The organism is Bacillus cereus group sp. BfR-BA-01347, from assembly GCF_022663835.1.
GTDB lineage: Bacteria > Bacillota > Bacilli > Bacillales > Bacillaceae_G > Bacillus_A > Bacillus_A thuringiensis_K.
This window is the reverse complement of record NZ_JAKUGG010000028.1, coordinates 1-57,671: the sequence shown is the minus strand read 5'-3', so window position 1 is coordinate 57,671 and position 57,671 is coordinate 1. Positions and strand designations below refer to the sequence as shown.

Genomic DNA, 57,671 nt, shown 5'->3' with positions numbered 1-57,671 from the left:
GTTCATTTACTTTTGCGGTTACCCCTTTGTCGGAAAGTAGCTTTTCAAAAGCAGGATTAAATTTCGCATTTCAATAACATTGTGACAAAAAATATTGAGAAACATTTTTTATGACAGATTATTTTATTTTGATTTTGAGTGGAAAATAGCATGAAAAATAGGATAAACATAATAAAATAAAGGTTGAGAAAAATAATTGGTAAAAATATAGAAGAATAATAAAGCGTTTTCAATGAATATTCGTCAAAATTCGATATTTTACACGGAAATGTGAAGAAAAACTAACATTTTTAAGAAAAAAACGAATGTTTTTTATAAATTAACAAGGATATTGCAGTTTTTCACAGAAATAGTTAAAGTATAAAAAATTCTGTCATCTAAGTGAGGTGAGCATATTGAGTGTAATAAATTGTGAAGAAGTGAAACGAGATGAGTTTCATACAGAAAAGTACTATGAAAGTTATAACATCTTTGGCGCACATGTTGTGACGGAAGATGAGATTCAAGGGGTACGATTTACAGTGTGGGCTCCTCATGCGAAAGCAATGAGTGTTGTTGGAGATTTTAATAAGTGGGATTATGAGCAACATAAGATGCTACAAGTGACAGAAGAAGGCATTTGGTCCTTATTTATACCGCATATTGAAGAAGGAGAAATATATAAATATGCGATTGAAACGTTGGCTGGTGACGTCATTTTAAAGGCAGATCCGTATGCTATATATGCAGAAGTAAGACCGAATACGGCATCTGTAGTTTTTGATATAAAAGGATATGAATGGAATGATAAAAACTGGAATCGTAAGAAAAAGAAAAAACCGATTTATAAAGAAGCGATGACAGTTTATGAATTACATTTCGGTTCTTGGAAAAAGAAAGAAGATGGAACACTATATTCTTACAGGGAAATGGCAGAAGAACTCATTCCGTATGTGGTGGAACATCAATTTACACATATTGAAATTATGCCGCTTGTTGAGCATCCATATGATCGTTCTTGGGGATATCAAGGAACGGGATATTATGTAGCGACGAGTAGATTTGGTACACCGCATGATTTAATGTATTTTGTCGACGAATGTCATAAATATGGAATCGGTGTCATTTTAGATTGGGTACCGGGGCATTTTTGTAAAGATGCTCACGGTTTATATTTGTTTGATGGCACACCGACCTATGAATATAAAGATAAAGATGTACAAGAAAATCTAGTATGGGGAACTGTCAATTTTGATTTAGGAAAGAGAGAGGTACGTAATTTCTTAATTTCAAATGCGTTATTTTGGATGAGATATTTCCATATTGATGGTTTCAGAGTAGATGCAGTTGCGAACATGTTGTACTGGAATAAAGAAGGACAAGAGCAAAGTAATGAGTACGCTGTGTCATTTTTACGGGAGTTAAATGAAGCAGTGTTTGCAGAGGATGAAGATTTTCTTATGACGGCAGAGGATTCAACAGCTTGGCCACTTGTAACAGCACCAACGTATGAAGGTGGGCTTGGATTCAATTACAAATGGAATATGGGCTGGATGAATGACGTGCTGAAATATATGGAGTGTGCGCCAGAGTACAGAAAATATATTCATGAGAAAATGACGTTCTCTTTACTATATGCTTACTCTGAAAACTTCATATTACCCCTTTCTCATGATGAAGTCGTTCATGGGAAAAAGTCGTTATTAAATAAAATGCCAGGTGATTACTGGGATAAGTTTGCTCAGCTTCGTTTATTATATGGATATTTCTTTACTCACCCAGGAAAGAAATTACTTTTCATGGGAGGAGAATTCGGGCAGTTTGATGAGTGGAAAGACCTTGAAGATTTAGATTGGAATTTACATGATTTTGAAATGCATCGTTATATGCATGATTACTTTAAAGAGCTCATAGCATTGTATAAGCGCTCAAAACCACTTTGGCAGCTTGATCATTCGCCTGAAGGTTTTCAGTGGATTGATGCTAATAATAACGAGCAAAGTATTTTCTCGTTTATCCGCCAAGGAGATAAACAAGAAGATGCGTTAGTTATCGTATGTAATTTTACGAAAGCTACATATGAAAACTATAAAGTAGGTGTACCAGATTTCGAGTATTATAACGAGATTTTAAACAGTGATGCACAGCAATATGGCGGGTCAGGGCAAGTAAATAAGAAACGTCTGAAAGCAATTCAAGAACCGTATCATAATCAAGCAGCACATGTAGAAATTACAATTCCACCATTTGGCGTATCCATATTACGACCAGTGAAGACGAGAAAGGGGAGCAAAAAACAAGATGGCTCAAAAACAAAAGTGCGTAGCAATGTTACTAGCAGGGGGAAAAGGTAGTCGATTAAGTGCATTAACAAAAAATTTAGCCAAGCCAGCTGTTCCATTTGGTGGTAAATATCGCATTATCGATTTTACGCTAAGTAACTGTGCGAATTCTGGTATTGAAACGGTTGGGATTTTAACGCAATATCAACCACTTGAACTTCATAATTATATCGGAATCGGCAATGCGTGGGATTTAGACCGAGTAAGCGGTGGAGTCACAGTGTTACCTCCTTATGCGGAGTCTTCAGGTGTGAAGTGGTACACAGGTACGGCAAGTGCCATTTATCAAAACTTAAACTATTTAAGTCAGTACGAACCAGAGTACGTTCTTATTTTATCGGGCGACCATATTTATAAAATGGATTACAGTAAAATGCTAGATTATCATATTGAGAAGGAAGCGGATGTTTCCATTTCTGTTATTGAAGTACCTTGGGATGAAGCGAGTCGCTTTGGCATTATGAATACAAATGAAGAAATGGAGATTGTTGAGTTTGAAGAGAAACCGCAATTTCCAAGAAGTAATCTTGCATCAATGGGAATCTATATTTTTAATTGGTCAATTTTGAAAGAGTATTTAGAGATGGATGCAAGAAATCCTGAATCTAGTAATGATTTCGGAAAAGATGTACTTCCGCTTTTATTAGATGAAGGGAAGAAGTTGATGGCGTATCCGTTTGAAGGATATTGGAAAGATGTTGGAACGGTTAAGAGCTTATGGGAAGCGAATATGGATTTACTGCGCGATGAAACATCACTGAATTTAAACGATCGTAATTGGCGTATTTATTCTGTAAATCCAAATGAGCCACCTCAATATATTGCAGAGCAGGCAAAAGTAGAAGAATCACTTATTAACGAAGGATGCGTCATTGAAGGGGACGTGAAGCATTCTGTATTATTCCAAGGGGTGACGGTAGAAGAAGGTAGTATGGTTATTGATTCTGTCGTTATGCCAGGAGCAAAGATTGGAAAAAATGTTGTGATTGAAAGAGCAATTGTTGGATCGGAAATGGTTATTGAAGATGGAACAATTATTCGTCCGGAAAAAAATGTTGACGATGTAGTACTCATTGCTGAAGGGAAATAGAAAAGGGGGATGAAATGAATGGGAGAAAAAATGTTAGGAATTATTAATGCAACGGGAAGTTTTCCTTCCTTAAAGAAAGTAACAGGGCATCGTTCACTAGCGGCGTTACCGTTTGGGGGCCGTTATCGACTCATTGATTTCATGCTTTCAAATATGGTGAATTCTAATATTCATAGTGTGGCAGTTTTTACAAGTCATAAAAACCGCTCGTTAATGGACCATGTTGGTTCAGGAAAGCAGTGGGATTTAGATAGAAAAAGAGACGGACTGTTTTTATTCCCACCAAATTGCCAATGTGACCAAGATGAATTTGGATCTTTTGCACATTTTAGAAGACATATTGATTATTTTCTAAGAGCTAGGGAAGAATACGTCGTTATTACGAATAGCCATCTCGTAACAGCATTGAATTTCCAGGCGGTGTTAGAGCGACATATACATACGGCAGCTGATATTACGGAAGTTTGCCATGAAGGGGTTTCGCTTCAAACATACGTGTTAAAGAAAAAATTATTGTTAGATTTATTTGAGTCATATAAAGATTTGGAGCAATATAGCTTATTCGATGTGGTGAGAGAAAAGCGCGGAAAATCACTGCATATTGCTACTTATGAGCATACAGGATATGTAGCGATTATTGATTCGATTGAAAGTTACTATAAACATAGCTTAGAAATTTTGCAACCTGCTATTTGGAAGCAAGTATTTAAGAAAGAAGCACCGATCTTTACGAAAGTAAAAGATGAACCACCAACTCGTTACTTAAAAGGTGCAGCCGTGAAAAATACAATGATTGCAAACGGCAGTATTATTGAAGGCGAAGTAGAAAATAGTGTTATCTCCCGTTCTGTTAAAATTGGAAAAGGTTCCATTGTTCGTAACAGTATTATTATGCAAAAGAGCCAAATTGGAGATAACTGTATAATAGACGGTGTTATTATTGATAAAGACGTGAAAATTGGTGACGGTGTTGTACTAAAAGGAAACGCTGATGAGCCATACGTTGTAGAAAAAGGAAGCGTTCAAAACAGTACGATTAATAGTTATTCTTAAAAGAATCAGTGGGGGTCTTCCTCCACTGATTAAAGTTTTAATTCAAATGAAAACTCGAAGGGAGGAAGCTGCAAGGGAAGTAGTATAAGCTTTTCGTGCAGTGGGACAACAAGTGAATATTTTATTTGCAGTATCAGAATGTGTACCATTTGTTAAATCGGGAGGCTTAGCTGATGTAGCAGGTGCGCTCCCAAAAGAGCTAAAAAAATTAGGGGTGGACGTTCGCATTATACTCCCGAATTATAGTCTTATTCCGCCAAAGTTAAGGGATGGATGTACGTTACATAAAGTAATTAATGTCCCGCTCGGGTGGAGAAATCAATATTGTGGAATTTTAAAAGGTGAGCAAGACGGAATTACGTATTACTTAATAGATAATGAATATTATTTTAAGAGAGATTCTCTGTATGGTCATTATGATGACGGAGAGCGTTTTTCTTATTTCTCAAAAGCGGTGTTAGAGTGTATTCCGCACCTTGATTTTGAAGTGGATGTTCTTCATAGCCACGATTGGCATACGGCTATGGTTAATTTCTTACTTCGTGAAAAGTATCAAGATAACCCGTTATATGAGCGTATTAAAACGGTATATACAATTCACAACTTGCAGTTCCAAGGAGTATTTCCTCCTGAAGTGATGTACGACTTGTTAGAGCTTGGTGATGAATATTTTCATAGTGAGCAGCTAGAGTTTTATGGGAATGTGAACTTTATGAAAGGCGGTATTATCGCTTCGGATCAAATTACAGCGGTGAGCCCGACGTATAAGGAAGAAATTCAATATGAATTTTTTGGTGAGAAGTTAGATGGATTACTGCGAAAATATAATGATAAGCTTAGCGGCATTGTAAATGGCATTGATACCAGCGTATATAATCCAGAAACGGATTCGTATATTAAGGCGCAGTATGATGCAGATTCATTATATGAAAAGAGTGAAAATAAACGCGCTTTGCAGCGTTATTTTGGTTTGCCAGAAAAAGAGGATACACCAATTATTTCAATGGTAACGAGATTAACGAAGCAAAAAGGTCTTGATTTAGTACGTACTGTATTCCACGAAATAATGGAAGAAGATGTACAATGTATTATTTTAGGTTCAGGTGATTCGGAATATGAGCAATTCTTTGAGTGGATGGCATATGAGTATCCGGAGAAGGTAAAAGTTTATATCGGATTTAATGAAGAATTAGCTCACCAAGTGTATGCGGGAAGCGATTTGTTTTTAATGCCATCACTGTTTGAACCGTGTGGACTTGGACAACTTATCGCATTAGCGTACGGTACGATTCCAATTGTAAGAGAAACAGGTGGATTAAACGATACGGTACATTCTTATGATGAAGAAACAGGCGAAGGAAATGGTTTCAGTTTCATGAACTTTAATGCACATGACATGCTGCATACGATTCAGCGTGCGATTGAATTCTATCACGATAAACCAGTGTGGGAGCAGCTTGTAAAACAAGCGATGACTGAAGATTATAGCTGGGAGCAATCGGCTCTTGCTTATAAGGAATTGTATAAAAGTCTCATGGAATAACATGTAGGTGGTGAAAAAATGTTTACTCATGTTGAAAGTTTTAAATCAACTTTTCTAGAAAAGTTAGAGACGATGTATGGTAAAAGTTTTAAAGATTCTACAACTCGTGATCAATATAATACGCTCGGCCATATGGTACGTGAGTATATGAATAGTCAATGGATTGCAACGAACGAGAGTTATCGATCCGGAGAGCAAAAGCAAATGTATTACTTGTCTATTGAGTTTTTGCTTGGACGTTTGCTTGGAAGTAACATCTTGAATTTAGGTATTCGAGATGTATGCGAGCAGGGGTTATCTGAACTAGGGATTTCGTTACAAGAGTTAGAAGAAGTGGAAGCAGATGCAGGCCTTGGTAATGGTGGGCTTGGACGCTTAGCAGCCTGTTTTCTCGATTCACTTGCCTCTTTAAACTTGCCAGGACACGGCTGTGGAATTCGTTATAAACATGGTTTGTTTGATCAGAAAATTGTTGATGGTTATCAAGTTGAATTTCCAGAACAGTGGCTTCTTCATGAAAACGTATGGGAAGTAAGAAGGCATGATCAAGCTGTAGAAGTAAGTTATTTCGGCAGTGTTGAACCGCTAGAAATTGACGGACGTTTAGAGTTTAGGCATACAAATGCAGAAGTCATTATGGCCGTGCCATATGATGTGCCGGTAGTTGGCTATGAGACGAGTACTGTAAATACACTTAGACTTTGGAATGCTGAACCAGTTCCTTTCCCGCAAAACTGCAAAGATATTTTGAAATATAAGCGCGAAACAGAGGCTGTATCGGAGTTTTTATATCCAGATGATACGCATGATGAGGGAAAAATACTTCGTTTAAAACAACAGTATTTCCTCGTATCAGCAAGTTTGCAAAACATCGTTCGAATGCATAGAGAAAGATATGGTGACCTTCGTCAATTACATGAGAAAATTGCGATTCATATTAATGATACACATCCAGTTTTGGCGATTCCAGAACTGATGCGTATTTTATTAGATGAAGAAAAACTAGCATGGGAAGAAGCTTGGCACATAACGACGCAAACGATTTCTTATACGAATCATACGACGTTATCAGAAGCACTTGAGAAGTGGCCAATTCACATTTTTAAACCGTTATTACCGAGAATTTATATGATTATTGAAGAGATTAATGAACGTTTCTGTCATGAACTTTGGGAACGTTATCCGTATGAATGGCATCGTATTGAAGAGATGGCGATTATTGCGCATGATCTTGTGAAAATGGCTCATTTAGCAATTGTCGGTAGCCATAGTGTAAACGGTGTTGCAAAAATTCATACGGAAATTTTAAAGCAACGTGAAATGCGATTGTTTTATGAGTTTTATCCAGATAAGTTTAATAATAAAACGAATGGAATCGCTCATAGACGCTGGTTAATGAAGGCGAATCCACAGCTGACAAACCTTATTTCAGAGGCGATTGGAACAGAGTGGAAGAAAGAACCGATTAAGCTTCAAGAGCTACAATTAGTTCAATACGATGCGAGTTTCCAAGAGAAATTTGCAGAGGTAAAACAAGAGCGTAAAGAGATTTTAGCGGCGCGCATTCATAATAAAATGGGGATTACAATTGATCCTAATTCTATTTTTGATGTACAAGTAAAAAGACTACATGCTTACAAGCGACAATTATTAAATGTTCTTCATATTTTATATTTGTATAACCGTTTGAAAGAGGATGCTAGTTTTACATTTTATCCGCGTACTTTTATTTTTGGAGCGAAAGCATCACCTGGCTATTATTACGCGAAAAAAATTATTAAATTAATAAATGAACTCGCAAGAAAAGTAAATAATGACCCGTATGTCAGTCAATATATGAAAGTTATCTTTCTAGAAAACTATCGAGTTTCTTTAGCGGAAGATATATTCCCAGCGGCGGATGTAAGTGAACAAATTTCAACGGCGAGTAAAGAAGCATCGGGAACAGGTAATATGAAATTTATGATGAATGGCGCGATTACACTCGGAACGCTAGACGGTGCTAACATTGAAATAAAAGACCGGGTCGGTGATGATAACTGTTTCATTTTCGGTTTAACAGCGGAAGAGGTTCTTCATTACTATCAAAATGGTGGATATCGTGCAAGTGATTATTATCACCACAATAGGCACATTAAAAAAGTAGTTGATCAATTAACGAATGGTTTCTTTGCACAATCGGGTGCTGAATTTGAGGCGATTTACGATTCTCTCGTTATTCAAAATGATGAATATTTCGTTCTGCGAGATTTTGGTCCATATGCGGAAAGGCAAGAAGCTGTCGGTAGAGCTTATGAGAACCGAACGAAGTGGCTAGAAATGTCGATTTTAAATATTGCACAGTCTGGTCATTTTGCGAGCGATCGAACGATTTTGCAGTATAGTAATGAAATTTGGGATATCGGTAATGCAGTTAAACAGTTTTAAAGAGGTTGCTATATTGGGAGATATATTATCGATTTACCAACAAAAATGGATATTAATAAATAAAACGGGCTTAATAAAATTAAGCTCGTTTTATTTATTTTGCTTAAGAAAGAAATGGAACAGTGGTATATATGATACCTGCCCCATCATACTCTCCTGTCGCAAAGTATGAAAATGTAAAGAAACCTGTAACCGTAAAAATTACAATAAGAAAAAATGCTAAGATAAATTTTAACATGTAAGGTCCCCTCATCCAAAAATAACTTCATACATTATTATAGTATACGAATATTTTATTTCCAATTGTTTACTGGTTAAAAATGAGAAGTCAGACATGTTTTGTATGTTGTAATGGAATGATTATTTGTAATGGATTTTGTGTTTTTTGTAAATGTCATGTTGTGATGGACGTGTGCATACTCCCAATCATGATCATTAAAATTTATATTTCGGGGAGGGAGAAGTGGAACGACATCGAACAAATTGACGAAACGAAAGCTACTAGCTACTTGTAGTTTATAATAATTTCGAAAAGCGATATCTCCTACTTTTGGAGAAGCGAATGTATAAAGTCCATACTGTGCGAAGGCAGTATTTATACGTGCATCTAATATGTGTAATGTGGCAAGCGCGCCACCTAGACTATGCCCAGTAGCTAGCAGTTTTTTATGTGCTGGCAATGATACGAGCATATCCATAATAGAATCACGACAAGACTCATAAATAGAGAGAAAACCGTTATGGACATTTCCGCCATTTAAAGCATAAGGATAAGGTTTTTGATTGACGAGAGAATCAATAATCCAATCTGGGTCTGTTTGAGTGCCTCTGAAGGCAACGATAATTGTATCCTCAGATTCTAATATAAATCCGAACCATTCTGTTGTTTGAATGGCCTTTCCTTGAAACCCTTGTACATATTGAAAACCATTTGGTATTTCGAAAATGCCATTTTGTTTATATTGTTCATACGTTAACTCACAACAAGAAGCTAACAGTATGGCAGTGTCTTTATCAAAGGATAAAGGAGTACGCATTAAGGAAGCCCTCCTTAAGAAAAAGTATAGTTTAATATATGCAGTGAGGAACTTGATTCATTCTTTTGGAAAAAGTGCTTGAACCTACAGTTACGTGAGGGAGTATGGTTTTTGTAAACATATTGTTAGGAGGAGTGTAAGATGAGCAAAAAGGAAGGCTGTTCAATTGGTGAGTTTTCAAAGAGAACAGGCACATCAATACGGACACTACAATATTACGATGAAATTGGAATACTTAAACCTGAAAAGAATGTTAGCTCTGGTCACCGTGTGTACAAGGAAAAAGATATAGTAGAGCTACAGAAAATAGTGAGTCTTAAAGTATTAGGATATAGTTTAGAAGAAATACGACTCATGCTGAAAATGCCGAGTTTGAATGTAAGTTTAAAAGAAACGTTGGAACAACAAAGAAAAGCCTTTGAAGAAAAGAAAAAACACATTGAAGTTTCGATAAAGGCACTTGAACGAGCAATGGTATGTCTTGAGGAAGATGAAGAGTTGGATAGTGACATATTAATGAGTCTAATTAACAGTATTCAAAAAGAAAACGAACAACGTTTATGGCTTGAAGGATATGTATCAAAAAAGTTGGTTGATAGATTATATAATAAGCCAGAAGAAGAGGGCATAGCACTTGATAAAGAATTTGTGCGTTTAGCAAAAGAAGTGAAAAGGTTATTTGGAAGACAAATTGAGGATTCAGAAGTGCAAAAATTGGTTGATGAACATATGAAGGCGACTCTTAAGTATGTTGGTGAAGAGACAATGTATTCTCTAGGTGAATTAGAGAATGTAGAAGAACAATATAATAATATGATGCCATCTCCTTATACGGAAGAAGAAGAGGCGTGGCTTAATGAAGCGATGGAGTATTATATGATTCGAAATGAAATGTATAGCCCTCCACAGTAAAAATAAAGTGCTATAGTTATAAACTTTAGAGAAATGCCTCCGATGTTTTTTGCATTGGAGGCATTTTTTTATTCTTTTCCATCTAAAAGGCGACCAAGTCCACCTAATATACTACTTTCACCAGTACTTTATCCCGCATTAACAGGCAGCCCGATTGGTGAGAGCTGATAATCAGTGAGGGATGAACAAAACCCCACTGATTAAAGGTTCACTTTATCCCGCTAAGCTTGTAAGAGGTTTGAAAAAATGGCCTGTATATATTTGGAAGATGAATAAATAACCTATTTTCTTGTGTTTGTTTACACTATATACAGAAAAAATCGAAAAACAAAACATATTATTTATCTGTTTGTTTTTGCTTCTTTTTCAAATACTCCGTACGCAATCTTTCAAGTTGCTGCTTTTTATCAAATTTGGCAGGCTTCTGTTTTTCATGAAACTTTGCCACAGCTACCTGACTTTTGGAATCCAATTGATATTTTCCCACTTTGTTCACCTACTTTTCTTGTCTCTAAAGAGAATCTATTCAACAAATATAATATACCTTATTTTCCTGAAGTAAACCTTATTACTTTATTTTAACTGCTTTTTCTCGTTTGTAGACGTAAATTAAAACACCCTTTCACTTCAATTACTGCAAGCAAGGGTGTTTTAATTTTATTATTTTATTAGTTGATTGCCATGCCCACATAAGGGCACAGTTTACTCTTTCCCATCTAATAAACGACCAAGTCCACCTAATACACTACCTTCACCGCTGCCTTGCGCTGCTGGGCTTGTCAGGCGTGCTGCTAAGCGGCTAAGTGTTAAGGACTGAATCCAAACTGTTCCAGGTCCTTCTAACGTTGCGAAGAATAAACCCTCACCGCCAAATAGAGCTGTTTTTACTTTTCCAACGAACTCGACGTCGTAGTTAACGTCTTTTGTCATGGCAACGAGACAGCCTGTATCGATGCGAAGTTTTTCACCAGGTTTTAGTTCACGCTTATATACAGTTCCGCCTGCATGCATGAAAGCAAGTCCATCACCTTCGAGTTTTTGCATGATGAAACCTTCGCCGCCGAAGAAACCAGTTCCGATTTTTTTCGTAAACTCGATTCCGATAGAAACGCCTTTTGCTGCACAAAGAAATGCATCTTTTTGACAAACTACTTTTCCTTGATATTCTGTTAAATCTACAGGAATAATTTTACCTGGATAAGGGGCAGCAAATGATACGTGGCGCTTGCCGTGACCTGTATTTGTAAATACAGTCATAAACATGCTTTCACCTGTAACGAGACGCTTACCAGCGCCCATTAATTTTCCGAATAAACCTCCAGATGGGCCAGAACCATCACCGAAGATTGTTTCCATTTCTATGTAATCTTCCATCATCATCATTGCGCCAGCTTCTGCGATCACGCTTTCTTCTGGATCTAACTCAATTTCAACAAACTGCATATCATCGCCGTATAACTTATACTCGATTTCGTGTGCTCTCATTTTTTTTCACCTCGTATGTAATAGATACTTATATTGTACAGAATTTAACAGGATTAGAATACTTTAGTTTTGTTAATTTTTAAATAAAGTGGGAGTATCGAAACTGATTATCAGCTCCCACCAATTGAGCTGTCCGCAAATGGCGGGATAAAATATGAATATGGAAATTCAACATTATATTAAAATTATAAAAAAATGGTGGAATGAAAGTGTTCTCATTTGACGTTTTGGATATAGCGTGATATAGTGAAATCACTATTGAGCTACATAATGTGGTACGGAAATAAAGCACGTTGAATTAAAGGCTGTAAGCTTGTTATACATTCATGTCCTTTATATCCACCTTTTCATGTGGATTCATAGTTTCATTTTTATTTAGGAGGTACATGACATGCAAACAGGTAAAGTTAAATGGTTTAACAGCGAAAAAGGTTTCGGTTTCATCGAAGTTGAAGGTGGAGACGATGTATTCGTTCACTTCTCAGCTATCCAAGGTGACGGATTCAAAACTTTAGAAGAAGGTCAAGAAGTTTCTTTCGAAATCGTTGAAGGTAACCGTGGACCACAAGCTGCTAACGTTACAAAAAACTAATTAGCTAGCGATAAAAAGCATTCCGATTTTCGGAATGCTTTTTTTTATTCTTTGGAGCTCGACTCATTTGAAGATAATTCACCTTTGAAGGTACGTTCTTCAAAATCATCAAGCATTTGTTCATATTCTTCATGCTCTTCTGTAGCGAAAACTTGTGGGTTTTTCCCGTACATATCCGTACCGATAAAGTTTTCAAAATCCTCCACGTAGCCTACGTTTTCTTCACTATTCACGTACATGCCATTATAGTTTTTTGAATCTTGTCTTTCTAAATCGGACGGTGTTTCAGACGTTCCGTAATTTGCGACATCTTGCCACGCATCTTCCGCATCGTACTCAACAGAATGATCCTCATCATGCTTGTGAAAAGAAGGGGATAACACTTCTTCTTCAACTGGTCGTGTATTCATATTTAACTTATTTGTCGCGTGCTGGATGCATGTTGTAGCAGTCGGCATTGCTTCCAATCTTTCAAATGGAATTTCTTCGCCAGACACTTCGCAAATGCCGTACGTACCTGCTTCTATTTTTTGCAGGGCATGTTTCGTATCCGCTAGTTGTTTATGCCAAAGTTCAATAAGCCCGAAGTCTTTTTCACGTTCATATAGCTCTGTTGCCATATCAGCTGGATGATTATCGTAGCTAGATAATTCCCCAACGGAATCACGTTCAGATGCACGATCTTCATTTTCATGTGTTTGTATCGTTTGCTCTAGTTCTTGTTTTTGCTTTTCTAAAACGGATTTAAATTGATTTATTTGTTGTGGAGTTAACATAGTCGTCCACCTTCCTACAATTCAGTTTCTTTACATAGTATGAGCGTTGCGAGGAGGAATTATGAGCTGAAATTGGTATATGAAAAAGGAGCCGCATTAGCAGCTCCTTTTAAAGGAAATATCCAAGTAATAATCCGATTCCCATGAGGAGACCGAAGATTGTGTTTGTTTTTGCTGTTGCTATCATCGCAGGTACCATTTCCATTGGAATGCTTTTGCCGATAAAGCCTTTCGTCGCTTTAAATGCTTTCGGTGCACTTAAAAATACGATAAGCATCCATGGTGATACGATGCCCACGATAATTAAAGCAATTGTCCAAATATAGGAAACGATGAACATAGAAGCGAGTACACCAACGGCTCTTTCACGTCCAACGAGAATGGCTAACGTTTTACGACCGTTTTCTTTATCGCCATCTAAGTCACGGATGTTATTCGCTAGTAAAATGGCACCAATTAAAATGGAGCTTGGAATAGATAGTAAAATGACTTCCGATGTTACAGCCCCAGTTTGAATAAAGAATGAAATCCCGATAATAATGACACCCATAAACAATCCGGCTGTTAACTCTCCAAATGGTGTATACGCAATGGGAAGTGGGCCGCCTGTATAAAGGTAAGCAACGGTCATACAAACAAGACCGATTGCAGCAAGCCACCAGCTAGAATTCATACAAATATAAACACCTAATAGTATTGCGATGCCGAAAAATCCAAATGCTAAGTTAAGCACTGTTTTTGGCTGAATGCCATCGCGAACGATAGCGCCGCCGATACCGACTGAACCTTCGTGATCGAGCCCTCTTTTATAATCAAAGTATTCATTAAACATGTTTGTTGCTGCCTGAATGAGAAGACAAGCAAGAAGCATTATAAGGAAAAGAGGGAGATGTATTTGATTTATACCTCCGACCTGCATTGCATAGGCTGTTCCGATGAAAACAGGAACGAAAGCTGCTGTTAATGTATGGGGACGTAGTAAACTCCACCAAATGCGCCAGCCTGTTTGCTTACTTGGCTTTGGCGCCGTAGGAGAGGAATTCGTTTTGACGTTCATTTCCATGTTGAATCCTCCTTTGGTCACATATTGTACACAACTAAGTGTAGAAAAAGCATCATTTAGTGTCAACGTTTATTTTCTAGGAAGAGAAGGTGAATTTCTCAGAAATGCTAAACGTTGACAGGCCTTTCGTTTGAGGTGTATCTTAAAATCAAGCGTAATTATGACTATTTTTCGCCCATAGGGGGGAGACAATTGTGATTCAAACGAAACAAATAGGCTTGCAAGAAGTTCTAAGTGCGGCCATTAAGCGTGCAACTGATGAAAAAATATTGGTGAGCTTCGTAAAACAAATAGACTGGATGGATCCGCTTCTGTTTTATGCAGCAGGAAAAAGGATTGCATTCGAAAATAGATGTTATTTTGCAGACCCAGCTCAGCATGTAATATTTGCTGGAATTGGTTCTGTTTTCACTATAGCAACTGCTTCTCACAAACGCTTTCAAACTGCTCGTGACGAGTGGGATAAAGTAAAAGAGAAAGCATTTGTACAAAGGGAAAAATACGAATTTGGAACAGGTCCTCTTTTATTTGGCGGGTTTTCATTTGACCAAGAAAAAGAGAAAACAGATTTATGGAAAGAATTTGATGATACGACATTTTCACTACCAGCATTTTTATTAACTGTAAAAAATGAAAAAGCATGGTTAACAATGAATACATTCGTTTCAGCAACAGATTGTGCAGAAACTCTTTATAACGAAATTGTTTCTTTAGAAGAGAAAATTTTTGAGAAGAGTAAATGTGCACTACAAGGATCGAAATTAACAGTTACTTCTAAAGTAGAAGTGGATCCGAAAGGCTGGATGAAGGCTATTGAGAAAGTGCAAGATGAGATGAAGCAGGGGAACGTGCAGAAGGTTGTATTAGCGAGGGAGCTAAAAGTAGAGATGGATCATCATATTGATTCTGCGCTTGTTTTAGAAGCACTTCGCATTGGGCAACCGGATTGTTACGTATTTTCTTTTGATTATAAAGGAGCATGCTTCTTAGGAGCGACGCCAGAGAGATTAATTCGCAAAGAAGATGAGAAGTTTACTTCAATGTGTCTTGCTGGTTCAACTGGTCATGGTCAATCTATAGAAGAAAGTAAGCGAAATAGTGATGCGCTTCTTCATGATGAAAAGAATTTAGCTGAACACGGTTATGTTGTGAACATGATCAGGTCGGTATTAAATGAGCACTGCGAATACGTTAATATTCCAGAAAGTCCAGGTTTATTAACAACGAAAAATTTAATTCATTTATATACGCCTGTAGAGGCAAAAGGCGATGCGAGTCTTTTAACGATGGTAGAAGAATTACATCCAACACCAGCTCTTGGCGGGACACCTCGTTTAGAAGCGATGAAATTAATTCGTGATGTTGAATTGCTAGATAGAGGATTATATGGTGCACCGATTGGCTGGATAGATGATGAAGGAAATGGTGAATTTGCGGTTGCACTTCGCTGCGGATTATTAAATGGCGAGAAGGCATCCTTATTTGCCGGTTGCGGGATTGTAATTGATTCAGTACCGCAACTTGAATATGAAGAAACAAGTTTGAAGTTTAGACCGATGCTTGGTGCTTTGGAGGAATTAATGAAATGAACAATCATATAGAAGCATTATCATATTATTTAGGCGCGTTCGTGGATGAACTGACGCGTCTAAATGTATGTGATGTTGTCATTAGTCCAGGCTCACGGTCAACGCCGATTGCTCTACTAATGGAACAACACGAAGGAATGAACACATATTTACATGTAGATGAAAGATCTGCAGGATTTTTTGCGCTCGGTATCGCAAAAGCGAAAAAACGTCCGGTTGCATTATTATGTACGTCAGGAACGGCAGCAGCGAACTACTATCCAGCTGTATGTGAAGCTTTCCATTCACGAGTGCCGCTTATCGTCTTAACAGCGGATAGACCGCATGAATTAAGAGATGTCGGTGCACCACAAGCGATGAATCAATTTAATTTATACGGTACTTTTGTGAAACAATTTACAGAGATGGCACTGCCAGAAGCAAGTGAAACGATGTATCATTATGCTCGTATGACGACGCAGCGCACGATAGCAAATGCTTGTTTAGCGCCGCAGGGTCCTGTTCATCTTAATTTTCCAGTTCGCGAGCCACTTATACCTGATTTCTCACTAGAAAGCTTATGGGATAAAGGGCGTAGTGAATATACAGGAGTAGTTCAACAAGGAAACGCGGTGATGCCGAGTGAATATGTAGATTCTCTTGTAGGGCGCCTTTCACATATGGAAAAGGGGCTTATTATTTGTGGAGATGATAGTCATGCAGAAATCGCAATGTTTGCGGTAGAATTAGCTGAAAAAACTGGCTATCCTATATTAGCAGACCCACTTTCTAATATTCGTAGCGGACACCACGATAAAACGATGGTAATTGACTGTTATGATACATTTTTACGAAATGAACAGTTAAAAGAAACATGGAAACCGGATGTTTTAATTCGCTTTGGTGGTATGCCTGTTTCTAAATCGTTAACGCAGTTCATAAAAAAACAAACGAAAGCAGTTCATATCGTTGTCGATGAATCAGGACAATGGAGAGACCCAGCTCTTGTTGCGACAGAAGTTGTGCAAGCAAGTGACATTGAATTCTGCAAGGCATTAATAGAAAAAATGCCAGTTATGAAAAAGAATGATTGGTTCCGAATGTGGCAACATATAAACGAAAAAACGAAGGAAACGCTTCGTGAAATGGAAACATATGAAACTGCATTTGAAGGAAAGGTTATTACAGATATTGTGCGCGTATTACCAGAAGACGCAACATTATTTGCGAGCAATAGTATGCCAATTCGTGATACAGACTCATTCTTCTTCACATCGGATAAAAACATCCATGTGATGGCAAACCGCGGTGTAAATGGTATTGATGGAATCATTTCGACAGCTCTAGGAGCGAGCGTTATTTGTGACCCACTTGTATTAGTGATTGGTGATTTATCATTTTATCACGATTTAAATGGACTGTTAGCAGCAAAATTACACGAATTAAATATAACGATTGTCGTTGTAAATAATGATGGTGGCGGTATTTTCTCATTCTTACCACAATATGAGAAAAAGGAACACTTCGAATCGTTATTTGGAACACCGATTGGGCTTGATTATGAACATGTTGTCAAAATGTATGGCGGTTCATTTAGTCGTGTAAATGGTTGGGAGCAATTCCGAGAAGAGGTACAAAAAGGAACAAGGGCGGAAGGTTTACACGTTGTAGAAATTTGTACGAACCGTGATGAAAACTTAACATTGCATCGTAAATTATGGGCAAAAACGCAGGACGTAATTACTGCATCGTTGCAAGGTGAATCAAAATGAACGTAACACTGCAAGGTGTATCGTATGAATATGAAGTAGTCGGAAGCGGGGAACCACTTCTACTTCTTCATGGTTTTACGGGAAGCATGGAAACGTGGCGTTCTTTCGTTCCTTCTTGGAGCGAGCAATTTCAAGTCATTTTAGTAGACATTGTTGGGCACGGAAAAACAGAAAGCCCTGAAGATGTGACGCATTATGATATTCGAAATGTAGCATTGCAAATGAAAGAACTACTAGATTATCTTCATATTGAAAAAGCGCACATACTCGGCTATTCAATGGGCGGTAGACTGGCAATTACGATGGCATGTCTATATCCAGAATATGTACATTCTCTTTTATTAGAAAATTGTACAGCTGGGCTTGAAAGGGAAGATGAGCGGGAAGAACGCTGTGAAAAAGATGAGCGACTTGCTCACAAAATTGAGCGAGAAGGCATCGAAAGTTTTGTAACAATGTGGGAAAATATTCCGCTATTTGAAAGGCAAAAAAGTTTAGAACAAAACGTACAAGAAGCAGTGCGAAAAGAAAGACTTGCTAACAATCCAAAAGGGCTCGCAAATAGCTTGCGCGGCATGGGAACAGGGGCTCAGCCTTCTTGGTGGAATGAGCTGCAAAACTTAAAAATGCCTGTTCTTTTAATGAACGGGGAGCATGATGAAAAGTTCTTTCGCATATTAAAAAACATCGAAAAATGCGTCTCTGACGCGAAATTTGTCAAAATTGATGGTGCTGGCCATGCAATTCATGTGGAACAACCGGAAAAGTTTGATACAATAGTAAAGGGATTTCTAAAAACTATGCAGTGATGCTTTTTTCAGTTAAGAATGAAGTTACACTTATAGAGGAGATCAGAAATATACAAGGAGGTAGTTGTAATGGCTATTGAATGGGTAAAAGAAGGCAATTACGAAGATATTATTTATTCAACATACAATGGTATCGCAAAGATTTCGATTAACCGCCCTGAAGTACATAACGCATTCCGTCCTAAAACGGTAATGGAGTTAATCGACGCTTTTGCACATGCTCGTGATGATGCAAATGTTGGCGTTATCATTTTAACAGGTGAAGGTGGACGTGCATTCTGTTCTGGCGGCGACCAAAAAGTTCGCGGTCATGGTGGATATGTAGGTGACGACCAAATCCCTCGTTTAAATGTATTAGATTTACAACGTCTAATTCGCGCAATTCCTAAACCAGTTATCGCAATGGTAGCAGGTTATGCAATCGGTGGAGGACACGTACTTCATATCGTATGTGATTTAACAATCGCTGCAGACAATGCTGTATTTGGACAAACAGGTCCTAAAGTAGGAAGCTTTGACGGTGGATACGGAGCTGGTTACTTAGCTCGTATGGTAGGACACAAGAAAGCTCGCGAAATTTGGTACCTATGCCGCCAATATAACGCACAAGAAGCGCTTGATATGGGCTTAGTAAACACAGTAGTACCATTAGAACAACTTGAAGCAGAAACAGTACAATGGGCAGAAGAAATTTTAGCAAACAGCCCAATGGCACTTCGCTTCCTAAAAGCTGCATTCAACGCAGACACAGACGGTCTAGCTGGTATTCAACAACTAGCTGGAGATGCAACGTTATTGTACTACACAACTGACGAAGCAAAAGAAGGTCGCGACGCATTCAAAGAAAAACGCAGTCCGGACTTCGGTCAATTCCCTCGTTTCCCGTGATCAAACCAAAAGCGGAGCCGACTGCTTAGCCCCGCTGGCTAAGGTTCTTTCGCACAGAAAGTGTTTTTTACTTTCTCGTGCGGAAGGTTCTTAGACGGAAGGGGCTAGGAGGCGCAGCTAGATGTAACCAAAAGCGAAAGTAGCTCGTTCAGAATGTGAGGGGGATGGAGCTTCTGACGTAGAGGCGCTTTTTGCCTCGTAGGAAGGCGTGAAACGACCGACTGTTCTAACCGCTGTAACTAGATGAGATTAACCGGAAACAAAACAACTAAGAGACTTGATGTCATATCAAGTCTCTTTCTTTCATGAAAGGAGAATGAATGATGGAGACGATGCCAAATTGGTTAATGCAACGTGCATTTTTAACACCAGATCGCACTGCAATTGAAATAGAGGAAGAGAAAGTTACTTTTATGCAGCTGCATGAAAAAGTAGTATCTGTTTGTGAACACCTCACGCATGTTGGAGTGAAGCGTGGGCAAAAGGTGGCTGTTCTGATGAAAAATGGTATGGAGATGATTACAGTTATTCACGCCCTATCTTACGTAGGTGCAGTAGCTGTGCTTTTAAATACGCGTCTTTCAAGAGAAGAGCTACTTTGGCAAATGGATGATGCTGAAGTTATTTGTTTAGTGACGGATCAAGATTTTGAGGCTAAAGATATTCCTGTATATTCATTCGCCGAAGTGATGAATGGACCAAAAGAGGAAGCCTCTATACAAGAAGAGTTTTCTTTAGAAGAAGCGATGACAATTATTTATACGTCTGGGACGACAGGGAAACCGAAAGGCGTTATTTTAACGTACGGGAATCACTGGTCAAGCGCGGTTGGCTCTGCGCTTAACTTAGGCCTTCGTGATGACGATTGCTGGTTAGCTTGTATGCCGATGTTCCACGTTGGCGGGCTATCTCTTTTAATGAAAAATATTATGTATGGCATGCGCATTTTACTCGTTCCGAAATATGATGCTGATTTTATTCATAAAGCACTTCAAACGAGAGGCGTTACGATTATTTCTGTCGTTTCTAAAATGTTGACTGATTTATTAGAGAGACTTGGAGAAGGGACATACCCATCTTCTTTAAGATGCATGTTACTTGGTGGAGGACCAGCGCCGAAACCACTATTAGAAACGTGTGTAGATAAAGGAATTCCTGTATATCAAACGTACGGTATGACAGAAACGTCTTCACAAATTTGTACGTTATCAGCTGATTACATGTTAACGAAAGTAGGATCAGCCGGAAAACCACTATTTCAGTGCCAACTCCGTATTGAAAAAGATGGCGTAGTAGTGTCGCCATTTGCGGAAGGTGAGATCGTAGTAAAAGGACCAAACGTAACAGGCGGTTATTTTAACCGCGAAGATGCGACGCGCGAAACAATTCAAAACGGATGGCTTCATACTGGTGACCTCGGTTATTTAGACGAAGAAGGATTTTTATACGTATTAGATCGACGCAGTGATTTAATTATTTCTGGCGGAGAGAATATATATCCGGCTCAAATTGAAGAAGTGTTGCTTTCTCATCCGATGGTTGCGGAAGCAGGTGTGGTCGGGATGACTGACGATAAATGGGGACAAGTACCGGCTGCTTTTGTTGTAAAAAATGGAGAAGTAACAGAAGAAGAAATTCTTCATTTTTGCGAGGAGAAATTAGCGAAATATAAAGTGCCGAAAAAAGCATGTTTCTTAGAGGAATTACCACGAAACGCTTCGAAAAAATTGTTAAGACGAGAGTTAAGACAATTAGTGGAGGAGATGTAGGTGGAAATAAAAAAAGCGACGCTACATATAACGGAAATGCCACTCGTAATCCCGTTTGCTGCAAGCTACGGGACGTATGAAAAGCGTGAAAGTATCGTCATTGAATTAGAAGATACGGACGGATACATTGGATTTGGCGAAGTCGTTGCGTTTTCTGAACCGTGGTACACGGAAGAAACAGTGAAGACAGCGCTACATGTACTTCAAGATTTTTTATTACCGGATTTATTAAAGGCGGAGATTTCTCATCCGAATGAAGTACCTGGTTTGTTCCAACATATAAAGAGAAACCGAATGGCAAAGGCCGGAATAGAGGGGGCTGTTTGGGATTTATATGCGAAGCGCCAAAAGAAATCGCTAGCGACAGTACTTGCCGGAACTAGTCATGAAATTGAAGTCGGCGTTGTAATTGGCCTTAATACGATTCCAGTTATGTTAAAACAAATCGAGAAGTATGCAGAAGAAGGATACGAGCGTTTTAAAGTGAAAATAAAGCCAGAGCATGATTACGAATTATTGAAAGAGATTCGAAAAGAGTTTCCGCATATCCCGCTAATGGCAGATGCAAATTCAGCATATACATTAGGGGATACGGAGAGGCTGAAACGACTAGATGAATTCCAATTAATGATGATTGAACAACCGTTAGCCGATTATGATTTTCTTGATCACGCGGAGTTGCAAAAGAAAATTGAAACGCCGATTTGTTTAGATGAAAGTATTCATAGTTTAGAAGATGTACGCGTTGCGATTACCCTTGGTAGCTGCCAAATTGTGAACATTAAACCAGGGCGAGTGGGCGGATTAACAGAATCGGTTCAAATCCATAATTATTGCATGGAGCATAACATACCAGTTTGGTGCGGCGGTATGGTGGAGATGGGGATTTCACGAGCGCAAAATGTTGCCCTTGCTTCACTGCCGAACTTTACGATTCCAGGTGATATATCTGCTTCTAGTAGGCACTGGGAGAGGGATATTATTTCGCCGGAAGTGATGCTTGAGAGCGGGAAAGTGATGGTGCCGCAAAGTGTTGAAGCTGAGTATGAAGTAGATCGCGGAAGGCTGGCGGAGATTACGAAGCAGCGGCTTGCTTTGGAGCGGTAAATTGAGTCTTTAAAATAGCGGGCGAATTTCGTCGTTAATTGTCGGTAAGTCGATATATTTCAATAATCGCTAATATAATTTGAGTTACGGTCGATATAATTTTATTTACTAAGGTTACTCCCGTGAGTAGCCTTTTCTTATTGTACAAATTGGATAGACTAGTTTACAATCGAGCGTATAAAGTGAAACTTTAATCAGTGGGGGCATCCCCACTGATTATTAGTTGAACCAATCGGGCTTTTATGGGCAGTTGATCTTCCACCTAACTTCTTTGATTCACCCGAATTTTGAGGTGGGAGTCTTACTGCCCGCAAATAGCGGGGTAAAGGGGGAGTAAAATGAAGCGCATTTCAATTTTAATAGCGGATGATGAGGCAGAAATTGCTGATTTAATTGAGATACATTTAGAAAAAGAAGGGTACCACGTCGTGAAAGCAGCTGATGGAGAAGAGGCAATTCATGTTATTGAAACGCAGCCAATCGACTTAGTGGTTTTAGATATTATGATGCCGAAAATGGATGGGTATGAAGTGACGCGCCAAATTCGTGCGAAGCATCATATGCCAATCATTTTCTTAAGTGCGAAAACGTCTGATTTTGATAAGGTGACAGGTTTAGTATTAGGCGCAGATGATTATATGACGAAGCCTTTTACACCGATTGAATTAGTTGCACGTGTAAATGCACAATTACGCCGATTTCTTACGTTAAATCAGCCGAAAGTAGCGGAGAATAAATCAGCTTTAGAGGTAGGCGGAGTTGTTATTGATCCGGAGCGAAGAACGGTAAATGTGTACGGAGAACAAGTTGAATTAACACCGAAAGAGTTTGATATTTTATATTTATTAGCGAGCCATCCGAAGAAAGTGTACAATGTGGAAAATATTTTTCAGCAAGTATGGGCGGATGATTATTATGAAGGCGGAAATACAGTTATGGTACATATTCGTACATTGAGGAAAAAACTTGGAGAAGATAAAAGAAAGGACAAGTTAATAAAAACAGTGTGGGGAGTAGGGTATACTTTCAATGTCTAAAAAGATGAGAAGTTTTCGTTCGAAGATGGTTATGCTATTTGCGTTAAGTATGATATTTGCTGGTGGCGTAACGTATATCATTTATCAAGGGTTACGGATTTATTACAAATTAGTCGTTCGTTATGAGGATCCGTTAGCGCAAGTGCGGTTCATGATAAAACAAATTGGGGATGTTAATTTCTTTTTAATTCTTTTCATCCCGCTATCCATTATGTTTTTCTTCTTCCTTACTAAACCATACTTAAAATACTTTGATGAGATTTCAAGCGGGATTCATCATTTGGCGAACGGAGATTTTTCAAATGAAGTGCGCATTTCATCAAACGATGAGTTTGGAGATATCGCACATGAAATAAATGTTGCGAGTGAAAAGTTAAAAGAAGCGGTGGAAAGAGGAGATTTTGCTGAAAGTAGTAAAGATCAGCTCGTTGTGAATTTAGCTCATGATTTAAGAACACCGTTAACATCCGTGTTAGGATATTTAGATTTAATTCTTAAAGATGAAAATTTAACAAAAGAACAAATTAAACATTTCTCCACAATTGCATATACAAAATCGCAAAGACTGGAAAGTTTAATTGATGAGCTATTCGAAATTACACGTATGAATTATGGCATGCTAAAGCTGGATAAAAAGCCGATTGATATAAGTGAGTTGCTTATACAGCTAGAGGAGGAATTGTATCCGTTATTAGAAAAACATCATTTAGAAGCAAGATTGAATGTGGATCCTCATTTACCGATGCACGGTGATGGAAAATTGCTAGCTAGAGTATTTGAAAACTTGTTAACAAATGCCGTACGTTATGGATATGATGGGCAATTTGTTGATATGAATGGGTATGTTGATAATGGAGAAGTTGTCGTACAAATTATGAATTACGGAGATAGCATTCCGGAAGAAGATTTACCGTATCTTTTTGATATGTTTTATACAGGTGATAAAGCAAGGTCAGAGAACCGTGGCGGGACGGGACTTGGATTATTCATTGCTAAAAATATTGTCGAGCAGCATAACGGTACGATTTCTGCTGAAAGCAATGTAGTTAGAACGATATTTGAAGTACGATTGCCAAAAGACGAGAATGTAACAATTTAATAAAAATTTAAACTTTACCCCACTTTTTATTTTAATAGTTTTTTCTATTCTATATGTAAGTTACGTTAAGGAGGAAATAGAAATGAAAAAGTGGGTATTTATTTCTTTTTTTATAGCATGCACAGTATGTGTAGGCGTTTATATATCACCGTTATTTCAAAAGGAAATCGATGTTAAAATTGTCGGAAAAGATGAGCTAGTAAAGGCGGCAAACAACGAGAGGAAAGAGATTACGAAGGAACAAATTTATAAGGGCGATTTATTATTAGTTAACAGGGATTATCCAGTAAAAAAAGATAGTATTAGGTCTGATATTATAAATGTAAATCATAATAGTGAATTAGTGAGAGGCTATGTAATATTTGATAGAAATCTTCGTTTATCAAAGGATGTTGTGAAAAAGTTTTTGAACGTTGTCGATGCGGCTGGAAAAGAAAGTATTAACCATTTTTTGATTAGTAGTGGCTATAGAGATTTCGAAGAGCAAAAACAGTTATATGAAAAAATGGGATCTGATTATGCACTTCCAGCAGGATACAGTGAACATAATTTAGGATTATCACTGGACATTGGGTCTACTCAAAAGAAAATGGAGAAAGCGCCTGAAGGAAAATGGATTGAAGAGAACGTATGGAAGCATGGCTTTATATTACGTTATCCGAAAAATAAAAGTAACATTACTGGAATTCAATATGAGCCATGGCATATCCGTTATGTCGGCCTACCTCATAGCGCAATTATGCAAAAAAAGAATTTCACACTAGAGGAATATTTAGAGTTCTTAAAAGAGGAAAAAGAGATTTCAACTGAAGTAGAAGGTAAGAAATATACTGTTTCTTATTATAAAGTTTCTGGGAATATGAAAGTGAATGTTCCAGCAAATAAGCAGTATGCAATTTCCGGGAACAATATGGATGGGGTTATTGTGACGGTTCAGGAATAGAGAAAAAGGCTGTGCCATTTGGGACAGCCTTTTCTTATATAAGAAAGGAATTGACGTTTCTTGTCTGTAAATCGATATTCCTTGTCGAATCGTTGATATAAATTCCTATACTATTAGCATTTTGGAGGAGCATCTTTTGATTTACTTTTAAACATTATAACGTTATATTTACTTCTTCCTTTTTTTATGTTACGCTAAACGTGTGAAAGAGACATAAAATGAAACTTTAATGTAAGCGCATTCTTACGGCTTCTTATAGAAAAGGGTGGAAGTACAATGACAGAACGATTCGTACTACGTAATGTGAAACGTGTGAACGGGGAAGAGATTGACATTGTAATTGAAAATAATGAAATCGCACAGGTGACGAAAGCTGGTGTTGGTGAGGGTGGAAAGGTTCTTGATTACTCTGGTACTTACGTATCGAGTGGTTGGATTGATTTGCATGTTCACGCTTTTCCAGAGTTTGATCCGTATGGCGATGAGGTTGATGAAATTGGCGTTAAGCAAGGGGTAACGACAATTGTTGATGCGGGTAGTTGCGGTGCTGATCGCATTGCAGATTTAGTAAAAAGTAGAGAGCAGGCAAAAACGAATTTATTTGCCTTTTTAAATATTTCTCGCATCGGTTTGAAACGAATTGATGAATTATCCAATATGGAATGGATCGATAAAGAGAAAGTAATAGAAGCAGTAGAAAATTATAAAGATGTAATCGTTGGGTTAAAAGCGAGAATGAGTAAAAGTGTCGTTTGTGATAGTGGAATTGAACCGCTTCATATAGCGCGCTCTTTATCTCGCGAAACATCATTACCGATTATGGTACATATCGGTTCAGCGCCTCCTCACATTGAGGAAGTTGTACCTCTTTTAGAAAAAGATGATGTCATTACACATTATTTAAACGGGAAAGAAAATAATTTATTTGATGAAGAAGGCAAACCGTTACCTGTGTTACTAGATGCAGTGAATCGCGGTGTGCATTTAGATGTTGGGCATGGTAATGCCAGTTTTTCTTTTAAAGTAGCAGAGGCCGCAAAGCGTCACGATATTGCTTTTAATACAATTAGTACAGATATTTACCGGAAGAATCGCGTGCACGGTCCCGTGTATAGTATGGCTCACGTTCTTTCGAAATTCCTTTACTTAGGTTATCCGCTAGAAGAAGTGATTGATGCGGTTACGAAACATGCGGCAGAATGGCTGAAAAAACCTGAGCTTGGCCGCATTCAAGAAGGAGATATTGCAAACTTAACTTTATTTACGGTGAAAGATGAGAAGGTTACGTTAATAGATTCAGAAGGGGATCAGCGCATTGCTGAAAGAAGAATTGATACGAAAGGGGTTGTAATTAATGGGTCATTCATTGAATGCTAAGTACGGATTAAAAAGAGTGATTAATGCGAGTGGTAGAATGAGTATTTTAGGTGTATCTGCTCCGACAGATACAGTTATGGATGCGATGAAACATGGGGGACAAAATTATGTGGAAATTGCTGATTTAGTAGATAAAGCAGGAGACCATATTGCAAGAATTCTAGATTCAGAGGCAGCGGTCGTTGTGAATTCAGCATCGAGCGGAATTGCGCTTTCTATCGCTGGTATCGTTACTGAAGGAAATCGCCGTAAAAGTGAAAGACTTCATCAAGAGGTAATCGCGAAAAACGAAGTGATCATGTTAAAAGGTCATAACGTTCAATACGGTGCTCCAGTTGAAACGATGATTTATTTAGGCGGAGGAAAACTTGTAGAAGTTGGCTACGCAAATGAAGGGAAAGCAGAGCATATTGAAGATGCAATTGGTGAAAATACAGCAGCGATTCTATATGTGAAATCGCATCATGCCGTGCAAAAAAATATGATTTCTGTTGAAGAAGCATGGGAAGTCGCGCAAAGAAATAACGTACCACTTATCGTGGATGCGGCAGCTGAAGAAGATATTCAAAAATATGTGAAGTATGCAGACCTTGCCATTTATAGTGGTTCAAAGGCAATTGAAGGGCCTACTTCTGGTATTGTTGGCGGGAAACGAAAATATATTGAGTGGCTGAAAGTGCAATTACATTGCATTGGAAGAAGCATGAAAGTTGGGAAAGAAACAACTTTTGGTTTACTTCAAGCACTTGATGAGTACGGAGTAAAAGAAGATAAGAGTGAGCAAGAAAAAGAGTTATTACAAGTACTTATGCCGCTAAAAGAATTAAACGGTGTAAATGTAACAATCGTTCAAGATGAAGCGGGAAGAGCAATCTTTAGAGCACGTATTCATATTAACGAAAAAGAGTTAAATAAATCGGCAAAAGACGTTGTGACAGCATTACGCGAAGGAGAAATTGCAATCTACACACGTGATTACGGAGTAAGACAAGGATTCTTTGATATCGATCCACGTCCACTTCAAGGTGATGACATACATGTGATTGAAGAAAAATTGAGAGAAATTGTAGGGGGAAATTAAAATGACAAACATTCAAAAACGTTTTTATAAAGGCCGCGTAGCATTAAATGTATTAGCAAACAATATAGAAAATGCGAAAGATATTTTTGAAGCAGCAGAAGGTTATGTAGTAGTAGGCGTATTATCAAAAGATTATCCAACAGTAGAAGAAGCTGTTACAGCGATGAAAGCATACGGAAAAGAAATTGATGACGCTGTATCAATTGGATTAGGAGCAGGAGATAATCGCCAAGCAGCAGTTGTAGCTGAAATTGCGAAGCATTATCCTGGTAGTCATATTAACCAAGTGTTCCCTTCAGTTGGAGCGACACGTGCAAATCTTGGCGGAAAAGATAGCTGGATTAATAGTTTAGTATCACCAACAGGAAAAGTAGGGTACGTAAATATTTCTACTGGTCCAATTAGTGCAGCAGGGGAAGAAAAAGCAATCGTTCCAATTAAAACAGCGATCGCACTTGTACGTGATATGGGCGGAAATTCATTGAAATACTTCCCAATGAAAGGTTTAGCTCATGAAGAAGAATATCGCGCAGTTGCGAAAGCTTGTGCGGAAGAAGGATTTGCATTAGAGCCAACAGGCGGAATTGATAAGGAAAACTTTGAAACAATTGTACGTATTGCGCTTGAAGCAAACGTAGAGCAAGTTATCCCGCACGTGTACTCTTCTATTATTGATAAAGAAACTGGCAATACGAAAACAGAAGATGTTTGTGAATTATTAGCAGTCGTGAAGAAGTTAGTTGATCAATATGCGTAAGAAAATTGCAGCGTTCGGCGAAGTAATGATGCGCCTGCAAGTACCAGGATATGAATTGTTGTCGCAAGCAAACACATTAAATTACTCATTTTCTGGTACAGGTGTGAACGTGGCAGCAGCACTTTCTCATCTAGGGCATGAAGGGCTTCTTATTTCAACTTTACCGGAAAATTCGGTTGGGGATGCGGCATTATCTTACATTCAAAAGTTAGGTGTGCAAACCTCGCTTGTTTCAAGAGGCGGCAAATATGTCGGTATGTACTTTTTAGAAAATGGATTTGGTACACGTGCAAGCCGCGTTACATATTCAAATCGATTAGAAAGTAGCTTCAATACGGCATGTGAAGAAATGTATCAATTTGAAGAAATCGCAAAGGAAATTGATATCGTTCATTTTTGCGGCATTACACTTGCGATGAATGATACGGTGCGCCATCATATGAAATCTTTGGCGAAAGCAGTGAAAGAAAACGGAGGAACTGTCGTCTTTGATTGCAACTATCGTCCATCTCTTTGGGGAGAAGACGGGTATGAGCAGGCGAAACCACATTATGAAGAAATGCTGGCTCTTGCTGATATCGTTATGATGAACGAAAAAGATGCGATGTTTGTTCTTGGAATGAAAACAGAAAAGACGGAGCGAGAGGCGCAACTTGTTGATCTTATTCCAAAGGCAGCTGAAACATATCATATCGCTACAATCGCTGGTACACATCGCTCTATTAATAGCGATAATACACACTCGCTTCGCGGATTTATATGTAAAGATGGTGCGTTCACTTTTGCAAAAACACTTACGTTTTCTGTATATGATAGAATAGGTGCTGGAGATGCTTATACGAGCGGGATTATTCATGGCGAGATAGAAGAGTTTGCACCAGAGAAAGCTGTTTCATTTGCGTCAGCAGCTGGAATGCTTGCACATACAATCGTCGGTGATACGCCAATGTCATCAGAGAAGGATATACTTCGGGCAATGACGACATCAGTAGGTGATGTAGAAAGGTAGTGGGTGTAACGGTGAACGTAACGAGAAAAAAAGGACCATTATATTTACAAATAAAAAATATTATTCGTGATCGAATATTGCATGGTGTATATGCGATTCATACAAATATTCCTTCCGAACCACAGTTAGAAGAAGAGTTCAAAGTGAGCAAAATTACAGTGCGAAATGCGATTAAAGAACTCGCTCAAGAAGGATATTTGGAAAAGAAAAGCGGTAAAGGAACGAAAGTCATCCGTAACACTTCTGCGACAAAGTTGTCAAAGGGAAAGAAATTTACTGAAGTGTTAGTGGAAGAAGGCTATAAAGTACAGAAGAAATTGCTAAAAGCAGAAATCGTTCAGAATGAAGAAGGAACAGTGCCATTTCAATTATTCGGTAAAGAGAGTTTTCGTATTGAACGTTTATATACGTTAAATGATGCACCGTATATTCATTATACGCACTATTTCTCAGCGAAAATGGCAAGTATAGATTTATCGGATTTTGATTTACAATCGCTTTACGATTTAGTCGAGGACCGAGGCATTCATTTAGAAAACTTCAGAGATGAATTCGCTGTTGGACTTGCGTCTAGTTTCGTTGCAGAAGCGTTAGGTGAAAAAGAGGGGACAGCGCTATTAAAACGTATGCGTTATTCTTACGATGAAGTTGGCGAAGTAATTGAATATAGCGAAGGCTACTACAATACAGAAATGCAGCATTATGTAGTGAATTATGACGTATAAAAAAGAGGGTATTTGCCCTCTTTTTTTATAAAGTAAGGGGAATGCGAGATGGATATATACTTATTAATCGTCACGTTACTTGCAATTGCGATTGTTATTTTAGGGGTATCATGGTGGAAATGGCATGCATTTATTAGTTTAACAGTTGCGAGTTTATTTTTAGCTATCATGTCTGGATTGAATTTAACGAAGATAGTGACTGCCTATGAATCTGGTGTTGGTAGTGTACTAGGGCATTTAGTTGGTATTTTAGCTCTCGGTACAATTTTAGGAAAAATGATGTCCGATTCAGGGGCCAGCATGCAAGTGGCAGATTTCTTTATTCGATTTTTCGGTGTGAAGAAACTACCGTGGGCTATGTTATTTGCAGGATTTGTTATAGGGATTCCAGTATTTTTTGAAGTGGGGATCGTCATTTTATTACCACTCGTTATTTCCATCCGAAAAACGACGAAGCAAAATATATTATTAATTGCGTTACCTGTCATTGCTGGATTATCTATTGTTCACGGGCTAGTGCCTCCGCATCCAGGTGCGATGACAGCAATCGGTATTTATAACGCGAACTTAGGAAAGGTACTTTTATATTCATTACTTATCGCGCTACCAGCAGCTATTATCGCAGGACCGATATTTGCAAAGTGGGTACATAAAAGGGTTATACCTGAAAATGAACCAGAGCTTATTCGAGTTACGACTGTCTCAACTGATTTACCGAGTCGTAAAGTTTCATTCTTTATTATTTTATTACCAGTTGTATTGATGATTTTATCAGTCGTTGCACCATATATTTCATTACCGAAAAAGATGACTGAATTTTTTGTATTTATCGGAAGCCCAGTAATTGCTTTACTTATTTCATGTTTCGCAGCATTTTATTTACTTGGGATAAGACAAGGAATTAATAAAAAGATGATTAAAAAATTAACGGATGAAAGTTTATTACCAGTCGGTTCCATTATTTTAATTATCGGTGCAGGCGGTGGATTTAAACAAATATTAATTGAAAGTGGCGTTGGAACAGCGATTGCGCAAATGGCAGAGCATATATCGTTATCACCAATTGTATTAGCTTTCATGGTAGCTGGATTAATTCGAATTGCAACAGGTTCAGCAACAGTAGCGTTAACGACAGCAGCGGGAATTGTTTCACCAGTTATTCAGCACATGTCTGGTGTGAATTTAGAATTGCTCGTTATAGCAACCGGTGCAGGTTCATTAATGTTTTCTCACGTAAATGATGCAGGGTTCTGGCTTGTAAAAGAATATTTAGGTTTGACAGTAAAAGAAACGTTTAAAACGTGGACGGTGCTGGAAACATTGTTATCATTTATTGCATTCGGTTTTGCTCTTTTGTTGAATATGTTTCTTTAAAGGATACCTGAATAGGTATCCTTTTTTAATAAAGTCCAATTCCTAAAACAAGCCCGTTTTTAGGTAAGCCAAGCTTCCTATTCGCCCTGAAAACATAATATAAATGGAATCCCCTCATTTAGAACAAGAGGAACTTGTTATGAATGATACTAAAGGAGGAATAGGGTAATGAGCGAAAAGTGTGAACACAGACATGATGATTGTAACCGCAGACATGGTTGCGGCGGCGGTTTTGCGCTTCTAATCGTATTGTTTATTTTATTAATCATCATCGGTGCTAGCTGCTTCGGCGGTGGCGGTTCTTGTGGTTATGGTGGTTACGGCGGTTATGCTGGCGGCTACGGTGGATATTGCTGCTAATTAAAAACTATTGAAAATGGCCTTGTGCGTATTGCACAAGGCCATTTTATTCATATTTTTATGTGTTGTGATAATTTATTAATATATAGAGATCGGATTAAGAAGAAGAAAATGATCTCAATAATCCCGAATAAAGTGAGTACGATACATGTCTCTTTCAGTAATGAGAAAGAAAACATGCTTTGTAAAAACTTAATGGCGAATATTGTATGAATACCAGCAACAATATAAGGAACGAAAAATAATATTCCTAATTGAATCGTTGCAGAACGAAACATTTCTGATTCTGTTAAGCCAAGTTTTGTAATCGTAATATACTTTTGTCTTTCAGTTGTTAAGTCGTTATACATACGGAAATATAAAACGCTAGCCGCACCGATAAAGAAGATAAAGCCAAGAAATGCCCAAATAAAGAATTGAGCAACTGCATTCCCTTTACCGTAAATGAGTTCATCCGTAGCTGTATATATGAAGAAAGGAACTTGAGCGTTCTCTTCTGTATGCTTTTCGTAGAACTTACGTGCATCGCCACTAATAACACGTAACATATTTTTTGTTGGAACGATTGCATTTTCCCAGTTTTCTACGAAGTAGTTATAGATTACGGTTGTTTCAATATGAGGAATCATATTATCAAATACATAATCTTGTACGACAGCTAAATGTGGGAATGCAAAGGATGGTTCTATTCCTTTATTAATAAACCCTTTAATATGAAATTCTTTTTTATTAGATCCAAGTGTAATCGTATTATGCTTTGCAAATGGATTAGATACGAGATTGAGAAGTTCTGGTGAGTGGCGAGAAATAATATACACTTCTGTAGAATCAATTGTTATTTCCGGCCTTTTCAATTGTTTAGCAATTGCGTTATAATCACTCATCTTCATAAGCATAATGTCTTCTTTTAAAGCTGTATCTTTTACTACTGTAAACTTATATTTTCTGTACTGAAAATTACTATTTGTAAGCTCAGTTTCAATTGCAGTAATATGCTTTTGTTCAAGGGAATTGTCACCTTCTGATGTATAAGTGAAGGGGACGGGATATCGTTCTAGTACCGATGCTGTTGTATTGTTATTAGCAGCGAATAAACCAATAATAATCGTAAATGCTAGTGCAGATAGCATAGAAACGATAAAGAGTACATTAATATTACTACGAGTCCGGTTAGCTAAATCTGAAATCCATAACATATTTATTTGCTTCATATAAAACTTTCTCCGCTTTTTCAAAATAAAGATAAAGAGAAGAAATGTTTGTGAAAAGAATAAATATGTTCCTACCACTACGAGCGGTAAAATAGATAGCATAATTAAGAATACAGATCCATTTTGTGCATTTTTTTCTGTTATATAGCCTTGCGGATAACCAGCGATATAATAGCATAGTGCTAAACAAATTAAAGCAAATAATGAAATGAGTATAGACGGTCTTTTTTCGCTTTTTTCCTTTTTACTATTTTTAATTAATCGAGTTGTTTTACGAGTACGAATAAACATCGGTGTAAACGTAGATACGATGAGAAATAAAATAATAAAAGTTATTGTCGTTACGATAATAGCTTCTGTTGGCCAATATAAATAGAGGCCTTTTGCGTTTGTTAATTTAGAAGTAACGAGTAAGAAAAAGTTAGAAAAAACAAGACCGCCTTGAATACCAGCAAAAATAGCGAGCATTCCAATAATCATATTTTCAGTAAACAAAAGACGTTTTAATTGTTTTTGAGATATACCGAGAACAGTTAAAACGCCGAATTGCTGCTTCCGAACATTTAAAAATGTTCCGATTGAATATAAGAGAAAGAAGAACGAGAACAAAACGATAACAAACTGTGCCATGCCGGCTAAGTTCATCAGTGGATCTTGTTCCTGTAATTTATTCATAATTTGTAAGCGTGGATGATACGCGTATACAGTAAATGAAAAGAAAACCATAATAGAAAAAGCACTACTTACAAAATAAGCGAAATATGCTTTAGAATTACGCGAGACATTTTTAAATGCGAATTGCCAAAATGTCATCCACGTCTTCCTCCTAATAATGCTAAAACATCTAATATTTCTTGATAAAATTTCTCACGGTACAATCCGCGGTGTAGTTCATTGTAAAGCTCTCCATCTTTAATGAAAATAACACGGTTACAATAACTTGCTGCAAACGGATCGTGCGTAACCATTAAAATCGTTGCATCTTCTTCTTTATTTAATTTCGTAAATAGCTCCATTACGTCAATTGCCGCTTTTGAATCTAAGTTTCCTGTCGGTTCATCGGCAAGTAGAAGTGAAGGATGATGAATAACAGCACGTGCTACTGCAGTACGCTGTGCTTGTCCTCCAGAAACTTCAAAAATACGCTTGTCCAAAATATGATCAATTCCAAGCTTTTTTGAAATGTTATCAAGCTTTTCATCCATTTCTTTTAATGGAACATTATCTAATGTTAAAGGTAGTACGATATTTTCACCGATTGTTAGTGTATCTAGTAAGTTAAAGTTTTGGAAAACAAATCCTAACTCTTGTCTTCGGAAAATAGCTAACTTCTCTCTACGAAATGTGTGCGGTTTTTTTCCGTTAATCACGACATCACCAGAAGTCGGAGAATCGATTGTAGAGATAACGTTTAAAAATGTAGATTTCCCGCTACCAGATGGTCCCATAATGGCAACGAATTCCCCTTTATCCACGTGTAAATTTATATTTTTTAAAGCAGTATGAGGGACTTTTCCCTCATATACTTTTGAGACGTTTTTTATGTGTAATACTTCTTCCATAGTAATCACCTTTCTACTTTTTAAAACTTAATGTGTTGTGATAATTTTTGCATATAAAAGGAACGAATTAAAAGGAAAAATAAAATTTCAACCGTTCCAAAAATCATAAGTACGACTGTAATCTCAGCGAAGAACGAGAGATGTAAAACTTCTTGTAGCATCTTTGTCGCAAACATCGTATGAATCGATGCCATAATGTATGGAACAAAGAAAAGAATCGCAAGTTGAATTGTAGCAGATCGTTTCATCTCAGCTTCTGTTAAACCGATTTTTGTAATCGTTACATACTTTTCTTGTTCATTTGTTAAATCTGTATACATCCTGAAGTAAAGGACACTGCCAGCACCAATAAAGAAAATAACACCTAAGAAAGTACCAATTAAGAAGAACGAAGCGACATTTTGTTTTGTTGTGTATAGAGAATCGCTCGCTTCACTTGCATGGAAAGGCTTGTGCTCTGCTTGAATGTTGTTCCCGTCGGTATTAATTTTGTCTATGAATAACGAGCCGATGTTATTAGCTTTTTCCCAGTCCTTAACTTTAAAGCTATATACACTCATCTGTTTTGAAACGGAGGATAATGCTTCTACATTTTCATCAGATAGTATGAGCAATTGGTATATTAAGCGATTTGGGAATGGGTTATAACTTTTATATTCTTTCACTTGTAGTTGTAAATTGTTTTGAGTAAGTGTAAGAGTATTTTTCTTGTCTTTATTATGAAGCGTTCCAATAACTTGATCATCTAAGTCTTTCATAAGAATATAAGATTCATTCTTATTTACTGTGAGCGTTTCCCAATTTAAAGCCTTAGCAAGTACATTATAGTCACTTTGTTTAATTGCATAATAGAGCTGCGAATTTTCTTCCGCTGAAGATACTTCATATATATCCGTTTTAAATTGTTTATAAGTAAATTGCTCTTCGTTAAACTTTTGTTTTAACCAATTTAAATGTTCATCTGCTAACGTATTTTCAGTATGTGATAAATATGTAAAAGGAAAAGGATTTTCTCTTACTGTATCGAACTTCATAAATTTACCAAAACCATATAAGAATGTAATCATAGTAAAAGCAAGTGTTGATAGCATCGCTACAATAAAGAGCATGTTAATGTTTGTCCGAATGCGCGCTGCTAAATCAGAAATCCAAAGCATATTAATTCGCTTCATATAAAATGTTCTTCGCGTTTTTAATATACGAATGAGTAAAAAACTAATTTGTGAAAAGAAAAAGTATGTTCCAGCTGCAATAAGCGATGGGATGACAAATATACTAGAGACGGCATATAAAAGCCCAATGATGTCACCTAGCGACATAAAATACAGCGGATTTGCGGCTAACGTATATCCACATATTAAACACATCGCACCAAATAGAGAGATAAGAACGGATGCTTTTCTTTCTTTTTGTTTTGTTCCTTCTTTTAAAAGACGTACGGCTTTTCTCGTACGAATGAGCATCGGTGTAAAAGATGATACGAGAATGAAGAGCCCAAGAAAGATGATGATAGTTAAAACGATAGCACTTGTAGGCCCATATAAATATAAACCAGGTACGTGTGTAATTTTGGCGGTAATTAACAAAAAGAACTGCGAGAAGACAAGTCCAAGTTGAACGCCGAAAAAGATGGAAAGAACACCAATTAGCATGTTTTCTAGAAATACGAGTCTCTTTAATTGTTTTTGAGATATGCCAAGTACTGTTAAAATCCCAAATTGCTTTTTTCGTACTTTTAAGAAGGTACCGATTGAATATAGTAAAAAGAAAAACGAAAAGAATACAATGACAACTTCTGAAATTGTCATTAATATGTTCAGAGCAACATTCACGTCTGTCATATGCAATTTAGGATGAAATAAATAAACTGCAAATGAGAAAAAAATTGCGATGGAAAACGCACTGCTTACAAAATAGGCGAAATAAGCTCTGGCGTTCCGCGTCACATTTTTAAAGGCAAACTGCCAAAATGTCATTCACCTAAACCTCCTATTAGAATGAGCATGAAAAAGGAAGGATGAGATCCCACCTTCTCATGTGATAACTTTTTTAATATGTTAACCATTCGTATACTGTGATAATTTTTGCATATAAAGTGAACGAATGAAGAAGAAAAAGATAATTTCAACGAATCCAAAAATAATAAGAACGGCTGAAACTTCTTTGAACAAAGATAGACCAATTACATCTTGTAGCATTTTCGTTGCAAACATTGTATGAATGGATGCCATAATGTACGGAACGAAAAATAAAATACTAAGTTGAATGGTTGAAGATCGTTTCATCTCTGTATCTGTTACACCAATTTTAGAAATCGTTATATATTTCTCATGTTCGTTCGTTAAGTCTGTATACATTCTAAAGTAAAGAACGCTACCAGCGCCAATGAAGAAAATAACTCCTAAAAATGTCCCGATTAGGAAGAATGCCGCACTGCCTGATGTTATTTTGTATAACGATCCTGCTGATTCAAAGGAACGAATAAGAGGCCCTTCATACTGGAATTTATTTCGATCTTTTTGCACTTTTTCTATAAAATTATCAGCAATTTCATATGTCTGTTCCCAGTTTTGAATTTTGTAATTGTATGCTGATATATGTTTTACGGTGTTAGGTAAGTTATTTACGATAATATCAGGCAACACTATCGTTTGATATGAAAAGTCAGATGGGATTGCGTTTACATGCTCATAGCCTTTTACTCGTAATTTCGTATTTGTACTAGAGAGTGTAATGTAATCTCTTTTGTAGCTTTGCTCAAATTCATTGAATATGGTGATATAAGATGTCCCTGTTAGCACATATGCTTCGTTATCATCCATAAATAGTTGTTTCATTCGTAAAGAATCTGCAAGTTTGTTATAGTCACTTTGCTTAATTGCGTATACGTCATTATAAATAGCTATATCTTTATCTTCTTTTAGTGGTGTTTCATATATATCAGCTTTTATTTTTTGATAAGGGAAATGCTCTTTTTGTAATTGTTGCTCAAGCCAATTTAAATGCTCTGTAACAAAAGGGTTCGCATCATAAGAAAAATAAGAAATTGGGAAAGGAGAAGTTCTATTAACCTCTAGCTTAATAAATTTTCCGAATCCATATAGAAACGTAATCATTGTGAAAGCGATAGTAGATAGCATCGCTACAATAAAAAGCATATTAATATTCGTTCGAATACGGCTCGCTAAATCCGAAATCCAAAGCATATTAATCCGTTTCATATAAAACTTCCTTTTTTTCTTTAAAATATAAATAAGTAAGAAACTAATTTGTGAAAAGAAGAAATATGTTCCGACTGTAACAAGCGTTGGGATAACGAAAATACTTGAAACCATATATATAACACCGATTTGCGGGCTTACTGATACAAAATATTTAGGATTTCCAGCTAACGCATAACCACCAAATAAACAAATCGCACCAAATAATGAAACAAGTATGGATGGTTTTCTTTCTTTTTGTTTTCCACCATTTGTTTTTAAAAGGTGTACCGCTTTTTTTGTACGAATAAGCATTGGTGTGAATGCAGATACAGTGATAAAAAGACTAAGGAAAACAATAGTTGTTAAAATAAACGCTTTAGTAGGACCGTATAAATATATTCCTGGAATATGCGTAAGTTTGGCTGTTACTAATAAGAAAAATTGAGAAAAAACAACTCCAAACTGCATGCCGAAAAAGATAGATAAAACCCCGATTAACATATTCTCCATAAAAACAAGACGATGTAATTGTTTTCTCGATATTCCTAAAATGGTCAAAATACCAAATTGTTTTTTTCTAACTTTTAAAAAAGTACCAATGGAATATAGTAAAAAGAAGAAAGAGAAAAATACAATTACTACTTCTGAAAATATCATTAATCCTGAAATTTCAGAGGTCATGTCAAAGTTTTGTAATTTCGGATGGAATAAGTAAACAGCAAACGAAAAGAAAACAGCAATGGAAAAGGAACCACTTACAAAGTAAGCAAAATAAGCTCTTGAATTACGCGTTACATTTTTAAATGCAAATTGCCAAAATGTCATAAATTATACCTCCGGCTAGAAGATATAGAAGTAGTTGTATTGCAAAAAATGTATGAGAGTGAGTTCTCATACATTTCGCTTACATATGTTACGATCATGCTTCGGTCACCTTCTCCGTATGTTCTGCTTGATTATTTGCAGCGTTGTGGAAGATGATTTTAATCGTCGTTCCTTTACCAACTTCAGAATCTAGTTTGACAGAGTGACCTAAGTAATCACAAATTTTACTTACAATATAAAGTCCCATACCAGTAGATTCTCCGAATGCACGACCGTTTTTCCCAGTGTAAAACGGTTCAAATACTCTTCGAATATCTTCTTGTGGAATACCCACACCTTCATCACGAACTTCTAAAATAATATCTTTTCCGTTTCGGTAAGCAGATAAGAAAACTTTCTTTCCGCGTTCCCCAGAGTAACGAACAGCGTTTGTCATTAACTGATAGATGATAAATTTTAGCCATTTCGCATCAGAAGCAACTTTTAAATCCGAATGGACTTCTAAAACAGGGAAGACACCATTACGAATGAATAGTTCTTTTAATCCGTTAATATTTTTTGTTACTGTATCTTTTAATGAAATTGTCTCAACATGGAAATCTTCATGGAAGTTATTTAGCCTTGCCATATATAAAGCCATATCGAGTCCTTGATTTAATCGTTCTAATTCTTTTTTGAATTTCGGAATCAAATGCTCATCTTCCATTTCGAGCACCATAAGCTGCATAACGGATACAGGTGTCTTCATTTGATGTACCCAATGATTAATAAATAATTGATGTTCTTGTTGTTTTACTTCATACGATTGTAGTTCTTTTTGGAAGAGGCGGTACTGCGTACGCACGAGTTCATTGACACCGTGAGGCATCGGAGCAGTCGCTCTTTCAATAAACGCATCTTCCATCTTTTCTGGTTGCTCACTTAATCTATGGTACATTCTACGATTGCGAACGTAACGATAAGCGAGGAAACAAATAAATAAGTATAAACTTAAAACGACGAAGTAAAATTTATTGTTTTGAAATCCATCTACTGCATCATAAAGAACGAAGATGATACCGAAGTTTAATACGTACAGTAGGAAAAATGCAAAATGATCACGTAAAAATAGCTTCATGCTTATTCACTCCAAGTTGCGTTAAAACGATACCCAAGTCCACGTACTGTTTCAATAGAATTCTCAATACCAAGTTCATTAAACTTTTTACGAAGACGCGTAATGTTTACGTTTAATGTATTTTCCTCAACAAAACTTTCGTCATCCCAAAGCGCAGCTAATAAATCTTCACGGCTCGCTGTACGAGGGAATTTAGATAATAACATTTCTGCTAAAATTGCCTCTTTCTTCGTTAAAAGAACTTGTTCAGATCCAAAATGAATTTCTGGACGTTCAGGGAATAGTTTTAAACCTTCTACTTCAACGATACGTTCAGAAATATTTGGTGCATAATCACCGTAAATACGGCGTAATTGTCCTTTAATTTTCGCCATTACAACATCGTAGTGGAACGGCTTTGTAATGTAATCATCCGCACCGCTTTCAATCGCCATAATTTGTTCCATCTCACCTGCACGAGCTGAAATGAAAATAATAGGACAAGTAGATTCATGACGAATTTGGCGGCACCAGTAGAACCCATCGAATTTCGGTAAGTTTACATCAAGTAAAACAAGATGTGGTTTCACTGCGTTAAACGATTCCATAATATCATCGAAATTCTCTGCAACAACAGCTTCATAGCCGTATTTTTGAATGTGAGATTGTAGTAATGATGAAATATTTGGATCGTCTTCAACGATTAAAATTTTATACATATGTATATTCCTCCTCAAAAAAACAATTGTAGCTATAGTGTATCATGTGTTTCAAGTCTTTTCATTATGTTGAAAGATAAGCTAGTAAACAGTATAGGTTAAAAATGAGAAAAGTAAAAAGTATTATAGGAATAATTCAATATATTTTCCTTTTAAATATATGAATGGATAAAAGTATTATATTTTTTTATGAAATTTGGAACTTTATTTTGCTTACCGTCCAATATATAGTGAGAACATCGTTAAGGAGGGGGCACTACTTGGCAAGTAATGAAGATATACATACCTGGATAGAACGCTTATTAAAAGGTGATGAGGAGGCTTTTGAATTTATATTTAACTTAACAAGTCAGAGAATCTATGAAACCGTCTTTGCTATAGTTAAAAATCAGCATGATACAAATGAAATCTACTTTCAACTTTGGAAATCTATTTCAACATATGATCAATCTAGACCGTTTCTATTTTGGTTGAATGGAATTGTTTACAAACAGATTAGTCAATGGAGAAAACACATATGGAAGAGGATGCGCTTATTTGAAAAACAACAACTAAGTGATGATCCTGTTGTAGAAGTTCCAGAAAAAGTATTATTAAGAAAAGAAGCAGAAGAGCTGCTTTCCTTTTTAACCTGCGTACTCTTTAGATTTTATTCAATATAGAGTAATTGGCGTAGGGTACAAAATAAAAAGGGGCGTATAGATAATTGACAATTAACTAAAATCATTTTAACATTTAGATAAATATCTAAATGTCTAATTAATGAGGGGAAGAAAGACATTGAATCAAGCATTCAAAGCATTAGCAGATCCAACAAGGCGAAAAATTTTAGATTTATTAAAAGAAGGCGATCTAACCGCAGGTGAGATTGCTGAACATTTCAATATGACAAAACCAAGTATTTCACACCACTTAAGCGCACTTAAAAGTGCTGAACTTATTCAAGATGAAAAGAAAGGGCAATTCGTTGTGTACTCTTTAAACACAACGGTCTTTCAAGATTTGTTGACTTGGGTGTTTACATTTACGAATAAGGGGGAAGAGGGGAAATGAAAAAACATCTTTTTGCAATCTTATTAATTGTTATAACTTGTTTAGCTTGGGCGTTTGCTTGGCCGCATTTGCCGGATACAATTGCAACGCATTGGAGCGGCGGTAAGGTAGATGGATATTCGTCTAAATTTTACGGAATGATTTCTATGGTCGGAATTATGATTGCATTATATATATTTCTAAATGTGATACCAAAGATTGATCCAAGGAAAGCAAATTACGAGAAATTTTCTAAAGCCTTTATGATGATGAATAATGGGGTACTATTGCTACTATTTGTAGGAAATATAGATATTATTACAAGTGGATTAGGATATAACTTATTCATTAATCGGGTGCCTGAATTATTAGTTGGTGTTTTATTTTTAGTAATGGGTAATTATTTACCACAGTGTAAGCCAAACTTTTTTGTCGGGATGCGTAATCCATGGACGTTAAGTAATGAAGAAGTATGGCGGAAAACACATCGGTTTAGCGGAAAAGTATTTGTGGCGTTAGGAGTTATTATGATTATAAGTGTTTTCGCTCCGGCTTATTGGAGAACTTATATAATGCTTGGGATTATAGTAGTTGCTGTCATTATAACGAATTTATATTCTTACGTTTTGTATAAAAAAGAAATACAAATGTGAGTTATATTAGTCAAATTTTATATTTATAGTTTCTATGTGTTAAGAGATTTTAATACTCAGTGGGAATAATGAAAAGCTCACTGAGTAAATTTTTCGTTTTAAGGTCTGAAAATTCAATCGAAAAGGTGATTTGGAGGGATTTACATGCTAGAAATTATAAATTTTAGCAAGACATATAAAGACGGTAAGAAAGCAGTTGATCATTTGAATATTACTGTTAAAGCAGGGGATATCTTTGGATTTATTGGACATAACGGTGCGGGGAAAAGTACAACAATTAAGTCGTTAGTAGGAGTTATAGATTTTGAAGAGGGTGAAATTTTTGTTGATGGACATTCAGTAAAAAAGGATCCGATTGCATGTAAGAGAGTAATGGCGTATATTCCTGATAATCCAGATTTATATGAGCAATTAACAGGAATTCAATATTTGAACTTTGTTGCGGATGTGTTTAAAGTGCCTGCGAGGGATCGGGAAGAACAGATACAGAAGTATGGGGATGCTTTTGAGATTACACCGTACTTAGGGGATTTAATATCTTCTTATTCACACGGCATGAAACAAAAAGTAGCGATTATATCGGCGGTTTTACATAAACCGAAATTATTAGTTTTAGATGAACCTTTCGTTGGTCTTGATCCAAAGGCAGCAGTAGTATTGAAAGGTATTATGAAAGAGCTTTGTGAAAAAGGAAGTGCGATTTTCTTTTCTACGCACGTTTTAGATGTAGCTGAGAAGTTATGTAATAAAGTAGCGATGATTAATAGAGGGAAATTAGCACTTTCAGGAGAAGTAAATTCTTTAATAAAGGAAGGCTCATTGGAAGAGCTCTTTATGAAGGAGCTTGCTAATGAATACTAATAGTTTAGGTCTTTTGAAAATTCGGTTGATAACGCAGCTCGGTTTAAACACCTTTAAATACGAAAAAGATAAGAAAAAGAAGCAGAATAAGATTTTGCTGACAGCATCTATTGCTCTAGTTGGTGTCATGTTAATGTTATATTGCGGAGCTTCGGCATATGGGTTGGTAAAACTAGGAATGAGTGAAATTATTCCCGTCTATGCACTAGTTATTAGCAGTGTATTAACGTTGTTTTTCACTATATTTAAGGCAAATGGAGAAATTTTTGCTTTTAAGGATTACGACTTTTTAATGTCATTGCCGATTCGCGTAAGTACTGTTATTGCAAGTAGATTTTTGTATTTATACTTGCTGAATACAATCTTTTCAATCATAATCATGCTACCAATGGGAGTTGTGTATTGTATACATGAAAATCCATCAGTTTCTTTTTACTTTATGTGGTTCATCAGTATGTTTATCGCATCTTTAATCCCAACAACAATCGCAGCAATCTTTGGAGCTTCGATTACGGCAATCGCTTCTAAATTTAAAAATACGAATAAAATAACTACGATTTTAAGTTTTATAGTAATTATTACATTCGGTTCCTTTATGCTAAAAAACGGAAATGCTCAATATAGCCTTAATGATATGAACGGAATTGGTGCAATTGTTTCGGAGCAATTAACTAAAGTGTATCCATTAGCTAACATGTTTCAAAAAGCAATTGTTAATGCTGATATGGTAGCTTTCATCTTATTTGTGGGGATATCAGTGATTTGGTATTATCTTTTTGTAAAAATACTTTCGTTAAAATATAAGCAAATAAACACAGGGATCACCACTTATCATATGCTTTCAAATTATGAGATTAATAGCATGAAAAAAGAGAGTGTATTGGTCGCATTGTATAAAAAAGAGCTGACACGTTTCTTCTCTTCTACAGTGTATGTCATAAATAGTGGAATGGGAGTCGTGATGGCGCTAGCTTTCTCGCTAGCCATAGTTGTAGTAGGACCAAGCCAATTAATAGCGTATCCTGGAATTGAGCCCCTGTTGCAAAAGATTGCTCCATTTGCTATTGCAGCAGCGATTTCGATGACATGTACAACATGTGTGTCATTGTCTTTAGAAGGAAAAAATGTATGGATTATTAAATCATTGCCTATAGCGCCAAAGATGATTTATGATAGTAAAATTCTTATGAATCTTTCATTGAGTATACCTGCATCACTTATTAGTGCTGTATTACTGATAATCGGGTTAAAGCTAGATGTTTGGAGTTCTTTTTTCATCGTAATAACACCGATAATATATTCATTATTTTCAGCAGTATGGGGGATTTTCATTAATAATCGATTTGGTTATTATGATTGGGTATCAGAAACTCAAGTAGTAAAACAAAGTATAGGATCGTTTGTTGGTATGTTTGGTGGCTTAATTGTGGCGGTTATACCTGCCTTATTAATTGGTACTGCTACTATCTCGAACTACAGAGTATTTACTTTTGTAGTTATTATAGTGCTTACGATTATTACTATTTTCTTGTATAAGAACGAGTCGAGAAGAAGTATAAAATAAAGGAGCTACTTTTCCTTTAAAAAGGAAAAGTAGCTTCTTTATTTTGAAAAGGTTAGACTCTTATATTACTTTTTTAAAACAGGTACCCATATTTCACTTCTGAAATTCGGAGAGGATACGTCTTTACTTTCATTCCACAATATCTCCGGTCCTTCCGCTAGTTCATAGTTCGAAGAAGGGAACCATTCAGAATAAATACGTCCCCACACATTTTGTAATGCATCAGGAAATGGACCGACAGCTTCAAATATAGCCCATGTTGAAGCTGCGACTTCAAGTTGCGCGAATTGCTCTGGACAATCTTTCGTTGTGGCTACTCCAATATAGTGATCAAGTTCTCCTTTTTCCTCCATTCTCCCTTCAGAAAAATTAGTAGAGGCACTAATAATTCCAGTAGGTTCAATGTTTGAAAGGGACTTTAATGTTTGAATGGAGTCTGGGTTTAAACTCTTCCACATAGAAGCGATTTCTTCATTTACACCATTGAAAACGATTGGTACTCGTTTTGTAATACCTATAATTCGAAATGGCTCTTTTTCTTCAATTCGATAATTCATTTCATTTCCTCCTTGAATGGATAACTGGAAGGTCATTGGTGAATAAGCCTTCAAAGAATGGCTACTATTTCGGACCTCTGAAGGTGTTATACCGTGCAAGTTTTGAAATGCACGAGCGAATGAATCTGGTGAGTTGTAGCCATATTTTATAGCGACATCAATGACTTTTACATTGCTGTTTTTTAGTTCAAAGGCAGCGAGAGTAAGACGTCTACAGCGAATATAATCAGATAGTGATATGCCTGCTAAAAACGAAAACATTCTTTTAAAGTGATACTCAGAACAGAGAGCTAGCCTCGCAACTTCTTTAAAATCAATTTCATTCGTAAGGTTACCTTCAATATAGTGCATTGCAGCATTCATATTTTTAAGTGAATCCATATTATGACCTCCTCTGTACATAGAATAACAGGAACGAAATAACCCCATCCGACATTTCGTGCACAACTTTGTAGGTACATTTTTTACCTTACAAAATTGTAATGTTCCTGTAAGGAGAATGAATGGATGGTATGATATCCCAATGTTATAGTAGCAAAGTACTTTAATTCATTATGTTAACTTTTTGATGTCTTTACTTATGTGCCTTACATAACTGTCATGTTTGTGTAAGAAACATCGATAGTGGCAAGAGTAGAGAGTGTATATAGTTGAAAATAGAGAATAGAAGAAATGAGGGATGTCGAGATGAAAACAGTGTTAGAAGCAAAAAATATCGAAAAAGTGTATGACACGGGTGGTAATAAATTTGCAGCGTTAAAAGGTATTAACTTACAAGTAAAAGAAGGTGAATTTGTTGGAATTATGGGACCTTCTGGTTCTGGTAAGACGACTTTACTAAATGTTCTTTCTACAATTGATAATGCGACGAACGGTGAAATTTTAATTGATGGAAAAGATATTGTGAAGATGAATGATGATAAGTTAGCGTTATTCCGCCGCGATCATTTAGGTTTCATTTTCCAAGATTATAATTTATTAGATACGTTAACAGTGAAAGAGAATATCGCTTTACCACTTGCGTTATCAAAGGTGAAAGCGAGTGAGATTGATCGCCGCGTTCTTGAAATCTCAAAGAAATTCGGTATTGATCATATTTTAAGTCAGTTCCCATATCAAGTGTCGGGTGGACAGAAGCAACGTTGTGCAGCATCACGTGCAATCGTTACGAATCCAAGTATGATTTTCGGAGACGAGCCAACTGGAGCGCTTGATTCTAAATCTGCAACAGATTTACTTGAAAGTATGAAGTCATTAAATGAATATGATAACTCAACAATTTTAATGGTAACGCATGATGCATTTGCGGCGAGTTATTGTAAACGAGTTATTTTCATTAAAGATGGTGAACTATATAAAGAATTGCACCGCGGTGAATCAACGCGTAAACAGTTCTTCCAAAAAGTCGTTGACGTAATGTCTTCTATTTCTGGAGGTATGGCTGATGACCTTATCTAGCATTGCCCTCCGCAACATACAGCGGAACTTTAAAGACTACTTTGTATATTTTGCATCAATGATATTTAGTATTGTAATTTACTTTACATTTAAAGCACTACAATATAATTCACAAATGGAAAAAGCAGCAGAAGCTTCTAAAAAGATTAGTGGTGCATTTCAAGTTTCCAGTGTGATGCTTATCATTTTCGTAGCAGTGTTCATTATATATTCGAACGGATTCTTTACACGTAAACGTAAAAAAGAAGTTGGGCTATATTCTTTATTAGGTATTCGAAAAAGACAAATTGGTAAAATGCTCTTTTATGAAAATATGTTAATGGGATTAATGTCATTAGTAATCGGGATTGCAATCGGTAGTGTCCTTTCAAAATTATTCCTTGAGTTATTAGTAAATATGATGGGATTAAATTTAAACGTTCATTTTGAAGTACCAATGGCAGCAATTATTGATACAGCAATTATTTTCTTTGTGATTATTTTATATACATCACTCCAAGGATATCGTTTAATTTATCGCTTTAAGTTAATTGAACTTTTCCGCGCAGAACGTGAAGGAGAAGCAATGCCAAAAGGATCTGTTATTATGGCATTAATTTCAGTTGTCTTAATTGGTTCAGGTTATTTCTTAGCATTAATGTTCATGAAGGCCGTTAAATATGCAGACTTTATGGCAGTTGCACTTTATATTTTACTGGCGACAGTATTAGGTACGTACTTACTATTTATGTTCTTTACAGTATTCGTATTGAAACGTGCAAGAAATAATAAATCATCGTTTTATAACGGTATGAATATGGTAACGACGTCACAGCTACTATATCGTATTAAAGGAAATGCAAAGTCACTTGCGACAATTTCTATTTTAAGTGCGGTAACATTAACAGCGGTTGGTACGTCAGTTACGATGTATTACAACACATTTACACAATCAAAAGCAGCTATGCCATACAGTTATTCTTACGAGAAGAAAGATGCAGAGCTTGATAAGAAAGTAAATGCGATTTTTGCAGAAGAGAAGAAAGATCATCCGATCAAAGATCAAGTTGAAATTGAGACAGTTCCTGTAAAAGGGAAGTTTGAAGGAGAGAAAGTTGATTTCATTCTTAATATGAATTACACGATTTCAGAGAAATATCAATTTATGTCTCAATCTGAATTTAACAAGCTTGCTAAAAAAATTGAGGCAGAAACAGTGAATGTAACTGCTGGTGAAGCAATTATATATGATAGTTCGTATATTGAAGGGCATGAGTTTAGCCCTCAATATAAAGGGAATAAAGTAGTATTCCAAATTGGAAATGAAACGAAGAAATTAACGATTCAAGCCGCAAATGATAATGCAATTACAAACTTAGGTGAACTAGTTGTTGTCGTTTCCGATGAAATGTATGAACAAGCGAAACAAGCATTTGGAACACGTATTGTAAAAAATATTGATGTAAAAGATGAAAGAAACAGTAAAGTGTTAACGGAAAAATTAGCAAAAGTGATGCCAACTGGGGTATCAGAAATGGCACCACCATTTAGAGACTTCTATACTGGTTTCCATATGGGACTGGAAGCAACTGGACTAATGATGTTCATCGGACTATTCTTAGGTTTAGTCTTCCTATTAGCGACAGGATCAATCATTTACTTTAAGCAGCTTACAGAAGCAAGTGCTGACCGTGATCGTTACATTGTCCTTCATAAAGTCGGGGTTACAAAACAAGAAATGAAAAAAGCTATTGCAAAACAAGTAAGCTTTATCTTTGCAATTCCACTAGTAATCGGAATCCTGCACAGCTTGTTTGCATTAAAAGGTTTAGGGAACATACTACCATTTGAAATTATGATTCCGCTTCTAATTAGTATCGGAGTATACGGCGCTATTTATATTGGATATTACTTCTTAACAGTTCGTTCTTATTATAAGATCGTGAGTGCGAAGTAATAAAGGGACAGCTATCGTAATAGGGATAGCTGTTTTTTTATTCTTCATAAAATCTTAAGAAACTTCCTCAATTTTTATTAAGAAATGATAGTTATACTTAGAAACAAGTTAAAAACTATTGAACGAATGGGGAGAAGGTTACATGCAACTCATAACATTCTTACATGAATTTATTAAACATCCGAAACATACTGGTGCAATTGCGCCAAGTTCAAAAATATTAGCAAAGAAGATGGTAGATGTAATTGATTTTAATAGAGCGAAATGCATTGTAGAGTTAGGTCCTGGTACAGGAGTCTTTACGAAAGAAATTATGAAGAGAAAGAAGAAGGAAACAATATTTCTTCTTATTGAAATTAATGAAGTGTTTTGCAAAGAGCTAAAGAGAAAGTTTAAAGATGAGCAGAACGTCATAGTTGTACACGGTTCAGCTGAAAATATAAAGAAGTATATGGAAGAGTTCAATATAAAATGCATTGATTACATTTTATCAGGATTACCTTTCACTTCTTTACCAGAAGAAGTTTCAAAGCGCATTTTAAACAATGCGATGGAAGTGATACATGAGAATGGTGAATTCATTACATTTCAATATTCACTTGTGAAAAAAGGCTTTATAGAGCATTTCTTTCCTGAAATTACGCTAGAGAAAGTGTGGCTCAATTTCCCACCAGCGTATGTCTTTAGCTGTAAAAAAGAGCTAAGGAGAGCATATGCATAATGGAATTACATGAATTATTATCCTATATCGAGCAGTACGGTTATTGGGCATTATTTTTCTGTTTATGGTTAGGTATTATCGGTATGCCAATTCCAGATGAAATGATTGTTATGAGCGGTGGTTTCGTATCTTCAGTAGGGATATTAAGTGTTGTTCCTTCATTTGTATTAACATATTTAGGTGTTGTATCAGGGCTTTCTTTAGGATATATATTAGGGAAGGTATTTGGCACGAAGGTACTCCATAAATTAATGAAAAAGAAAAAAGCGAAGTATTTGATAAAATCACAAGAAATGGTTGATAAATACGGACAGTACGCGTTAGTCACAAGTTACTTCATACCAGTTGTAAGACATATCGTACCGTATTTAGTTGGAATGAATAACATGTCATTTAAGGCGTATGCTTTGTATTCTTATACGACAGGCTTTGTTTGGACACTCGTTTATTTCGTACTAGGTTCTTTATTTGGACAACATATTGAAAGAATTGTAGCAGTTGCGATAGAGTATGGTGTGTATTTTGGCGGGATTGTTTTTATAGTTACAGGTATTCTTTATTTATATAGACAAAAAAGAATCACATTGATGAGTAAATAGAAGTAAAGAAAGTTTCTTCCAGTATGAAGGATAAGATAGGATTATAAGTATAAAATTATCTTTACTTAATGGTAAAATATAGGTAAGTAGTTAAGAAAGGAAGAGCGTTGTGCTACTCATTTTTAGCCTTATCTTAATTGGAATTATGTGCAGTATGAAAATAGTATCCTTACACATGATAGAACGACAAAAGGTAGAAGAACGATATGTATATTGTCCAAAATGTGATACGAAAATTAGAAGAGGAAATTCAGCTCCTTTTTGTTCGAAATGTAATTTAATATTTTAAAAATAAAAAGTCCGAAATCACTTTATATGGTTTCGGACTTTTTATTTTTAAGTAAACATTAATCCACCTAGTTCTCTTTCGTTTGTTTATTAGCTAAAATGGAATATGAATAACAATAGTACGTAAACGAAAATAAATATAAATGCACACATGGAGTGTTATATTTGGAGATTTTAATCATAGTAGGATGCCTATTAATAGGAATTATTTTGATTAGTAATAGAAGAAATAAAGGGCGGAAAAAAGTTTGAAAAAGGGATTGAGTATACGAATATAATTGAAGGCTATCCCATTATTATGAAGTCTTTCGTAGAGATGGATCGAGAAGTTTTGAGGGTTTTATTACCTGATGAAAGAGGGATTCTTCCTATGAGGCCAAAGTGTAATGAATGTTATAAGACTCAATTGGATGATATTGAGGAGAGTTGATAAAACAAGAGCTTGAAACTATTCAAGCTCTTGTTTTATGACTATTTATATCCTAAAATATGCTCAATCTCATGCAAACTTAATTTACTTGCCTTAGCAATCGTTTCAAGTGGTATACCAAGATCATACATATTTTTAATCATTTGAATTTTCCCCTGTTGAATGCCTTTTTCAATGCCTTTTTCAATGCCTTTTTCAATGCCTTTTTCAATGCCTTTTTCAATACCTTTTTTAATTCCTTGTTCCATTCCTCTTTTTATTCCTTCTGTCTCTGCATGGGCGAATTTTGCTGCTTCATCCATTAAAACTTTCTCCCTTGCGTCATAGGCTTGTCGGAAAGAAGAATCCTGACTCATACGTTCCCATTTATTTATTGCTTTTTGTAAAATAGGGTCTTGGTTCATAGCAATATCCTCCAATAGTTTAGTTAAGTGCTCATCCTCATTTGCTGAAAGCAATAAAAGCCAACGAACAAATGGATCTTTCCACGGATTTACTTTTTCTTCATGCCATTGTTCAGTTAACTTTGGAATTTCTATAATGTGGATTTCTATGTCTTCACTCAGGATTTTTTGTTGTTGTGTATTCCATAATATGCTCGTTGTATGGAAGGCTGGGTGTTCCGAAAACATTACGAAGTTTAGTAAGTTTATGGTGATGGTTTTGTGAAGTGCACTGTAGGGCATCCCTTTTTGTAGTTGAGATGTGTATAGTCTTCCCCAATAATATAAACTGCGTTTAACCATATCGTGATTATTATTGAGGTCGGGTAAGTCGGAGTCCTCGCGGACTCTTTCTCCCCTCAGAACCGGACTTGTCCGTTTCCAAACATCCGGCTCAAGCCTTCTTTTTATCCCAAACAGCTAGTCGTTCTTCATCCATCATACCCATTCTATTACCTGGATTCTTTCTCGAGGCGTTAATGAAATATGTTTGTTCACTTTCTTGTAAATATATGCTCTCTCTCGAAAGATAGGATGCTTTTGATGGAGTTGAATGTGACAAGATGTATGTAGAAGTTGAAGATTACCATATTCATTTGTTCCTCCGTACACTTTAGGAACTTCATGATGTATTTCTAGTGCTTCTCCGTTTTGTAGAGCCTCTTCACACATTGGACAGATATATTTCTGTTTCTTTGCAATCTTGATTCGAGTTAGCGTATTATTGTTCTCAAAATCTTTTTTATTTCGTTTGGCAAAATAATCAGAGAGTTCAGGATTATCCGGGCTGTTTTTGTATCTTATCCCAATATGCCTTATAATGGGGGTCCAAACCATTTTATAGATTTGATACTGTGTCTTTGGACAGGTAAGAACCCATTTATCATGTCCTCCATGCTTAGGTTTTCGAAAATATTGTTTTACAATCCATTTCCAACTTTTCTTTGGATGCAAATGTTTTACATGTCGTACAACATTTCCCCATATAAAGTAATCAATCGATGAAAACACCTTTTTCGATACTACATGTCTCCAGTAATACACATACCCCCGGATTATTGAATTTAGGTTTGTTAATAGCGTATAAACAGGTTTCCCTTTCAAGTTTTGGAAAGTTGTTTTAATTTTCTTCTTAGCTTTTTGAATGCTTGTTTTTGACGGTTTTATTAACAATTTATTCTTGTCTTGCACATATTGTTTAATATGAAAACCTAGAAAATTAAAACCCTCAGTAATGTGAGTAACATGGGTTTTATCTGTTGCTAATGTAATTCCGCGTTTCTCGAGATATGGTACTAACTCTCGATACAAGGATTCGGCTTCTTTTTTGGTTTGACAAGCGATGATAAAATCATCTGCGTAGCGAACCATTGCCTTTGTACATTTGACATGAATATTATAGATAGTACCTTGTCTTTTTGTGTTACTCTTACTGTATCTAATACCGAGTTCTTTCTCCATACCATGTAAGGCGATATTAGCCAAGAGAGGTGAAATCACTCCTCCTTGAGGAGAACCTGCTGTTGTAGGGTGAAACACTTGATTATCTACATACCCAGATGCTAACCATCTTCTAACAATTTCTTTTGCTGGGAAGTTTTGAATTTTCTCTAAGATGTGTTCATGATTGAGATTATCGAAACACCCTGCAAAATCCCCTTCAAATACCCAAACTTTTTTGCTTTTGGAGTTTAGTTTATTAAAGATATTCGCTATGGCATCATGCGCACTACGCTTTGGACGGAATCCGTACGAAATGGGTTCAAATTCTGCCTCCCACTCCGGCTCCAGGGCGTTTCTGACGATATTCTGCCAAATTCTATCCTTAACTGTCGGAATGCCCAACGGGCGTAATTTTCCATTTTTCTTCGGAATGTGTATGCGCTTTACTGCTCTCGGGCGATGTAATTTGATATTTTGGGAACTCATTTGATGAAACAATGCTACCCTAGACCTAGGTGATAATATACGTTCTCCATCAATACCCGCTGTGCGCTTCCCACGGTTTATTTGTGTAACTCTTTTGATTGATAACAATAGATTCGCTTTGCTCCGAAGCATAAGACGTTGTAATTTTCTTACTCTTCTACTTTGGTTTTGTTGTTTGGCACGAAAAATTCGTTGTCGTAACTTCCTTACATACCTTTCGATTTCTTTCCATTGAATTGTAAACCAATCTGTAAGTGAAGGAATAGCCGACGCCTTGTGAGCTGTATCCATAACTAGATTCCTTCCTTTCGGCAGAAGTTTTTTTTCGCTTTTTTTCGTGTTGAAGACCTGTTGGAAGTCTGCACCCTTTCGGGTTGCATCATTAGTTTTTTTCCCCTGGATGCTATTCGCACAGTTATGAGTTCCTGTTGTCTTTCGACCTTGCGACTTTCGCTTTTTCCAACATCCCATACCCTCTATAACGTCATTTTGCCTTACGACATCCTTACTGTACAACGTACAGATTATATAGGGCTTACCAAGTTCCACTTCTAATAGATACGATGAGGGAAGGTACCTTCTTCTACTCCGACGGATATGTAGGTTGTCTCTCAGTAGCATACAAAGTCCACTTTTCTAATCCGCAGTTCCAATGTATCAACGTCTTTCATTAGATTTGTAGTAACGAAGCTTAAGAAGATTCACTGTCGTTTACCTTTCTCATCTTTCCCTAGCACGGATTGAATGTACGTTCATCGCTTCCTTATGCATTCCCTCATGCAACCAACCCTGCCATTACTGGCAACGCTGTTTTGGGTGGAAATATTCTTGACAACTAGAATAGCGTATCCTTATGGATACGCACTATTATGAAGCGACTTCTTGTCGCGCTTGTATTTCTACATTAACTTTTGTTCCTGTGTTTAATGTCGCTGAAATGTCTAAAATAGATAACTTATCCTCTTCATATTCCCTGTGTAAATGTGGATCTTCTAGTTGTAGAGAAGCAATGGGCGACTCTAAAGACTCTTGTAACATAGCATTTAAAAATGCAATTAGAATATCTTCGCTACCATTCGTACCAAACAATTGTTTAAATGCAAAATCAATGCGTAAATTAACTAACTGTTGGTTGAACAAAGTTTGTCCTCTCCCTTACATGAAGGTGCTTCTTTCCTTCATTGTACATAAAAAGAACTAGAGTATGCAAACTAGTCATTCTACTATTTTTTAGTAATATTATTAGAAAATGAAAGGTAAGTATGTCTATGGTATACTCTAGTGAAATTGTAAATAAGGATGCTAATACGAACTGGGAAAATTGGGTGGAGTTTGATTGTGACTGAAAAAGATGGGAGAAAGAATAATAAATGAAAAGAAGAAGAAAATCTGGAGAAAAAGTACAAATGAGTCGTTTTACACTTGCTTTATGCTACCGAAGTGAAGCACCATATTATTATTACGAGGTAGCGCTCCATGAAAGAGAGGAACGCTTCTATTTAACGTCAGAACTTTGCGTAATGGATGATGAATATTACTTTATTAGAGGTTGTTTAGAGATTCCTATCATTGATTACCACGAAAATTTCATATGGACTGTGTGGGTATCACTTAGTAAAGAAAGTTATGATGAAGTATTAGAAAAGTGGGATGAGAGAGGCCGAGAAAATAGTGATCCTTATTTTGGTTGGTTATCTGTAGAAATACCATTTTATCCAGAAACATTAAATTTAAAAACAAATGTACATATAAGAGAAGTTGGAACGGCACCGTATATTGAATTAGAGCCAACCGAGCATCCTTTAGCGATCGAACAAAGAAATGGAATTACTTTAGAGAGAGTGAAAGAAATACAAGAAATGATTCAACAATATAACTAGATTAGAAGAGAAAAAACGAGTGCTAGCACTCGTTTTTTTTATTACACAACCGCAGGATTATAAATCATCGTAAAGTGTCCTTGCAATAATTCAATTTGACAAGGTGTATGAAGCGAGCTTTCTCCATCTGTATCAACTTCTTTTTCTTCCTCTGTTTCGATATGAATGGATTTCGCTTTTACGTGGAAGATGTCATTTTCATTTGAGTCTTCAAATAGTTTTTTTCCGATGTAATCTTTAAATGCTTGAATACCTGTTGATTTGACTACGAAAATATCAAGTGTTCCGTCATCACATTTTACGTTCGGAATAAAGGATGGAATACCACCAAGATATTCACCGTTTCCAACCATGACAAGAACAGCTTCGTCTTCATATACTTGTCCGTCATAAGTGATTTTAACTGGGAATGTTTCAGCATTTTTTACAGTTCGAATTGTGCTTAAATAGTAACCGATTTTACCAAGCTTTGCTTTTTCTTCTGCATCGATATTGTTTGATACTTCAGATACGAGTCCAATGCCCCAGAAGTTTAAAAAATGTTGTCCATTTGCTTTTGCAACATCAACTGGTTTTACGTGTTCTTTTGTGATAAGTTTTGCTGCTTCTGCAATGTTTTGCGGAACGCCTAGTGTGCGAGAGAAGTCATTGCAAGTTCCGCCTGGAATGATTGCAAGTGTAGGTCTAGTTTCAAGAGGTGCTAAGCCGTTTGTGCATTCAAATACTGTTCCGTCACCACCAAAGACGATAATTAAATCTACTTTACTAGCAAACTCTTGGCAATATTTTGTTGCATCACCTTGTTTTTTCGTATGAAGGATATGTAAGTCAGGAAAAGCTGCGGCAAGAGGTGGTACGATTTTCGTTAAATTTGTATGTAAGTCGCCTTGTCCAGCTTTTGGATTTACGATGAGGAGTACTTTTTCAAATTTTGTTTTTGTCATTTTTCATCTCTCCCTGTTTTTTTTTGTAATGGAAAGTAAGGAGCTGTTCCGATGTATTTCAGAACAGCTTTTTCCTATTAATAAGGCGCTAAGATTGTCAGTTATTGTCGGTAAGTCGATATATTTAAAAAATCGCCGATATAATTTGAGTTACGGTCGATATATTTGAAAAATCGCCGATATACATTTTATGTACTATCGATTTTTTAAGTTATACGATTATTCCGTTACAACTGAAGCAATGAATGGTAAGTTACGATATTTTTCTGCACAGTCGATACCGTATCCAACGATGAATTCGTCTGGAATTTGGAAGCCAACATATTCAGCTGTTAAGTCTACTTTACGACGTTCTGGCTTATCAAGTAATGTACAGAACTTTAGTGCCTTTGGTTTATGCATAAAGAAGTGGTCTTTTAGGAAATGAAGTGTTAAACCAGAATCGATAATGTCTTCTACGACAATGACGTTTTTTCCAGTAATGTTTACATCGATATCTTTTAATAGTTTAACTTTTCCAGTTGTTTCTGTTTGATTTCCGTAGCTAGATGCAGAAATAAAGTCGATTGTTACATCGTTTTTAATGTGACGAATTAAATCAGCAGCAAATACGAAAGATCCTTTTAATACAGCAATGACTACGATTTCTTCTCCTTCAAAGTCACTTTCGATTTGAAGTGCTAGTTCTTTTACTTTTTCTTGTAATTGTTCTTCAGAAATTAAAGTGTCTTTTATTTCAATATTCATTGGAGTCCTCCTACAGTGTAAAACTTGTGAACATTTCGACTGTAAAGGATAGAAAGAAAAAAGTCAAAGGAGATAGTAATTTTTTACAAAGATAACGACAAAATCATCTGATGATATGATATAATAAGCATATTAAGAAAACGCTTCCATAAAGGGTGAATATGATGAAGAAGAAACAGTACACAAGTGTAACATTTATAAAAGCATTACTTTTAACAATTGTTCTTGGCCTGTTGGCTTACGTAATTGATGTACCTGCGATTCGTATTTCATTAATTGGAATGACTTTAGTGTTAGGAGCAATTTCGCACGGTATGATGTCGCAGCTAAAAGAAGCTGGACTTGATGATATGAGAGATCATATAGATAAAAAGTAAGAAACCTTCATTATATAGAGTGAAGGTTTTTTTGTTTCTTACAAAAATGTAAGGTAGTTGTAAGGCAAATCGATAGTTGCATAAGAGCATTTTGGATAAACTATGGGTGTAAGGTAAAAGGCAAGCATATTTTAGGTAAATTAAGTTTTAGGCACTCTATATGTGAAAAAGGAGTAGGAGGGCATGGAGAAACGTTGGACGACCTTTTCTTTTTTAGCAACTAGCAACACCGTAATGCTAGCTGGCGAGATGGATTTTTTGCACTTATTTGATCAAGAAGATGATCATTCTTCTTCTAAATTTACAATGAAATGGAATAAATGGAGCGAAAGTTGTAGGTTTGAAGAAGAGGCCCCTAACGAAGAGCAAAAGATTATTTTGACAAACCCTATTAAAGCGTGGGTTGTTCAACGTCGTAAGTGTAACGTCAAAAATCACTTAAAGAAAACTGAGCCGAGACAATTAGTTATCGCTCCGGCCTGTTCTACTTCTACATCACGCGAAAGTAATATGTAAATATTGAGACACACACCCGAAAAAACATCGTATATATTGAAGTGAACCCGAATAGTGGTACATGAAAAAAACACCTCCTGAATTCGCATACTAAGTATGCAAATTCATTGGAGGTGTTTTTCGTTTGAAGACAAGAGTTCATTACC

The 57,671-nt window shown here is 36.4% G+C and carries 52 protein-coding genes and 4 pseudogenes (1 of these 56 running past the window's edge); 37 read left to right on the top strand and 19 right to left on the bottom strand.

Annotated features, from left to right (window positions below; translation table 11 throughout):
• Positions 1–70: pseudogene (locus MR143_RS28060) on the bottom strand (S8 family serine peptidase); its annotated part reaches 809 nt to the left of the window's first position; the annotation flags it as partial.
• 325 nt (positions 71–395) lie between these two features.
• Between MR143_RS28060 and glgB the strand changes: the two are divergent.
• The 5 genes from glgB (at position 396) to glgP (ending at position 8,434) form a co-directional block, all read left to right on the top strand.
• Complete coding sequence (gene glgB, locus MR143_RS28055; protein ID WP_242281116.1) at positions 396–2,333, top strand: 1,4-alpha-glucan branching protein GlgB; 1,938 nt, start codon at positions 396–398, stop codon at positions 2,331–2,333.
• Complete coding sequence (gene glgC / locus MR143_RS28050) at positions 2,281–3,411, top strand: glucose-1-phosphate adenylyltransferase (protein WP_000057616.1); 1,131 nt, start codon at positions 2,281–2,283, stop codon at positions 3,409–3,411. Before glgB ends, glgC begins: the two co-directional genes overlap by 53 nt.
• An 18-nt stretch (positions 3,412–3,429) precedes the next feature.
• On the top strand, positions 3,430–4,464 hold the full coding sequence (gene glgD / locus MR143_RS28045; RefSeq protein ID WP_000504137.1) for a glucose-1-phosphate adenylyltransferase subunit GlgD: 1,035 nt from the start codon (positions 3,430–3,432) through the stop codon (positions 4,462–4,464).
• Positions 4,465–4,576: 112 nt separating this feature from the next.
• A complete protein-coding gene (glgA, locus tag MR143_RS28040; protein ID WP_002164217.1) occupies positions 4,577–6,007 on the top strand; it encodes a glycogen synthase GlgA in 1,431 nt (476 codons plus the stop codon).
• Positions 6,008–6,025: 18 nt separating this feature from the next.
• Positions 6,026–8,434, top strand: a complete 2,409-nt coding sequence (glgP, locus tag MR143_RS28035) for a glycogen phosphorylase (protein ID WP_000494102.1) — start codon at positions 6,026–6,028, stop codon at positions 8,432–8,434.
• Between the two features lie 103 nt (positions 8,435–8,537).
• Here glgP and MR143_RS33075 read toward each other — a convergent pair whose 3' ends face one another.
• Both MR143_RS33075 and MR143_RS28030 read right to left on the bottom strand, forming a co-directional pair.
• The gene (locus tag MR143_RS33075) at positions 8,538–8,672 is read right to left on the bottom strand and encodes a hypothetical protein (RefSeq protein ID WP_000911085.1); all 135 of its coding nucleotides are present in this window, start codon (positions 8,670–8,672) and stop codon (positions 8,538–8,540) included.
• Positions 8,673–8,748: 76 nt separating this feature from the next.
• Positions 8,749–9,471 carry a lipase family protein gene (locus MR143_RS28030; RefSeq protein WP_001260127.1) on the bottom strand — a complete coding sequence of 241 codons (723 nt, stop codon included), beginning with the start codon at positions 9,469–9,471 and terminating at the stop codon, positions 8,749–8,751.
• A 141-nt stretch (positions 9,472–9,612) separates the two neighbouring features.
• Here MR143_RS28030 and MR143_RS28025 point away from each other — a divergent pair, with 141 nt between their 5' ends.
• Positions 9,613–10,383, top strand: a complete 771-nt coding sequence (locus MR143_RS28025) for a MerR family transcriptional regulator (protein WP_000037214.1) — start codon at positions 9,613–9,615, stop codon at positions 10,381–10,383.
• A 337-nt stretch (positions 10,384–10,720) separates the two neighbouring features.
• Here the strand turns inward: MR143_RS28025 and MR143_RS28020 are convergent, their stop codons facing one another.
• Both MR143_RS28020 and MR143_RS28015 read right to left on the bottom strand, forming a co-directional pair.
• Complete coding sequence (locus MR143_RS28020; RefSeq protein WP_000521643.1) at positions 10,721–10,870, bottom strand: hypothetical protein; 150 nt, start codon at positions 10,868–10,870, stop codon at positions 10,721–10,723.
• 215 nt (positions 10,871–11,085) lie between these two features.
• Entirely contained in the window at positions 11,086–11,868 is a 783-nt protein-coding gene (locus MR143_RS28015; protein WP_001201258.1) for a TIGR00266 family protein, read from the bottom strand.
• A gap of 391 nt (positions 11,869–12,259) precedes the next feature.
• Between MR143_RS28015 and cspD the strand changes: the two genes are divergently transcribed.
• Positions 12,260–12,460, top strand: coding sequence for a cold-shock protein CspD (gene cspD, locus MR143_RS28010; RefSeq protein ID WP_001193054.1), 201 nt, complete (start codon positions 12,260–12,262; stop codon positions 12,458–12,460).
• A 44-nt stretch (positions 12,461–12,504) separates the two neighbouring features.
• Here cspD and MR143_RS28005 read toward each other — a convergent pair whose 3' ends face one another.
• Both MR143_RS28005 and MR143_RS28000 read right to left on the bottom strand, forming a co-directional pair.
• Positions 12,505–13,236, bottom strand: coding sequence for a yteA family sporulation protein (locus MR143_RS28005; protein ID WP_000957367.1), 732 nt, complete (start codon positions 13,234–13,236; stop codon positions 12,505–12,507).
• 109 nt (positions 13,237–13,345) lie between these two features.
• Positions 13,346–14,299 carry a 1,4-dihydroxy-2-naphthoate polyprenyltransferase gene (locus MR143_RS28000; protein WP_000425764.1) on the bottom strand — a complete coding sequence of 318 codons (954 nt, stop codon included), beginning with the start codon at positions 14,297–14,299 and terminating at the stop codon, positions 13,346–13,348.
• 194 nt (positions 14,300–14,493) lie between these two features.
• Between MR143_RS28000 and MR143_RS27995 the strand changes: the two genes are divergently transcribed.
• The 16 genes from MR143_RS27995 (at position 14,494) to MR143_RS27920 (ending at position 31,974) form a co-directional block, all read left to right on the top strand.
• On the top strand, positions 14,494–15,888 hold the full coding sequence (locus MR143_RS27995; RefSeq protein WP_000616717.1) for an isochorismate synthase: 1,395 nt from the start codon (positions 14,494–14,496) through the stop codon (positions 15,886–15,888).
• Complete coding sequence (gene menD, locus MR143_RS27990) at positions 15,885–17,639, top strand: 2-succinyl-5-enolpyruvyl-6-hydroxy-3-cyclohexene-1-carboxylic-acid synthase (protein WP_001059227.1); 1,755 nt, start codon at positions 15,885–15,887, stop codon at positions 17,637–17,639. The genes MR143_RS27995 and menD overlap by 4 nt, the downstream gene beginning before the upstream one ends.
• Positions 17,636–18,448: a 2-succinyl-6-hydroxy-2,4-cyclohexadiene-1-carboxylate synthase gene (gene menH / locus MR143_RS27985; RefSeq protein WP_001103374.1), complete on the top strand. Its 813-nt coding sequence runs from the start codon at positions 17,636–17,638 to the stop codon at positions 18,446–18,448. Before menD ends, menH begins: the two co-directional genes overlap by 4 nt.
• A 69-nt stretch (positions 18,449–18,517) precedes the next feature.
• Positions 18,518–19,336: a 1,4-dihydroxy-2-naphthoyl-CoA synthase gene (gene menB, locus MR143_RS27980; RefSeq protein ID WP_000963875.1), complete on the top strand. Its 819-nt coding sequence runs from the start codon at positions 18,518–18,520 to the stop codon at positions 19,334–19,336.
• Between the two features lie 323 nt (positions 19,337–19,659).
• The gene (locus MR143_RS27975) at positions 19,660–21,105 is read left to right on the top strand and encodes an o-succinylbenzoate--CoA ligase (RefSeq protein ID WP_000449586.1); all 1,446 of its coding nucleotides are present in this window, start codon (positions 19,660–19,662) and stop codon (positions 21,103–21,105) included.
• Positions 21,106–22,212 (top strand): o-succinylbenzoate synthase, encoded by a 1,107-nt coding sequence (gene menC, locus MR143_RS27970; RefSeq protein WP_000403287.1) that lies wholly within the window; start codon positions 21,106–21,108, stop codon positions 22,210–22,212.
• 338 nt (positions 22,213–22,550) lie between these two features.
• Entirely contained in the window at positions 22,551–23,249 is a 699-nt protein-coding gene (locus MR143_RS27965; RefSeq protein WP_000822499.1) for a response regulator transcription factor, read from the top strand.
• Positions 23,242–24,348, top strand: coding sequence for a HAMP domain-containing sensor histidine kinase (locus tag MR143_RS27960; protein WP_000038803.1), 1,107 nt, complete (start codon positions 23,242–23,244; stop codon positions 24,346–24,348). Before MR143_RS27965 ends, MR143_RS27960 begins: the two co-directional genes overlap by 8 nt.
• Before the next feature lie 82 nt (positions 24,349–24,430).
• Complete coding sequence (locus MR143_RS27955; RefSeq protein ID WP_000759397.1) at positions 24,431–25,291, top strand: D-Ala-D-Ala carboxypeptidase VanY; 861 nt, start codon at positions 24,431–24,433, stop codon at positions 25,289–25,291.
• A 276-nt stretch (positions 25,292–25,567) separates the two neighbouring features.
• Positions 25,568–26,668, top strand: coding sequence for an amidohydrolase/deacetylase family metallohydrolase (locus tag MR143_RS27950; protein WP_242281115.1), 1,101 nt, complete (start codon positions 25,568–25,570; stop codon positions 26,666–26,668).
• Positions 26,646–27,749, top strand: coding sequence for a DgaE family pyridoxal phosphate-dependent ammonia lyase (locus MR143_RS27945; RefSeq protein ID WP_000510103.1), 1,104 nt, complete (start codon positions 26,646–26,648; stop codon positions 27,747–27,749). The genes MR143_RS27950 and MR143_RS27945 overlap by 23 nt, the downstream gene beginning before the upstream one ends.
• A gap of 1 nt (position 27,750) precedes the next feature.
• Positions 27,751–28,506: a 2-dehydro-3-deoxy-phosphogluconate aldolase gene (gene dagF, locus MR143_RS27940; RefSeq protein WP_000181912.1), complete on the top strand. Its 756-nt coding sequence runs from the start codon at positions 27,751–27,753 to the stop codon at positions 28,504–28,506.
• Entirely contained in the window at positions 28,499–29,515 is a 1,017-nt protein-coding gene (locus MR143_RS27935; protein ID WP_001227506.1) for a sugar kinase, read from the top strand. Before dagF ends, MR143_RS27935 begins: the two co-directional genes overlap by 8 nt.
• Complete coding sequence (locus MR143_RS27930) at positions 29,515–30,240, top strand: GntR family transcriptional regulator (protein ID WP_000539271.1); 726 nt, start codon at positions 29,515–29,517, stop codon at positions 30,238–30,240. Before MR143_RS27935 ends, MR143_RS27930 begins: the two co-directional genes overlap by 1 nt.
• A 48-nt stretch (positions 30,241–30,288) precedes the next feature.
• Positions 30,289–31,614, top strand: a complete 1,326-nt coding sequence (gene gntP, locus MR143_RS27925) for a gluconate permease GntP (RefSeq protein WP_000356163.1) — start codon at positions 30,289–30,291, stop codon at positions 31,612–31,614.
• Between the two features lie 168 nt (positions 31,615–31,782).
• Complete coding sequence (locus MR143_RS27920; protein WP_001290399.1) at positions 31,783–31,974, top strand: YjcZ family sporulation protein; 192 nt, start codon at positions 31,783–31,785, stop codon at positions 31,972–31,974.
• 50 nt (positions 31,975–32,024) lie between these two features.
• Here MR143_RS27920 and MR143_RS27915 read toward each other — a convergent pair whose 3' ends face one another.
• The 6 genes from MR143_RS27915 to MR143_RS27890 form a co-directional block, all read right to left on the bottom strand.
• A complete protein-coding gene (locus tag MR143_RS27915) occupies positions 32,025–33,998 on the bottom strand; it encodes an FtsX-like permease family protein (RefSeq protein WP_000144917.1) in 1,974 nt (657 codons plus the stop codon).
• Positions 33,995–34,747 carry an ABC transporter ATP-binding protein gene (locus MR143_RS27910; protein ID WP_000393250.1) on the bottom strand — a complete coding sequence of 251 codons (753 nt, stop codon included), beginning with the start codon at positions 34,745–34,747 and terminating at the stop codon, positions 33,995–33,997. Before MR143_RS27910 ends, MR143_RS27915 begins: the two co-directional genes overlap by 4 nt.
• 20 nt (positions 34,748–34,767) lie before the next feature.
• Positions 34,768–36,723 (bottom strand): ABC transporter permease, encoded by a 1,956-nt coding sequence (locus tag MR143_RS27905; RefSeq protein WP_000144978.1) that lies wholly within the window; start codon positions 36,721–36,723, stop codon positions 34,768–34,770.
• 81 nt (positions 36,724–36,804) lie between these two features.
• Positions 36,805–38,775, bottom strand: coding sequence for an FtsX-like permease family protein (locus tag MR143_RS27900; protein ID WP_000145029.1), 1,971 nt, complete (start codon positions 38,773–38,775; stop codon positions 36,805–36,807).
• Between the two features lie 94 nt (positions 38,776–38,869).
• The gene (locus tag MR143_RS27895; RefSeq protein WP_000765341.1) at positions 38,870–39,892 is read right to left on the bottom strand and encodes a sensor histidine kinase; all 1,023 of its coding nucleotides are present in this window, start codon (positions 39,890–39,892) and stop codon (positions 38,870–38,872) included.
• A gap of 2 nt (positions 39,893–39,894) precedes the next feature.
• Positions 39,895–40,590, bottom strand: a complete 696-nt coding sequence (locus MR143_RS27890) for a response regulator transcription factor (RefSeq protein ID WP_000276738.1) — start codon at positions 40,588–40,590, stop codon at positions 39,895–39,897.
• A gap of 260 nt (positions 40,591–40,850) precedes the next feature.
• On the opposite strand from MR143_RS27890, the gene MR143_RS27885 reads away from it, so the two are divergent.
• The 5 genes from MR143_RS27885 to MR143_RS27865 all read left to right on the top strand — a co-directional run bounded on the left by MR143_RS27885 (position 40,851) and on the right by MR143_RS27865 (position 44,700).
• Positions 40,851–41,252 (top strand): hypothetical protein, encoded by a 402-nt coding sequence (locus tag MR143_RS27885; protein WP_000157861.1) that lies wholly within the window; start codon positions 40,851–40,853, stop codon positions 41,250–41,252.
• A 118-nt stretch (positions 41,253–41,370) separates the two neighbouring features.
• Complete coding sequence (locus MR143_RS27880) at positions 41,371–41,643, top strand: autorepressor SdpR family transcription factor (protein ID WP_001070535.1); 273 nt, start codon at positions 41,371–41,373, stop codon at positions 41,641–41,643.
• A complete protein-coding gene (locus MR143_RS27875; RefSeq protein WP_000716348.1) occupies positions 41,640–42,275 on the top strand; it encodes an SdpI family protein in 636 nt (211 codons plus the stop codon). The genes MR143_RS27880 and MR143_RS27875 overlap by 4 nt, the downstream gene beginning before the upstream one ends.
• A 144-nt stretch (positions 42,276–42,419) precedes the next feature.
• Positions 42,420–43,136 carry an ABC transporter ATP-binding protein gene (locus MR143_RS27870; RefSeq protein ID WP_000889756.1) on the top strand — a complete coding sequence of 239 codons (717 nt, stop codon included), beginning with the start codon at positions 42,420–42,422 and terminating at the stop codon, positions 43,134–43,136.
• Entirely contained in the window at positions 43,126–44,700 is a 1,575-nt protein-coding gene (locus tag MR143_RS27865; RefSeq protein ID WP_001095682.1) for a hypothetical protein, read from the top strand. Before MR143_RS27870 ends, MR143_RS27865 begins: the two co-directional genes overlap by 11 nt.
• A gap of 65 nt (positions 44,701–44,765) precedes the next feature.
• Here MR143_RS27865 and MR143_RS27860 read toward each other — a convergent pair whose 3' ends face one another.
• Positions 44,766–45,638 (bottom strand): AraC family transcriptional regulator, encoded by an 873-nt coding sequence (locus MR143_RS27860; RefSeq protein ID WP_000377679.1) that lies wholly within the window; start codon positions 45,636–45,638, stop codon positions 44,766–44,768.
• 306 nt (positions 45,639–45,944) lie between these two features.
• Here MR143_RS27860 and MR143_RS27855 point away from each other — a divergent pair, with 306 nt between their 5' ends.
• The 6 genes and pseudogenes from MR143_RS27855 to MR143_RS33070 form a co-directional block, all read left to right on the top strand.
• Entirely contained in the window at positions 45,945–46,715 is a 771-nt protein-coding gene (locus tag MR143_RS27855; protein ID WP_000859656.1) for an ABC transporter ATP-binding protein, read from the top strand.
• Complete coding sequence (locus tag MR143_RS27850) at positions 46,702–48,651, top strand: ABC transporter permease (protein ID WP_000176158.1); 1,950 nt, start codon at positions 46,702–46,704, stop codon at positions 48,649–48,651. Before MR143_RS27855 ends, MR143_RS27850 begins: the two co-directional genes overlap by 14 nt.
• 142 nt (positions 48,652–48,793) lie before the next feature.
• Positions 48,794–49,372: a class I SAM-dependent methyltransferase gene (locus MR143_RS27845; protein ID WP_001176073.1), complete on the top strand. Its 579-nt coding sequence runs from the start codon at positions 48,794–48,796 to the stop codon at positions 49,370–49,372.
• The gene (locus MR143_RS27840) at positions 49,372–49,971 is read left to right on the top strand and encodes a DedA family protein (RefSeq protein ID WP_000418939.1); all 600 of its coding nucleotides are present in this window, start codon (positions 49,372–49,374) and stop codon (positions 49,969–49,971) included. The genes MR143_RS27845 and MR143_RS27840 overlap by 1 nt, the downstream gene beginning before the upstream one ends.
• Before the next feature lie 109 nt (positions 49,972–50,080).
• On the top strand, positions 50,081–50,260 hold the full coding sequence (locus tag MR143_RS33305) for a hypothetical protein (RefSeq protein WP_001986677.1): 180 nt from the start codon (positions 50,081–50,083) through the stop codon (positions 50,258–50,260).
• 216 nt (positions 50,261–50,476) lie between these two features.
• Positions 50,477–50,689: pseudogene (locus tag MR143_RS33070) on the top strand (DUF4262 domain-containing protein); the annotation flags it as partial.
• 41 nt (positions 50,690–50,730) lie between these two features.
• Here the strand turns inward: MR143_RS33070 and MR143_RS27830 are convergent.
• From MR143_RS27830 to MR143_RS27820, 3 genes and pseudogenes are all read right to left on the bottom strand, one after another.
• Positions 50,731–51,453, bottom strand: a pseudogene (locus MR143_RS27830) (Rpn family recombination-promoting nuclease/putative transposase); the annotation flags it as partial.
• Positions 51,454–51,570: 117 nt separating this feature from the next.
• Positions 51,571–53,352, bottom strand: a complete 1,782-nt coding sequence (gene ltrA / locus MR143_RS27825) for a group II intron reverse transcriptase/maturase (RefSeq protein WP_242281114.1) — start codon at positions 53,350–53,352, stop codon at positions 51,571–51,573.
• A gap of 600 nt (positions 53,353–53,952) precedes the next feature.
• Positions 53,953–54,201 (bottom strand): annotated as a pseudogene (locus tag MR143_RS27820) (Rpn family recombination-promoting nuclease/putative transposase); the annotation flags it as partial.
• Between the two features lie 230 nt (positions 54,202–54,431).
• Here MR143_RS27820 and MR143_RS27815 point away from each other — a divergent pair.
• Entirely contained in the window at positions 54,432–54,941 is a 510-nt protein-coding gene (locus tag MR143_RS27815; RefSeq protein ID WP_000830228.1) for a DUF2199 domain-containing protein, read from the top strand.
• Between the two features lie 41 nt (positions 54,942–54,982).
• On the opposite strand, the gene MR143_RS27810 is transcribed toward MR143_RS27815, so the two are convergent.
• Both MR143_RS27810 and hpt read right to left on the bottom strand, forming a co-directional pair.
• Positions 54,983–55,885, bottom strand: a complete 903-nt coding sequence (locus tag MR143_RS27810) for a diacylglycerol/lipid kinase family protein (RefSeq protein WP_000167907.1) — start codon at positions 55,883–55,885, stop codon at positions 54,983–54,985.
• A 219-nt stretch (positions 55,886–56,104) separates the two neighbouring features.
• On the bottom strand, positions 56,105–56,632 hold the full coding sequence (hpt, locus tag MR143_RS27805) for a hypoxanthine phosphoribosyltransferase (protein WP_001019309.1): 528 nt from the start codon (positions 56,630–56,632) through the stop codon (positions 56,105–56,107).
• A gap of 161 nt (positions 56,633–56,793) precedes the next feature.
• On the opposite strand from hpt, the gene MR143_RS27800 reads away from it, so the two are divergent.
• The gene (locus tag MR143_RS27800; protein ID WP_002001286.1) at positions 56,794–57,009 is read left to right on the top strand and encodes a hypothetical protein; all 216 of its coding nucleotides are present in this window, start codon (positions 56,794–56,796) and stop codon (positions 57,007–57,009) included.
• 183 nt (positions 57,010–57,192) lie between these two features.
• On the top strand, positions 57,193–57,525 hold the full coding sequence (locus tag MR143_RS27795) for a hypothetical protein (RefSeq protein WP_000415590.1): 333 nt from the start codon (positions 57,193–57,195) through the stop codon (positions 57,523–57,525).
• Positions 57,526–57,671: the final 146 nt, after the last annotated feature.

Excerpts from the sequence above, each read along its gene's own strand:
- glgC (WP_000057616.1), top strand. The coding sequence starts at position 2,281 with ATGGCTCAAAAACAAAAGTGCGTAGCAATGTTACTAGCAGGGGGAAAA.
- glgD (WP_000504137.1), top strand. The coding sequence starts at position 3,430 with ATGGGAGAAAAAATGTTAGGAATTATTAATGCAACGGGAAGTTTTCCT.
- glgP (WP_000494102.1), top strand. The coding sequence starts at position 6,026 with ATGTTTACTCATGTTGAAAGTTTTAAATCAACTTTTCTAGAAAAGTTA.
- MR143_RS33075 (WP_000911085.1), bottom strand. The coding sequence starts at position 8,672 with ATGTTAAAATTTATCTTAGCATTTTTTCTTATTGTAATTTTTACGGTT.
- MR143_RS28030 (WP_001260127.1), bottom strand. The coding sequence starts at position 9,471 with ATGCGTACTCCTTTATCCTTTGATAAAGACACTGCCATACTGTTAGCT.
- MR143_RS28025 (WP_000037214.1), top strand. The coding sequence starts at position 9,613 with ATGAGCAAAAAGGAAGGCTGTTCAATTGGTGAGTTTTCAAAGAGAACA.
- MR143_RS28015 (WP_001201258.1), bottom strand. The coding sequence starts at position 11,868 with ATGAGAGCACACGAAATCGAGTATAAGTTATACGGCGATGATATGCAG.
- cspD (WP_001193054.1), top strand. The coding sequence starts at position 12,260 with ATGCAAACAGGTAAAGTTAAATGGTTTAACAGCGAAAAAGGTTTCGGT.
- MR143_RS28005 (WP_000957367.1), bottom strand. The coding sequence starts at position 13,236 with ATGTTAACTCCACAACAAATAAATCAATTTAAATCCGTTTTAGAAAAG.
- MR143_RS28000 (WP_000425764.1), bottom strand. The coding sequence starts at position 14,299 with ATGGAAATGAACGTCAAAACGAATTCCTCTCCTACGGCGCCAAAGCCA.
- menD (WP_001059227.1), top strand. The coding sequence starts at position 15,885 with ATGAACAATCATATAGAAGCATTATCATATTATTTAGGCGCGTTCGTG.
- menH (WP_001103374.1), top strand. The coding sequence starts at position 17,636 with ATGAACGTAACACTGCAAGGTGTATCGTATGAATATGAAGTAGTCGGA.
- menB (WP_000963875.1), top strand. The coding sequence starts at position 18,518 with ATGGCTATTGAATGGGTAAAAGAAGGCAATTACGAAGATATTATTTAT.
- MR143_RS27975 (WP_000449586.1), top strand. The coding sequence starts at position 19,660 with ATGGAGACGATGCCAAATTGGTTAATGCAACGTGCATTTTTAACACCA.
- MR143_RS27965 (WP_000822499.1), top strand. The coding sequence starts at position 22,551 with ATGAAGCGCATTTCAATTTTAATAGCGGATGATGAGGCAGAAATTGCT.
- MR143_RS27960 (WP_000038803.1), top strand. The coding sequence starts at position 23,242 with ATGTCTAAAAAGATGAGAAGTTTTCGTTCGAAGATGGTTATGCTATTT.
- MR143_RS27955 (WP_000759397.1), top strand. The coding sequence starts at position 24,431 with ATGAAAAAGTGGGTATTTATTTCTTTTTTTATAGCATGCACAGTATGT.
- MR143_RS27950 (WP_242281115.1), top strand. The coding sequence starts at position 25,568 with ATGACAGAACGATTCGTACTACGTAATGTGAAACGTGTGAACGGGGAA.
- MR143_RS27945 (WP_000510103.1), top strand. The coding sequence starts at position 26,646 with ATGGGTCATTCATTGAATGCTAAGTACGGATTAAAAAGAGTGATTAAT.
- dagF (WP_000181912.1), top strand. The coding sequence starts at position 27,751 with ATGACAAACATTCAAAAACGTTTTTATAAAGGCCGCGTAGCATTAAAT.
- MR143_RS27935 (WP_001227506.1), top strand. The coding sequence starts at position 28,499 with ATGCGTAAGAAAATTGCAGCGTTCGGCGAAGTAATGATGCGCCTGCAA.
- gntP (WP_000356163.1), top strand. The coding sequence starts at position 30,289 with ATGGATATATACTTATTAATCGTCACGTTACTTGCAATTGCGATTGTT.
- MR143_RS27920 (WP_001290399.1), top strand. The coding sequence starts at position 31,783 with ATGAGCGAAAAGTGTGAACACAGACATGATGATTGTAACCGCAGACAT.
- MR143_RS27915 (WP_000144917.1), bottom strand. The coding sequence starts at position 33,998 with ATGACATTTTGGCAATTCGCATTTAAAAATGTCTCGCGTAATTCTAAA.
- MR143_RS27910 (WP_000393250.1), bottom strand. The coding sequence starts at position 34,747 with ATGGAAGAAGTATTACACATAAAAAACGTCTCAAAAGTATATGAGGGA.
- MR143_RS27905 (WP_000144978.1), bottom strand. The coding sequence starts at position 36,723 with ATGACATTTTGGCAGTTTGCCTTTAAAAATGTGACGCGGAACGCCAGA.
- MR143_RS27900 (WP_000145029.1), bottom strand. The coding sequence starts at position 38,775 with ATGACATTTTGGCAATTTGCATTTAAAAATGTAACGCGTAATTCAAGA.
- MR143_RS27895 (WP_000765341.1), bottom strand. The coding sequence starts at position 39,892 with ATGAAGCTATTTTTACGTGATCATTTTGCATTTTTCCTACTGTACGTA.
- MR143_RS27890 (WP_000276738.1), bottom strand. The coding sequence starts at position 40,590 with ATGTATAAAATTTTAATCGTTGAAGACGATCCAAATATTTCATCATTA.
- MR143_RS27875 (WP_000716348.1), top strand. The coding sequence starts at position 41,640 with ATGAAAAAACATCTTTTTGCAATCTTATTAATTGTTATAACTTGTTTA.
- MR143_RS27870 (WP_000889756.1), top strand. The coding sequence starts at position 42,420 with ATGCTAGAAATTATAAATTTTAGCAAGACATATAAAGACGGTAAGAAA.
- MR143_RS27865 (WP_001095682.1), top strand. The coding sequence starts at position 43,126 with ATGAATACTAATAGTTTAGGTCTTTTGAAAATTCGGTTGATAACGCAG.
- MR143_RS27860 (WP_000377679.1), bottom strand. The coding sequence starts at position 45,638 with ATGGATTCACTTAAAAATATGAATGCTGCAATGCACTATATTGAAGGT.
- MR143_RS27855 (WP_000859656.1), top strand. The coding sequence starts at position 45,945 with ATGAAAACAGTGTTAGAAGCAAAAAATATCGAAAAAGTGTATGACACG.
- MR143_RS27850 (WP_000176158.1), top strand. The coding sequence starts at position 46,702 with ATGACCTTATCTAGCATTGCCCTCCGCAACATACAGCGGAACTTTAAA.
- MR143_RS27845 (WP_001176073.1), top strand. The coding sequence starts at position 48,794 with ATGCAACTCATAACATTCTTACATGAATTTATTAAACATCCGAAACAT.
- MR143_RS27840 (WP_000418939.1), top strand. The coding sequence starts at position 49,372 with ATGGAATTACATGAATTATTATCCTATATCGAGCAGTACGGTTATTGG.
- ltrA (WP_242281114.1), bottom strand. The coding sequence starts at position 53,352 with ATGGATACAGCTCACAAGGCGTCGGCTATTCCTTCACTTACAGATTGG.
- MR143_RS27815 (WP_000830228.1), top strand. The coding sequence starts at position 54,432 with ATGAAAAGAAGAAGAAAATCTGGAGAAAAAGTACAAATGAGTCGTTTT.
- MR143_RS27810 (WP_000167907.1), bottom strand. The coding sequence starts at position 55,885 with ATGACAAAAACAAAATTTGAAAAAGTACTCCTCATCGTAAATCCAAAA.
- hpt (WP_001019309.1), bottom strand. The coding sequence starts at position 56,632 with ATGAATATTGAAATAAAAGACACTTTAATTTCTGAAGAACAATTACAA.
- MR143_RS27800 (WP_002001286.1), top strand. The coding sequence starts at position 56,794 with ATGATGAAGAAGAAACAGTACACAAGTGTAACATTTATAAAAGCATTA.
- MR143_RS27795 (WP_000415590.1), top strand. The coding sequence starts at position 57,193 with ATGGAGAAACGTTGGACGACCTTTTCTTTTTTAGCAACTAGCAACACC.